The sequence below is a fragment of the Pseudomonas sp. 8 R 14 genome (genome assembly GCF_900005955.1).
In the GTDB taxonomy this organism is placed as follows: Bacteria; Pseudomonadota; Gammaproteobacteria; order Pseudomonadales; family Pseudomonadaceae; genus Aquipseudomonas; species Aquipseudomonas marginalis.
The window spans coordinates 1-50,514 of sequence record NZ_CVTH01000082.1 but is presented as its reverse complement, the minus strand read 5'-3'; the positions used below and the strand labels follow the sequence as shown (position 1 = coordinate 50,514).

Here is a 50,514-nt window from a genome sequence, read left to right as displayed (position 1 = left end):
GGCCATCCCTGGCCCAGGACGGCTAACCCGGCGTCCTGCCGGGTTACCCACGGATTCAAGCCTGCGTTCGGCCAGCGTGTTTGACGGGGCGCCTAGGATCAAGATCAAAAGCCAGAGCCAGAGCCAGAGCCAGAGCAACAGCAACAGCAACAGCAACAGCAACAGCAGTGTTACGTCTGACATTGCCTAAGTCATCTGATGTCCGGTCGAATAAGCCCCCATCAATTCAAGACAATGTAGTCATTCTGCTGAATGATCGGCCGATGGGCGCCTTGCACCAGGTGCAGGTAGCGGCCGTCCACCAGGTCGATGGGCAGGCAGTCGTCGATATCCATCACGCCGTCGGTGTGGGCCTGGGACCAGTGGCGCAGCATTTGTTGCTTGCCCTTGCTGGTCGCCTCCCGTTTGTTGCGGGCGACCACCAGCAGGTAGTGGTGGGCTTCGCCAAAGCTGTTGGCTTCATAACCGCCAAGGTTGATGAAGTACAGGTGATGGGCGTCGGCAGCGGGGGCCAGGTGGCTGAGTTCGACTTTCCAGCCGTCGACGCCGTCCACCGCCATCCACGAATCTATATGCACGCCCTTTGGGCTGCCAAACCAGCCCTCGCGCAGTTGCGGGTAGGTGTCTTCCAGGGTGTCTGCTACGGCGAACACCACATCGTGCACTTCAATTCTTGCTCGTGGGTGCTTGCCCCCGAGCATCACGACAAACAGCATTGCAGGTCCTTCCTGGCGACTTGGCAAAGGGCAACCATACTTCGATTGAACCCTTTTGTCCGGTCAATGCCACACTGTTAATCCGCGAATTCATCAGGAGGTTGTCATGCGCACCATTGATCTGGCAGGCGTTCCCGTCCCTGTCATCGGCCAGGGCACCTGGCGCATGGGCGAAGACCCGGACCGGCGTCGCGCCGAAGTCGCGGCATTGCAACTGGGGATCGACGAGGGCATGACCCTCATCGACACCGCCGAGATGTATGGCGAGGGGGGCGCCGAGGAAGTCGTCGGCGAAGCCATCAGCGGCAGGCGCGACCAGGTGTTCCTGGTGAGCAAGGTCTACCCGCACAACGCCAGCCAAAAGGGCGTGCCCCGTGCGTGTGAAGCCAGCCTCCGGCGCCTGGGCACGGACTACATTGATCTGTATCTGCTGCATTGGCGTGGCCAGTACCCCCTTGAAGAAACCGTCGAAGCGTTCGAGCGCCTGCGTGAGGCTGGCAAGATCGGCCGCTGGGGCGTCTCGAATTTCGATGTGGCCGACCTGCAGGAACTCGCATCCCCGGCCTGCGCGACTAACCAGGTGCTGTACAACATCGAAGAACGCGGGATCGAATTCGACCTGTTGCCCTGGTGGCAACAACACCATTTGCCGCTGATGGCGTACTGCCCGATTGCCCAGGGTGGGGCGTTGCTGTCCAGTCAGACCCTCAAGCAGATCGCCCGCCGCCACGAGGTCACGCCCGCCCAGGTTGCCCTGGCCTGGGTGCTGCGCCAGGACGGTGTGATCGCCATCCCCAAGGCGGTCACCCCGGAGCATGTACGGCTCAATGCGGCCGCCGCCAAGATGGTGCTCGATGAGCACGACCTGGATGCCATCGATCGGGTGTTCGGCGCACCCAAGCGCAAGCATCCCTTGGCGATGGTGTAGTTGCCTGGCAGAAACGGTGCCGTCCCTGGCACCTGTTCCTGCTCAGGTCCGACCTAACCCGCTACCGGGCTGCGCCAGTCATCGGACCCGGATGTGCCGGACACTTCGTGGGTCCACACGATCTTGCCATAGGTGAAGTGCACGTCCTCCAGGTGAGTGAAATGGGCATTGTCCGGATCCTGGCAGTGGGGCATGCGTGACTGTATGTCCACGATCTTCGCCCTCTCCAGTTCAATCGTGAAGTAGTGCTCTTGGGTGCCGGCTGGCGACGTACGGAACCACTCGAGTCGGCAGGTGACGTCTTCACCGCTGGTCAAGGCGCTGAACAGCAATGGCGATGACTTATCGAAGACCTTGCTGATCATCAGCGGCTTATGGACCCTCTGGCCCGTCGGCTGGCCGGACTGCGGGTCGCGTGGAACAATCACCTGATGGGAGAAGGCCTGGACCAGAATCTGGTCTTCATGGCCTTCCTGGTAAATATTGCCCACCGAGTCCTTGGTAAATGTGCCTGCCGTAATCAAGCCTTGCTTGGAGCCAGTGACGGAAAGATACGCGGGTGTTGGCATGACGGGTTTCCTTGTCTGATTGATGAGGTAGTTCCAACGGTTAATCGTACCGGTTGGGAATGTGGCTATTACAAGAAGCGTGCCGGAAAGTGTGGGAACCAATACGGACTTGGCATGCTGTGGATATAGGCGTTGGATTTAAACGGGTGTTATGGTTTTTTTGGCTGTTTTGCGGAAAATGTTTGCGCATAAGTGCGCATTTAGTTGCTCATGTTGAAACGTCGCTCAGTAGTTGGTTTTCCGCTGGGGTTAGGTGAAATATATCTCTGTAGCTGCGCAAAAGCCTGCATATGCTTTGGTTTACGGGTGGTGTAGGAAATGTCTTAAGTGTGAGTCTGTTGCTTGCTGGATGTTATTGTCGTGGCTAAGGTTTACGAACTTCGCGGCGATTCAAGCGAAGGTTGATGGCAATCTAGTGTGAAAGTTAAATGCACTTAGTTTGTCGCTCGTGCCTTGGATAGTCGAGTGCGCTCCTAAATGGTCCATTCAGAAAAACTCTGCGCTTATTACCTCGAGGTTGCCCGGCAGCCCTGTTTGCCAGCGAACTTTGCCGGCAGTGATATGCGCTATTCAAATGAATATGAAACCCTGGAGTCCGAACTGGCAAAGTTGCAGTCCATGCATGGCGCCGGCCAGCCGGACTGGCAAAAGCTCCTGGAAATCAGCGAATGCCTGTTGCGTGAGCAGTCCAAGGATCTGCGCGTGGCCGTCTGGCTGACCTGGGCGCTTTACCACCGCGAGTCCTTTGCCGGACTGCTGGCTGGCCTCGGGTTGCTGCGCCATCTGTGTGAGCACCATTGGTCGGCGGTATACCCTGGAAAGCTGCGCACCCGCAGCGCGGCGTTCGGCTGGCTGGTCCTGCGCCTTGAGACACTGCTTGTCCAAGACCTTTCGGTTCAAGGCCCGCAACCCTTGTTCCAATCTATGCTTGAACACCTCACGCGCCTTGATGAACTCTGGACTGCACATTTGGGAGGCGACGCGCCGCTGTTGCTGCCGATTCGCAAACAATTGGAGCAGTGGTTGGCGCTTGCTGTGCAAGGCCATCCCCCTATCGCCGGGTTGAACGCCGCCGTTGCGCAAGTGCAACCCGCTGCTACGCCATCCTCAACGGCCAAACCGACGGTAAACAACGAAAAAGATGCGCACGACTTGCTGTTTGTCTTGCAGGAACAAGCTCGTCCGTTGTGTGCCTGGTGGTTACGCCAGGACGCCGCCGACCTACGGGCCTTGCACCTGAGTCGAACGCTGGCCTGGCTGTCCATCGTCCGCTATCCGGATGCCAACGGTGAGCGAGTCACCGCGTTGTGCGGGCCTGCCCCCGACAGACTCAAGTACTACCAGCAACGTTTTGCCCAAGGCCATCACGCCGAGCTGCTGCCTGAACTTGAGGCCGGCCTCTCAGGTGCGATGTTCTGGTTCGACGGGCTGTACATGCTCTGGCAATGCCTGGAAGCCCAGCAGGCGGAACTGGCCGTGAGCGAGTTGGAAGTGAGTTTCGCCCTGCTGTTGCAACGATTGCCGGACTTGCCGGCGTTTCGCTTTCAAGGGGGCGCTCCTTTTGCCGACGACGCCACTCGCGGCTGGATCGCATTGCATGTTTCCCATCACCTGCAAACCCCTGAGGCGCCCCGCGTGGGGGGCGATGCCGAGCCCTGGGAGATCGCCTTGCAGGATGTGCTACCGCGGCTGCGCAAGGATGGGCTCAAAGCCGCGGTACATGAGCTCAATCAAGGTCTGCATGCCGCTCGCAGCGATCGCGCCCGCTTTTATTGGCGGTTGGCCCTGGCGCGCTTGTGTGCACACGCTGGCAAACATGAACTGGCGAAGATCCAGCTCGAACAGCTGGACCTCGAGCTGCAGCGCTCGGGCCTGGAGCGCTGGGAGCCGGAGCTGGCGTTTCAAGTGACACGCCTCTTGCACCGCTGCTGCGACCTGCTGCCACAAAACCATGCCGTGCGCGAGCGCAAGGAAGACACCCACCGCAGGCTGTGCCTCTTCGATCTGGAAGCGGTACTTGAATAGGCTTACGAGCCGCTTGAAAAGGAGATTTACCATGGCCAAAGAATGTTCGGTAGCACCCAAGGAACGCATCAATATCACCTTCAAACCCGCCATCGGCGGTGCGCGGGAAGAAGTCGAGCTTCCGTTGAAACTCCTCGTGCTGGGGGACTTCACCCAGCGTGAGGACCTGCGCAAGCTTGAAGATCGCAAGCCCATCACCCTCAATCAGAACACCCTCGATGAGGTGTTGGCCAAACAGGCGCTGAGCCTGACGCTGAATGTCCCCAATCGCCTCCAGGACGGCGCCGAGGTCGAAGACCTGGCCATCCAGTTACGAATCAATTCGATGAGGGATTTCAACCCGGCGAACCTGGTGGAGCAGATCCCCGAGTTGCACAAGCTGATGGCCCTGCGTGAGGCGCTGATGGCGCTCAAGGGACCACTGGGAAATACGCCGAGCTTTCGCAAAGCCATCGAACAGGCCCTGGCCGACGACGAATCCCGTGCCCGAGTATTGGCGGAGCTGGGCCTGAGCGGCCGGACCGCCTGACATTTTTCAGTAAAAGGACACTGGCGCCATGACGACTCAACACACCTCGATACCCGTACTCATCACTGACGAGCACAGCATTCTCGACAACATCATCGCCCAGACTCTGTTGAGTGCGGATGATGAGGCCTACGGCATAGCCAGGCGTGGCGTCTCGGCATTTATCGAAGAGCTGATCAAGCCGCAGAACAGCGGGGAACCGGTCAAGAAACACCTGGTTGACCGGATGATTGCGGAGATTGACGAGAAGCTCGGTCGGCAAATGGATGAGATTCTGCACCACCCGCGCTTCCAGGCCCTGGAATCCTCATGGAAAGGCCTGCAGTTGTTGGTCGAGCGCACCAACTTTAGAGAAAACATCAAGATCGAACTGCTGAATGTCTCTCGGCAAGACCTGTTGGATGACTTCGAAGACTCACCCGAGGTGATCCAGTCCGGGCTCTATAAGCACGTCTACAGTGCGGAGTACGGTCAGTTCGGCGGTCAACCTGTGGGCGCAATCATCGCTGACTTCTTTCTTTCCCCCAGCGCCCCCGATGTGAAGCTGATGCAATACGCTTCCAAGGTCGCCTGCATGGCCCATGCACCGTTTATCGCGGCCGCCGGGCCGACTTTTTTCGGCTTGGAAAGCTTCACCGGTCTACCTGACTTGAAGGATCTCAGGGATCATTTCGAAGGTCCGCAGTTCGCCAAATGGCATAGCTTTCGCCAGAGCGAAGATGCCCGTTATATCGGGCTGACGGTGCCGCGATTCCTGCTGCGCACGCCTTACGATCCCCTTGAATGTCCGGTCAAGACCTTCGCCTACCGGGAAACCGTGGTGAACAGCCACGAGCACTACCTTTGGGGTAATACCGCCTACGCCTTTGCCACACGATTGACCGACAGTTTTGCGCGGTTTCGTTGGTGCCCGAACATTATCGGTCCGCAAAGCGGCGGCGCAGTGGAGGACTTGCCCTTGCATCACTTCCACAGCATGGGCGAAATCGAAACCAAGATTCCCACTGAAGTGCTGGTATCCGACCGTCGCGAATACGAACTGGCGCAAGAGGGTTTCATTGCCTTGACGATGCGCAAGGGCAGTGACAATGCCGCGTTTTTCTCCGCCAGCTCGGTGCAACAGCCCAAGCGTTTCGGCATCAGTGCCGAGGGCAAGGAGGCCGAGCTGAATTACCGCCTGGGCACTCAGTTGCCCTACATGATGGTGGTCAACCGCCTGGCCCATTACCTCAAGGTTCTGCAACGGGAGCAACTGGGCTCGTGGAAGGAGCGTACTGACCTGGAGCTGGAGCTCAACAAGTGGATTCGCCAGTACGTGGCAGACCAGGAAAACCCCAGTGCCGAAGTGCGTGGGCGGCGGCCATTGCGGGCGGCACGTATCGTTGTCAGTGATGTCGAGGGCGAGCCTGGCTGGTACCGCGTCAACCTGAGTGTGCGACCGCACTTCAAATACATGGGGGCGGATTTCACCCTGTCCCTGGTTGGCAAGCTTGACAAAGAATGAGCAGGGGCCAAGGGATGACCCGTAACCAAAGCCTCTTCGAGCGACTTGAAAGTCCGGCCGCAAAATCATCATGTGCAGTGACGTCCGTCGCAGCTCATCTGGGAAAGATGCTCAGCATCCGCGCTGGCAGTGTGCAGACACTGGAGGATTACGGTATGCCGGATCTCAATGACACGAGCCAGAGTCTGCATGAGTCATTGAGCCAGTCGCGCTTGTTGATCGAGCGGTTTATCCGGGCCTATGAGCCCCGCTTGAAGGATACGCACGTGAGGGCGTTGCCTTGTGGTGACGATCCTCTGGCGCTGGCGTTTGCCATTGACGCCACGCTCTGCGTTGACGGTGTGACGCAGCCCGTGGTGTTCACCGCGCGCCTGCAGGATGCTGGACAGGTTGAGGTCTTGCCTGATGTCCTTTAACCACTATTACCAGAGCGAACTCAGTGCGTTGCGACAGCTCGGGCGGCGCTTTTCCGAGCGCAATCCTGCTCTCGCACCCTTTCTAGGGGAGGCCGGTCAGGATCCGGATGTGGAGCGGCTGCTGGAAGGCTTTGCTTTCCTCACCGGTCGCCTGCGCCAGAAGCTGGATGACGAGTTGCCTGAGCTGACTCATTCCTTGATGCATCTGCTGTGGCCCAACTACATGCGGCCCATACCGGCGTTCAGTATCCTGCAGTTCGATCCGTTGAAACATGCGGGGCCCGGTGTGATGGTCGCACGGGATACACCGGTCGAAAGCGCTGCGGTCAATGGTGAGCGCTGTCGTTTTCGAACCTGCTACGCCACCTGCATCTTGCCGCTGCAACTGAGCGCGCTGGAGTACTGCGTCCAGGGAGAGCAGGCGTTGCTGAGCCTGCGCCTGGACATGGGCGGCGAAGGCAATTTCAGCGAATGTGCGTTCGATCAATTGCGCCTGCATTTGTCGGGAGACCGCTACATCAGTCAAGCGTTGTACCTGAGCCTGTTGCGCGAGGTTGAGGGTATCGAGTTGCTGCCATTGGGCGGTGATGGGCTTGCGGTCCGCGGGGCTGATGGCCAGCCCCTGCTGTTGCGATTGGGTGGCGATCAGGTCAGTCCGGTGGGGTTCGCGGAGGAGCATGCGCTGATGCCTTATCCGCAGAATACCTTTCGTGGATACCGCCATCTGCAGGAGTATTTCGCCTTTCCTGAAAAGTACCTGTTCGTCGATGTGCGTGGCCTGGATGCGTTGCAGCGGTTGCCCCAGGACGTACTCAAGCAAATCTGCAGCGTCAGGCTGTGCTTCAAGTTACGCACCCGGTGCCAGGCAACCGGATGCCCCACGCTGGACAACGTGAGGCTGTACTGCACGCCCATCGTCAACCTGTTCAAACATGATGCGGTGCCGATTCGCCTGGATGGCAAGCAGGACGAATACCTGTTGATTCCTGGGGAATATGCGCGCGCAAACGCCTGTGTATTTTCCGTCGACAAGGTCACGGGCTGGCGCCCTGGCGGGCTGGGGTATCAGGCGTACGTACCATTTGAATCCTTTGAGCACGACGGCGTTATCGATGCATCGGCAGCGCCCACCAGCTACAGCATTCGTCAGCGTGCTTCGGCGCATCATGCCGTGCTCGATACCTGGCTGGGGTTCGGAAACGGGCGGGGGCATACCCAGGAAACGCTGTCGATCGAACTGACGTGCACCAATCACAACCTGCCTCGGCAATTGCAGGCAGGGGAGATCAATCAGCCCTGTGAGCAGACACCGGAGGGCTTGTCATTTCGCAATATCTGCGCGCCGACTGCGAGTTTTGCACCGCCCCTGGACCAGGACTTTCTCTGGCGACTTATCAGCAACATGTCGCTCAACTATTTGTCACTGAGCGACATCAATGTCTTGAAGGTGGTCCTCGAAACCTATGACGTGCCGCGTTACCACGATCTGCAAGCGAAAAAGGTCAGCCAGAGAAGGCTGGGGGCCTTGCGATCCATCAGCCATACGGCCGTCGACCGCTTGCACCGGGGCATGCCGCTTCGAGGGTTGCGGGTCGACCTGAGCATTGATTCCCAAGGTTTTCTGGGGGCGGGCGAAGCGTTTTTGTTCGCCTCGGTGCTCAACGAGTTCTTCGCGCTTTATGCCAGCCTTAATGCCTACCACGAGCTGCGTGTCATCAGCACACAAGGAGATGTGTACCTATGGCCACCTCAGATGGGGCAGCAGCCCCTGCTTTGAAGCAACTGTGCCGTGCCATCCGTGAATATTCGCTGTTCCAGGCGATTTCGCAGGTGATCAAGCGCCTGCGCGATGCCCATCCGCTACTGGATGACAACGCACTCTATGAGCGGCTGGAGTTTCAGGCCAACCCGGGTCTTGGTTTTCCCGGTCACGATATTGACCGGTTGGAGTTTTTTGTTGAACACGATCAATTGCGTGCGCGTCTTCGCCTCAATGTCCTGGGCCTCTGTGGCGCAGGTTCACCCTTGCCGGCCTTTTACGGTGAGCAGGCGTGTGCCGATGGAGCGGGCGGCCACGCGACTCGAGACTTCCTGGACCTGTTTCACCATCGTCTGCAACGGCTGATGCTGCCGATCTGGCGCAAATACCGCTACCAGGCGTGTTTCCAGGCGCAGGCGCGTGATGCTTTTTCCGAGCAGATGTTTGCGTTGATCGGGTTGAGGGGCCAGCGCATCCGTACCGCTGCGCAGTTGGACTGCAAGCGACTGTTGCCCTACCTGGGGTTGCTTGGCCTGCGGGCGCACTCGGCGGCGGTGATCGAGACAGTGCTGCGCTACTACTTCGAGCATGAGCGCGTGTTTATAGAGCAATGGGTGGAACGCACGGTTGCCATTGCTCCCCCGCAGTTGAACCAGCTTGGCTGTGCCAACAGCCTGTTGGGCTTCGACCAGGTACTGGGAAGCCGGATCACCGACTGCAACGGTAAGTTCCGGGTGCATATACAGGATCTGGATTGGCAGCGCTTCCATGGTTTCTTGCCGACGGGGTCGGAGTATCCACTGCTGTGTTCGTTGGTGCGACTGGCTGCACGAGACCCGCTGGAGCATGACCTGCGGCTGGTGCTGGCCAAGGAGGCGATCAGGCCGTTGCACGTGGGTGAACACAATGTCTGCAGGCTGGGGTGGACCACTTGGCTGGCACACGAGTGCGCCGATGGTGCGGTCATCGTGGCCAGCAATGCTCACTAGGGAACAATGATCATGATGAATGTAGACCTGCAACAGCTGATCCTGACATTGACGCCCGCAGTCCGTCAGGACCTGGAGCGTTCGGCCGAACGTTGCGTGACGCGAGGTGGCAGGGAGGTCCTGGTGGAAGACCTGCTACTGACCCAGCTGGAACGTCCCAGGGGGCTTTTGATACGAGCCTTGGCCGACGCCGGGATCGAGGCGCAGACGCTGCAAGCAACGCTGCAGCCCAAGGGGCAGGCAAGTGCCACGCGTAATCCGGTGTTCGCCCCGGCCCTCGTGCAGTGGTTACAACAGGCGTTGATGGTTGCCCATCTGGAGTTGCGCCAGAGCGTCGTGGACCACGGTGCACTGTTACTGGCGTTGTTGCGCCACCCGCTGCAGCACGCAGGCACCGGCTATCACGCGTTGTTGAGCCGTTTGGATGCACAGCGTATACACGGGTTTGTGCTGGACCAGGGGCCTGACATCTGCCCGGCAGCAGGCGGCGAGTCACTGCTGGCGCGCTTTACCCATGATCTGACACGCCAGGCCCAGGAAGGGCGTATCGACCCGGTGCTGTGTCGCGAGGGTGAGATCCGCCAACTGATCGACATCCTTATGCGGCGGCGCAAGAACAATCCGATCCTTGTCGGCGAGGCCGGGGTGGGCAAGACCGCGGTTGTCGAAGGCCTTGCCCTGCGCATCGCCAGCACGCAGGTGCCGGAGCCACTCAAGGGTGTGCGTGTGCTGACCCTGGACATGGCACTGCTGCAAGCCGGTGCCAGCATCAAGGGCGAGTTCGAGCGGCGTCTCAACGGCGTGATTGACGAGGTGAATGCCGCGCCGACACCGGTGATTCTGTTTATCGATGAAGCGCATACCCTGGTGGGGGCGGGGGCCGGCGATGCCGCCAACCTGCTCAAGCCGGCCCTGGCCCGCGGTGAGTTGCGGACCGTCGCGGCTACGACTTGGGGCGAATACAAGAAATACTTTGAAAAAGACCCGGCCTTGGCGCGGCGTTTCCAGCCTGTGCTGGTTGGCGAGCCCAGCGTTGAACAGGCGACTTCGATCCTGCGCGGGCTGGTTCCGGCCTACGAATCCAGCCATGGCGTGCATATACGTGACGATGCCGTCGTCGCGGCGGCGCAGATGAGCGCCCGCTACCTGGCAGGGCGTCAGTTGCCCGATAAGGCCGTGGATGTGCTGGACACCGCCTGCGCACGTGCGCGCATCAACCAGTTGACGGTGCCCGAGGCATTGGAACGCCTGTGTACCGAACAGGCTGAAGGCTCGCGCCAGCGCGAGGCACTGAATCGAGACAGGGATGCGGGGCTGCCAGTTGATGAGCAGTCTGCGCAAGCGCTGGGCCTGCGCTTGGCGGCTGTCGAGAGCGAACGTCAACATCGGCAGCAGCGCTGGCTTGCACAGCGCGCACTGGAGGAGCCGGTGCGCGTATGCCCTCGCCTGGTGGCAGAGGTCATCAGTACCTGGACGGGCATTCCGGTTGAACAACTGTCCCTTGAGCACAGTGCATCGGTGCTGGGGGTTGCCGATGCGCTGCGGTCGCGCATTCTCGGCCAGGAACCTGCCATACAGGCGCTTGACCGCAACCTGCGCGCGGTGGCTGCCGGACTGAACAAGGCCGATGCGCCGGTCGGTGTGTTTCTGTTGGTGGGCCCAAGTGGTGTGGGCAAGACCGAAACGGCGCTGGCCCTGGGTGATTTGCTGTATGGCGGCGAACGTTTTGTCACCACCCTCAACATGTCGGAGTTTCAGGAAAAACACGCCCTGTCTCGGCTGATTGGCGCACCTCCCGGTTATGTCGGCTATGGAGAGGGCGGGGTGCTGACGGAAGCCGTGCGCCGGCGCCCCTATTCGGTGGTGCTGCTCGACGAAGTCGAAAAGGCCGACCCGGAGGTGTTGAACCTGTTCTATCAGATCTTCGACAAGGGGCTGGTCAATGATGGCGAAGGCCGGGAAATCGATTTTCGCAATACGCTGATCCTGATGACTTCCAACCTGGGCAGCGATTGCATTATCGACTTATGTGCAGGCGGCCGACGACCTGGCACCCAGGTGCTGCAGGACGCAATTCACCCTCTGCTGCGCGACTATTTCAAACCGGCACTGCTCGCCCGCATGCGAGTCGTGCCCTATTACCCGTTGATGGGCGCTGTGTTGCATGACCTGGCAAGACTCAAGCTTGACCGTCTTGGGCGAAGGTTGCAGTCACGCAAGCTGGCCTTGAGCTATACGACCGAACTGGTCACGCATATGGCTGAGCGGTGCGTCCATAGCGACAGCGGAGCGCGGTACATCGACCAATGGATCGAGATCCACCTGTTGCCGCAGATGGTCGATCGACTGCTTGGGGCGGTGGCGACGGGTGAGCCGCTGTCGCGGGCCCACGCCTGCCTGGATGGTGACGGGCTGCCGATCTGTGAGTTCAGCCAATGATGAACGATATGCTTGCCCCTTTACCCCAGCCCCTGGCATACGCCGAGACGTTGTTGGCCTGGTTCACCCGAATGGGCATCGAGGGTGACGAGACAACGCTGCCAGGCCTGTGTGTTGCCGCGGCTGCGCAACTGAGTGAATGCGAACTCGGCCAGTTATATTGGCGGGACGAGGTCACGGGTCGGCTGGACTTGATTGCCCAGTATTTGCCTGGCGCATTGCCCCTCGGCGAGGGTGCTTGCGGCGCCGACTTTCAGCATCAGCAACTGTTGCGTCACGTGCTCGGCCATCCCAGCATCCTGAGCGTGGAGAACCTGGACGACAGTGTGTACGAAAGCGGTTTTCTACCCGCGACAGCTACGCCCTGGCACTCGTTGATATGCCTGCCGCTGTTCGGTCGCCACAAGGCCGTTGCCGGTCTATTGCTGTGCGCCAGCCAGCGGCCGAAATTGCTCCTGGACTACGGACCATCGTTAAGCCAACTGGCAAGCTTCGCCTTGAGTCAACTGGCGCTGTTGCGACGTGTGCGTCCGCCGCACAACGGCTCCCAGGCCAGGCCTTGTCTACCCTCGGCGCGTATGAAGTATGGGCTGATCGGCAACAGCGCAGCCATGGAAGAAACCTACCGGCTGATCGGCAAGGTGCTGAATGCGCCCTGCACGGTGCTGCTGCGCGGGGAGACCGGAACCGGCAAGGAGGTGGTGGCACGGGCCATCCATGCTGCCGGGGCGCGCCGTAGCAAAGCCTTTGTGGTGCAGAACTGTGCGGCCTTTCCCGAGGGTCTGCTGGAGAGTGAGCTATTCGGTTATCGCAGGGGCGCCTTTACAGGCGCCGAACGTAACCATGCGGGGCTATTTGACGCCGCCGATGGCGGCACGTTGCTCCTCGACGAAATCGGCGATATGCCGCTGTCACTCCAGGCCAAGCTGCTGCGGGTGTTGCAGGAAGGCGAGGTTCGCCCGTTGGGAGCCGATGCGGCCCATAAGGTCGATGTGCGAATTATCGCAGCGACCCATCGTGATCTGGCTGCAATGGTGGCGGAGGGTAGTTTTCGCGAGGACCTGTACTACCGACTGGCGCAGTTCCCGATCGAATTGCCGGCCTTGCGCGAACGCGACGCAGATGTGCTGCTGTTGGCGCGACAGTTCTCGCAATCGGCCTGCGCTGCGCTGGGGCTCTCGCCGGTGGAGTGGTCTGCTGCGGCCTTGGATCAACTGTCGTGCCACGCTTTTCCCGGGAATGTCCGTGAACTCAAATGTCTGGTGGAGCGCGCGGTACTGCTGTGTGACGACGCAGTGGTGCTGCCTGAACACCTGTCCCTGGCGCCCGGGTCGACCCCTGCAGCCGTCGGCGCGACGTTGCGCCAGCGCCTGGAGCGGGTTGAACGGGTATTCCTGATCGACTGCCTGCACAAGAACCGTGGCAACCGGACCCGTACGGCACGTGAGTTGGGGCTCGCACGCCGCACCCTGCTTTACCGACTTACACGCTTGAACATCCCTGGCGGCGATGTCCGAGGGGGATGCTGAATGGTGCACGTATGGCTTCCACTCTTCGCCGCCGGCCTTACTTTCATTGGAGATACCTGATGCCACTTCGTACTTGGAAAGCCTGGGGGCTTGTCCTGTGCTTGTTGAGCGGCTGCAACGCCAATTACGTTTTTGATGACGCTGACTACCGTCCGCTGGGTGACCCCCAGGCGACACGTCGCAGCGATTGAACAGCGGAGCCTTGTCATGCAACTAGTGTTAGAGGTGTGCAATACCGGAAGCGGTGAGCCTGCATCCTGTAAGACATTCGACGGCGTCGGCGGCGTGATCGGCCGCGGGATCGGCTGTGACTGGGTCATCCCCGACGCCAGTCGCTTGCTCTCCAGTCATCATGGCCTGGTCAGTTACCGGGATGGCCAGTATTTTTTTACCGACATCAGCAGCAATGGCATTGGCGTGTCGGGCAGCGCGGAGCGTTTGTGCAAGGGGCAGGCACGACTGATCAGCGAGGGTGATGTCTACCAACTGGGGCCAGTGGATATCCGTGCACGACTTGTGGCGCCCGGGAGACAAAATGGCCGGCAGATGTTTTTCGGCAACGATACGATTCCGGATGACGCGTTTTTGGTGCTTGACCCCTTGCACGCACTCGATACCGAGCAGGTGCATGGCAGCTCACCCGGGGATCCGGAGGCGCTGAAACTCTCGGCTGCGAGGGCGGCCTGCGCACTGTCCCACTGCCCCCTGGAACGGGATCACTTGATCGTGCCGAGATGGGCCGAGCCAGTAACGGAAGAGGCCTCGACTCAACCCGCCCAGGTGACTGCAGCCAGTCGTGCCCCATTCTGGTCGCAGTTCGCGGACGCGATGGGCGTGCCCCTGGATACGCTCGATACCCAGGCATGCGAAGCCCTGGCGATCAAGGTGGCTGGCCTGTTCAGGCAAACCATCGAAGGGCTGCAGCAGAGTCTGCGTACTCGCGATGAGCTGAACGGCGAGTTGAACCTCGGTTGGACCGTGCCTGCCATTAAGAGTCACAACCCCTTGAAGGATTGCACCGATACCCCGTCTGCCCTGGCCTCACTGTTGGGCCTCGCTGAGCCGGGCCCGCTGCCTGCAGAGGTAGCGGTCGCCCAGGCATTCCGGGAAATGCAAATCCACCAGCTGGCCTTGGTCGTGGCTTGCCGTGCTGCAATACGTGGCGCTGTGGAGGCATTTGCACCAAGCCATCTATTGCTGTGCTTCGAGCGCCAGGACATGCCGGCCAGGTTCTCTACCGATGGAGCCCACTGGCGGGCCTACCAGCGCCATTACCGACACCTTATCGACGAGCAACCCTTGGGCGAGCAGCTGTTGCGTAACGAATTTTCCAAAGCCTACGCGGAGCAGGTGCGCCTGGTCGCCACGCTGCATGCGGCTTATCCGGGATGACTGTCATGTATCGAGCTGCCGTTCTGTCAATGCTGTTTGTACTCGGCTTGCTGACCGGGTGTGCCAGCGTCTCACCGTATTCAACCCTAACCAAGCTGGACCTGGCGTTGAGCGCCAGCGAAGGCGTCAACCGCGATCTTCACGGTCGCCCGTCTCCCATCGTGGTGCGCCTGCTGGAGCTGCGGCACCCGGTGGCTTTCGAAAACGCTGATTTCTTCACCCTCTATAGCCGCGCGGAGCAGGCGCTGCCCAAGGACTGGGTCAACAGCGAGGAGTTGGAGCTGCGCCCCGGTGAGCGGTTGGCGCTGAAGCTCAGTGTCGAACCACAGAGTCGTTATGTCGGGGTGGTGGCTGCCTACCGGGACCTGCCCCATGTGCAATGGCGGCTTGTGCTGCCCGTCGCCCGGCAGCGCCTGACGCGTGTCGAGCTGATGCTCGACGAGTCCGGGGTTCGCGTCGTTACCCCTCAAGCCCGGAGGTCGGAGGATAGACATGCAGGTTCATAAAGTCGTGTGGCAGGAGGGCATGCTGCTGCGCCCCCAACACTTGCAGCACAACGACCGTTACTACCACCAGCAACTCAACCGTACCCGTTTGCTGGGCATTGATGGTTGGGGATTCCTGACCCTTGACGTCGACGTGCAGTACCTCAACCTGGGTAAGGTAGTCGTCAACCAGGCCAGCGGTGTATTTCCCGATGGCAGCTTGTTCGAGCTGAGCAGCGTAATGGAGCCACTGGTGTTGCAGGTTCCTGCCCACACCAGTGGGCAAGCCATTTACCTGGCGTTGCCGTTGGCCATCGGCAATCAGGTTGAAGTGCGCCAGCAGGAGCACAGTGATGTGCTGGCGCGCTACGTAAGCTGCGAAGCGGAGATCACTGATTCGAATGCTGGCTTTGATTCCCTTTGCCGGATCAACTGTGCACGCCCGGACCTGCGATTGCTGTTAGGGGCGCAAACCAGTGACACGTTGCAGGTGAAACTCCAGGTTGCCCGGGTGCTGGATTCGACTCGCGAGGGCGGCGTGCGGCTGGACGCGGATTTCGTACCGGCGTTTATCCATGTGCAGGGCTCAGGCTATGTCGCGTCATGTATCAAGGAAGTGCTGAGTCTGCTGGGCACCCGAGGCGATGCGATCGCCGCGAGGATCCGGGGAGGTGGTGGATCGGAGGGGGCCCAGGTCGGCGATTTCCTGATGCTGCAGCTGATCAATCGAACCGAGCTGGTGTTGCGTCACTTCCTGAGTCAGAGCCAGGTACGTCCGGAGGTGTTGTACAGGCAGTTGTTGTCGATCCTCGGCGAGTTGTCGACGTTCGCCACCGACAACAAACGCGCGCAACTGGAGACTCGTTACCAGCATGGTGAGCAGGGGGCGAGTTTTCGTGGGTTGATGGAAGGCATTCGCACCGTGCTGTCGTTGGTGCTGGAACAACACGCCACTGAGCTCCCGCTGGAGCCGCGACAGTATGGTGTGCTGGTCTGTCCGGTGAGTGATCTCAAACTGCTGGGTAGCGCAACATTCATTCTGGCGGCAACTGCCCAGTGCGATTCGGAGGAGCTGCGCCACCGCCTTCCGGCGCACTTGAAAATCGGCTCCGTGGAGCGCATCCGCGAGCTGGTCAATCTGCATCTGGCCGGCATCAAGGTCAAGCCACTGCCGGTGGCGCCCCGACAGATCCCGTTCCATGCCGGCAAGACCTATTTCATGCTCGAACTCAGTGCCCGTGATATCACGCAGCTGGAGCAATCGGGCGGTTTTGCCTTCCACGCCAGTGGCGAGTTTGCCGAACTCAAACTCAATTTCTGGGCCATCAGGAACTGAATGCCATGACAATGGACAGCGAATACCCGCAGGACGAAAAAACTATCCTGCTTGACCTCGATGGTCGCGCGCCCGCAGGGGCGCCGGTGACGGACTTCCCATCGCCACCGCGCTTCGAACGGTTGGAAGACCGGATGATCTACACCGCCAGCCTGCAAGGGGCACAGAGTTTCAAGATCGGGCCCAACGTCCTGGTGGCCGCCGCCTGGGAACTCTTGTCGCAGGTCGTTCGACTCAAGCGCAGTTCCGGCCGGGAAAGCTTGCAGGCCCTCAATGATCGGTTGTCGTCGGGGATCACGGCGTTTGAAGCGTATGCCTTGCACCAGGGTGCAGAGGACAGGCAGGTCATGTCGGCGCGCTATGTGCTGTGCAGCGTTATTGACGAAGCCGTGGTCACTACCCCGTGGGGCAGTCGCAGTGACTGGTCGAAATCCAGCCTGTTGAGCCGCTTTCACAACGAAACCTTCGGTGGCGAAAAATTCTTCCAACTGCTGGAGCGCTTATCCCGCGACCCCGTCAAGAACCTGGCAATGCTGGAGTTGATGTACCTGTGCCTGTCACTGGGGTTTGAAGGTAAATACCGCGTCATGGAGCGGGGCGGGCCGCAGTTGGAAGCGGTACGAGATGGCTTGTATCGACAGATCCGGCATGTGCGCGGTGAGCGCCCGCCGATGTCTGTGCCCGCTGCCGCAGCACAGGCACCGGGTGCCGGGCTGCGCATCTTTTCCCCTGCCGGGGTCGTCGTCTTCACGCTCGCCTGTTTGCTGGCCATGTACCTGGGCTTTGCCTGGGCATTGGGCAATGAACGCATGGCGGTGCTGCAACCTTTTCAATCTTTGGCGTCGGATCAGACACGGTCGCCGTTGTAACGCTGGGAGCAATGAATGAACGCATTCTTCAAGGGCGTGGGCACGGCGCTGCGCAAGACTTGGGTCTGGAGCCTGTTTGTGGTGTTCGCCAGCGCGTTGCTGGTGTGGTTTTTCGGGCCATTGCTGGCGGTGGACGACCATCGTTTCTGGCAGGGCGCTCCAGCTCGTCTGTTGACCATAAGCGGGTTATTCCTGCTGTGGGGGTTAGCGATGGTCATGGTCGACTCACGCCGTACCGCACGATTGAATCGGCGCGAGCACCAGGAGCGCCACCAACGCAAGGGGTTGATTGACGAAGAGCGGAGGCAGGTGCGGGGGCGTTTCAAGGAGGCGTTGCACACACTGAAAACCTCCCGTCGTTATGGCGAGCGCAATGAGCGTTGGCGCAACGACTTGCCGTGGTATCTGTTGCTCGGCCAGCAGGGCAGCGGCAGAACCTGTCTGCTGGCCGCCTGCGGATCGCAGTTCCCACTGGATCGGGAGGAAGCGATGGCACCGGGCGCAACCCAGTATTTTGATTGGTATCTCGCCGACGAAGCTGTCCTTGTCGAGAGCGCAGGGCGCTACCTGGCCCAACCCGACAGTGCCGTGGATGGGGCCGGTTGGGCGACGTTTCTGGACCAGCTCAGATTGCGGCGCAGGGCTCGCCCGCTCAATGGCGTGGTGGTGACGCTGGCGGTGGAGACGCTGCTTGGCAGCAATGATCGCGACCTGGACCTGCATGCGCGCCACGTGCACACCCGGTTGCAGGACGTACAGCAGATGCTGCATGTGGATGTGCCGATCTATCTGGTATTGACCCAGGCTGACCGGTTGCCGGGCTTTGTCGAGTTCTTTGATGCGTCCCAGGGCGACGGCGCCGAAGCCCTGCTCGGAGAACCCGTGGCAACAGGTCCGGCCGGTACCGCGATCACCCAGGTTCGCGAAGCGTTTGAGGCGTTTCTGCAACGCCTTGGAGCGGAGCTGATTGCGCGTTTGCATCAGGAACGCGATATCGAACGTCGCGGGCTGATGCTCGATTTTCCTCGGCAGGCTGCGCAAATCGGTGAACGTTTGTGCCTGTTTGTGGAGTCTGCGTTCTCCTCTCATCGCTTTCAGCGTATTAACGGATTGCGTGGCTTTTACCTGACGAGTGCGCAGACTGCCGACAGGCGTTCCTACTTCGTCCAGGGCCTGTTCAACCGGGTGATTTTTGCCGAGGCCAATCTCGCCGGGCTGCAGACTCCGGAACGACAGCGTATCCGTCGACACCAAGGGTTGCTGGCGTTGGCCGCCTCCCTGGTCATTGTCGCGGCGGGGTGGCTGTGGGCACACAGTTATTCGATCAATCACCAGCGGCTGGTGCAACTGGCGCAACTGCTCAAGCCACAGCCGCCCGCGTCACCCGGTCTGGACGATACCCTGGTGCTCCTGCGTGTGCTGGACGACCGCCTGGCTGCGACCCAAGTGTTTCCAGCGTTGGCGGATGCCCGTGCGGTGGAGCGGGGCGGCTTGTATCAAGGGGAGGCGAGTCGGCCACTGTTGGTCAGTGCCTATGAAGACTTGCTGCACCAGCAGTTGTTGCCGCTGGTATCTACGATGCTTGAAGAACAGGTACGGGCCAGCCTTGGCGACCGCGAGGGGCTTTTGGACATCCTGCGGGCTTACCTGATGCTCAGTCTTCGCGAGCGGCGCGATAAGGTTTGGCTGGCGCAACGCGTGGCCGTTCATTGGGCTGTGCGCTATGCCGGTGATGCTTCGGTGCAGAAACGATTGAATGCACATTTTGCACGGCTGCTTGAGCGCCCTTTCGCGATGCCCTTGAACGTTGAGCTGGTCGCCGAGGCCCGCCAGGAACTGCGCGGCGAATCGTTGGCGGGCGTGGTCTATCGGGCGCTGCGTGACCAGGCGCGTGACCTTGAGCCCTTGCGCCTGGCCGAGGGGAGGGGGTTCGCAGCGATCGAGCAGCCCATCCCCGGCTTCTATACCCGGCGGTATGTGCAGTATTTCGAAAGGCAGGGCTCTCGGCTGGTGAATGCCATTGCTCAGGACAACTGGGTACTTGGGGAGGACGCAGACCTCAGCAGCCTGGATTTGCGCCAATTGATGCTGGAGCTCGAGCAGCGTTATTTCAGTGAGTACGCCGACACCTGGAGCCAAGCCATCGGCCAGGTGCGCCTGCAGGAAAGTGACAGCCTGAGCCAGCATGCTGACGGGCTTGCCAGCCTGGCGTCAGCGCAGTCGCCGTTGGTGCAGCTGTTGCGACAGGTTCGGGAAAACACACGCCTGCTGTCGACCAACGACCCCCTTGAGGCCTTGAGCCCGCCCGCCGGCGAGCTCGAGACCAGCGCTTCCAGCGTGTTGTCCAGCCCGTTGCATGGGCAGGCAAAGCCTGATTCTGCCCGGCGTGCACTGCAGCGTCGGTTCGAGCACCTGCACCAATTGCTGGACGCGGATCAGAACCCTGGAGCTGAACTGACGCAGGCGTTGCGGCTGCTCGATGAATGGCATCTGCAACTGGCGGCCCTTAACCGCGAAGCTACCCCAGGGCAGGCGGCATTCATGATGGCCAGGCAACGAATGGAAGGGCAGCAGCCATTGCTGGGGAATCTGCGGGATGCTGCCGGGCGCCTGCCGTTGCCGGTCAAGGGGTGGTTTGAAGGCATTGCCGATGACAGTTGGCGGCTGCTGCTCGATGATGCCTATGTGTATATAAATCAGCGTTACCAAAGTGAGGTCTATGGCTTTTACGCCAAGGCGATCCAGCGTCGGTACCCATTCAACCCACGGTCCGAGAGTGATGTTGCCCTTGGCGATTTCCAGGACTTTTTCAAGCCGCGGGGTGGCATGGCGCGCTTTTATGAAAGCTACCTGCGGGCCTTTGTCAGTGCCGAGTCCGGTCGCTATCGTCTACGCGGCCTGGATGGCCGTAGCCTGGCGCTGTCGCGCTCATTGCTGGACCAGCTGACGAAGGCCCAGGTGATTCGCCAGGGGTTTTTTACTGAGGACCAGGGGGAGTGGGCGGTTCGCTTCACGCTGGCCCCCTATAGCCTGGACCAGGCGGTTAGCCGAGCGATCCTGAGCATTGGTGATCAACACCTTGAATACCGCCATGGCCCGATCGTGCCCATGGCTTTCCAGTGGCCAGGCGAGGCGGACGATGGCCGTAGCAGCCTGGTGCTGGAGCGGGGGACGGAGCGGCCGCTGGGTATGGAAAAAAACGCTGGTCCCTGGTCGTTGTTCCGGTTTTTCGAGCTGATGCAAAGTGAGCCTGGGAGTGGCCGGGGTTCTCGGCTGCTCAAGGCTGAGCTCGCTGGCACGCGTGCCACCTTCCTGCTCAACAGCCATCGCAACCCTGGTCCTTTTCAGATGGCGAACTGGCGCACCTTCCGTTTGCCGGAGCAACTGTGAGGCATGTGCATGCCGATGGGTGCAGCGCCGGGCGAACGGCGCGAGGCAAGACACGCGCGCGCAATGAGGATGCGTTCCTCGACTGCCCCCGGCGCGGTTGTTGGGCGGTAGCGGACGGAATGGGTGGGCATCTGGCTGGGGATTTGGCCAGCCACTGGGTCATCAGCAGCCTGGCTTCGTTGCCCGACCAAGGCAGCTTTGACGAACGGATCGATGCCATACGACGCTGCTTGCGATGGCTCGACCGTCAAATGGGGCAAGCCACGACGGAACAAGCTGCCCACGGCATCATGGGCAGCACCGTGGTTGCGTTGCTGCTGGAGGGTAATCGCGCAGCCTGCATCTGGGTCGGGGACAGCCGTTGCTATCTTTGGCGGGGACGACGTTTGTACCAACTGTCGCGGGACCATTCCCTGTGGCAGCAACTGATGGACAAGCAGCAGTTGAGCCTGGAACAGGCCCTGGCGCATCCGGATGCCAGGGCGCTGACCCGTGCCATTGGTGGTCGGCAGCCATTGAGCCTGGCGGTGCTGGAGTTCATTACCCAACCTGGGGATGTGTTTTTATTGTGCAGCGATGGTTTGTATCAGGGGCTCAGCCATGGCGAGTTGGGCAGCGCCCTGAGTGTGGGGCCGCCCCGCCAGGTAGTGGATCGGTTGTTTTCCGACGTGCTACGGGGGGCGGCCCAGGATGACCTGACGGCCGTGGTAGTCCAGCCATGAGCGAGGTCGCCGGCCCGCCGAAACTGCTTGCGGGGCGCTATCAGCTGGATCGGCTATTGGGCAGCGGTGGCATGGGAGTGGTCTACCGAGCCCGGGATATGCTGCACGAGGCGTTCGGCGAGCCCAACGCGTGGGTGGCTCTCAAGTTGTTGGGCGATACGCTTGCCGAATCTTCCGACGGCCATGTATTGCTGTACAGCGAGTTTGCCCTGACCCGGAGCCTGCGGCACGATCACGTGGTCAGAACGTACGCTTTCGAGGTCGATACTCCGCGTCAGGTTGCGTTCTTCACCATGGAATTGCTGCAGGGCAGGACCCTTGACCGCATCCTCTCGGAGTGCCCGTATGGATTGCCGTGGCGGGAGTTGCAACCCATCGCCCTGCAACTGTTGGATGCACTGGCTTATGCCCACAGGCAGGGCGTTCTGCATGGCGATGTGAAACCGGCCAATATCATGCTGGGCGAGCAGGGAGTGCGGCTGTTCGATTTCGGCCTGGGCCATGCCGAGGCGGAGCAGGCTGCGGGGCTGCCCACCTTGAGTCGCAGTCGCTTTAAGGCTTGGACGCCCGGGTATGCGGCGCCGGAACTGGTGGCCGGGGGAAACATCTCCGCCCGGGCCGACTTGTATGGCGCCGCCTGCGTAATCTATGAGCTCGCCCAGGGACGGCGCCCCGGCGAGCATCAGTCGGATCAGCCATTGTCCAGGCCTCGGCAATTGCCTCGGCGGTGTTGGCCGGCATTGCGTTCTGCGCTGGCCCTGGACCCTGAGTGCCGAACCATTGCCGTCGAGGAGTTGTGCGAAGCGATGAATAGACGACGGCGCTACTGGTTTGTGTAGTGGGCGTGTCAATCAGCCAAATCATGCAGTTGGCAGTATTCGGTCCAACTCAAGCCGGCCATCTGGGCAACTTCCTTGTGTACTTCCAGGCGCCGCGCCTCGAAGTCAGCAGGGGACTGGCTGGTCAGCCTGAGGGTCAGCTCCCAGGCAAACAAACCCTGGCGTTCTGCTTCTGCCTCGAAGGCTTCATGCAGCCGCTCGGCGCGGTACTGTGCCAGGGTTTCACCCTTGGCCTGAGCGGCCAGTGGGTTCAGGGTGTTCAGTTCGGCAGCCACATCGGGATGTTCGTTCAGGAATCGATCCAGCGCGAGCTGGTGGTTATCGCCGGGAGGTGACAAGGGCGTGCTCCAAATCAGGTGGGACCAGGCCTCGGTTTCTGGCGCGAGGCAAGCCGTGTGTGCATAAGCAACACGGATAACGGGTATTGAAGCAGATTCCAGGACCGGTCCAGATCAGAAAATTAAATTATTGGAGATGCCCGGCTTTGACTGTCACTCATTGCTGGAAATTCACCGATACCCATGGCAAAGGACTTTCGCTCCCGGTGCCAGGACGTGTAGCGTTAGCCCCGGTGCTTCCGACCCTGCTTTCCAAGGGCAGCGGGCGATGGGCAGAGGGATGGGTCATGGCGCAAACGCTGTTCAAACTTTTCTTTACCCAGCGCCTGGCCGCTTTGGCCAGTGCCGATTCGTTGCGAGCGATCCGCGAAGGTCTGCTGTGGATCTTGCCGTGCCTGCTGGTGTCGGCGGCCTTTCTGATCCTGTCCGAGTGCGCTCGGGTGTTGGGCTGCAGCCCGCAGGTGGTGAGCTTCCTGGCGGGGTTGCACAATCAGATCAGTTCGGTGATCCCGTGGCTGGTGGCCGCCTCCATTGGCTACATGCTGGCGATCCAGCACCGCCTGCCGCAATTGCCGGTGGCGTTCCTGTGCCTGGCCCATGTGGTCTTGGCGACGTTTATCCTGCGGGAATATCCCCGGGCATCGGCCACCTTCCTGCTGTTTATTGCTATTGCCTCGCCGCTGCTGAATGTACCGGCCTTGGCCTGGCTGCACCGTTTTCGCTGGACGCGCCTGGTCAACGAAGACCTGGTGGGGCACAACCTGCGAGGCACGATCAATATGGTGGTGCCAGGGGCCATTACCGCCCTGGCGCTGGTGGCAGCGCTGTCCTTGTTGTTGCAGATACCCTATGTGGCGCAGTTGCAGGGCCCCCAGGTGCTCGATGCGCTGGAATCGCCCTACGGCAGCGGTTTGTTTGTCACCCTGATGAACTCGCTGTTGTGGTTTTTCGGGGTTCACGGCGTCTATGCCATGCAACCGCTGTTTGATGTGCTGGACCAGGCCGTGGTGCTCAACGGCGCCGCGTTGGCAGCGGGCGAGCCAATCAGGTATGTGCTGAACGGCGGCCTGTTGGGCAGCTTTGCCTTTATCGGTGGTTCGGGCGGTGCGTTGTGTTTGTTGATCGCAATCCTGCTGTTTTCCAAGAGCCAGTCCATGCGCCTGGTGGCCGTGGCGAGTTTGCCGCTCTCGCTGTTCAACGTCAGTGAAGTCCTGCTGTTCGGCCTGCCGATCATCCTCAACCCGCGTCTGTTCATTCCGTTTCTACTGGTGCCTGCGCTGAACGCAACGGTGGCGCTTACCGTGGTGCAACTGGGCTGGGTATCCCCGGCGGTGGCCAGCGTCCCGTTTACCGCACCGGTGTTGCTCAATGCCTACCTGAGTACTCATGGCGACCTGGCGGCAGTCGCGCTGCAAGTGACGCTCCTGGGCCTGGGCACGCTGGTGTATGCACCCTATGTGCGCGCGATTCATCGCCAGGCTGCCGAAGGTGGCACGGTGTACCTCAAGTCCCTGGACATGACCTTCCGCGGCCTGGAAGAAAAAGGCCGGCTGCGCGAACTGGACCCGGTCCTGGCTTCCCACAAGGCCCTGGCGCGCCAGGCCAATGAACTGAATCGCATCCAGCAGATCAGCGATTATGAGTTCTATCTTGAATACCAGCCCCAGGTCTCGACCCGCACCGGGCTGTGTACTGGCTGCGAAGCGCTGATGCGCGCCCGCGATGCCCAGGGTACGGTGCATTCACCGTGGGAGTTCCTGCAATGGCTGGCCCAGGCGCGGTTGATGCCGGACGTGGATATGTGGGTGGCATCCCAGGCGATTCGCCAATACCAGAAATGGCAGAAACTCGGCTTTACCCTGCCGATGACCATCAATATTTCCAGCGCCACCCTGACCGACGCCGCCCACGGCGAGCGCCTGGTGGAGATCCTCGCCCAGGCCCATGGCCAGGTATCGGTGGAGATCACCGAAGACGCGCTGGTCAGCGATATCCCTGCCACGCGCCAGAACATCCAGAAACTGCAGGGCATCGGCGCCAAGGTCTATATCGATGATTTCGGCACCGGGTTTTCGGCCTTGAGTTACCTGCACCAGTTCCCGGTGGACTTCATCAAGATCGATCGCAGTTTTGTGGTGGCGCAGCACGATCCCAAGGGCGCCCAGGTCCTGACCGGCATGCTGCGTTTCTGCGAAGCGCTGAACCTGGGCGTGGTGGTGGAGGGCGTTGAGACCGCCGAGCAGTTGGCCTTCTTGAACACCGGCGCCGAGCTGATTATCCAGGGCTGGTATTTCAGCAAGGCACTGCCGGGGGACCAGTTGGAGAGCTTTGTGCGCCAGCGTGCGGCCATGGCGCAGGTCTAGTAGCCGCGTTGGGTTTGTTCGATCTCCTCGACCAAGCGATCGATACCCGCCAGGCGTGCACGGTTGTCGTGATCCCAGGGGTGAAAGCCGGGTTTGAAGTAGTGCAACCACGGCCGCAGCATGCGTGGGAAGACGCCCTTGGGGCCATAAAGAAATTTCAACATGCGCCAGAAGCCTTTGAGGTGCCCACCCGCCTTGCGGTCGGCAATCAACAGCCGCACATGAAAATCCAGCACCACCAGCCAGAAAAACACCGTAGTTGTCAGCATGGTTCCGGTGCGCAGCAGGTAACGCTTGGGCCCGGGTTTGATCACCGTGTTCCACACATCAAAGGCCACGGCCTTGTGTTCGGTCTCTTCCAGGGCGTGCCAATACCACATCTGCTGGTAGCCCTTGAGCGAATCGCCAAAGCGCGACGGGTCACTCAGGAGGATTTCCGCGAGCATCGCCGTGTAGTGCTCAAGGGCAATGGTGATCGCCAGGTTGAACGACGGTGCGAAGTGTTTCTTCTGCAGATCGAGAATGAATTTAAGCCGACGGTCCAGGGTGTGCGCCGGAAGCCCGGCTGCTTGCATCAGGTCGTTATAGGCCACATGTTCGCGGCTGTGCATGGCCTCCTGGCCGATAAATCCCTGGATCTGTTTCTTTAGCGCCGGATCGTCGACGCGTTGGCGGTAGTGACGCACGCTGTCCATGAAAAACAGTTCGCCCTGGGGGAACAGCAGCGACAAGGCATTGAAGAAATGCGTGATGAACGGGCCCTGTTCGTGCCAGTCGGTGATGCGTTCGGCGGGCAGGGCAAAATGGAGGTCGCGGCGGATCGGCAACATGATTCGTGCTCCTGTTCAGAGACGGGGCTCGTCGTTGGTTTCAAACACTGGCCTGCGTTGCTTGGGGCCCATGCGCTTGCTGGCCAGGACCACCAGCGCTTGATAGGCCGCCGGCAGGCAACGGGCGAGCAGGTCGAGGAAATACGCGTCGCGGCCTATCAGCACGCGACGCTTGTTTTTGCGGACGCCTTGCAGGATCACCTTGGCGGCCTGGTCGGCATCGGTGATGAAGAGTTTTTCGAAGTCGGCGCGGGCCTGCTGTTCGCTGTGGATCAGGAAGCCGGTCATGTTCGCGTCGATGCGGCTGCTGCGACAGATATCGGTGCGGATGCCGCCGGGGTGCACGCAGGTGGCCGAGACGCCGCAGCGTTGCAGGTCCAGCTCCTGGCGCAGGGCTTCGGTAAAGCCGCGCACGGCGAATTTGGTCGCGTTGTAACCGCTCATGCCGGGCTGGGCAAACAGGCCGAACACGCTGGACGTGTTGATCACATGGCCGTCGCCGCTGGCCTTGAGGTGCGGCAGGAACGCCTTGGTGCCGTGGACCACGCCCCAGAAGTTGATGCCGACGATCCACTCCAGGTCGGCGTAGTCCACGCCTTCGACCGTACTCGACAGGGCCACGCCGGCGTTGTTGAACACCAGGTTGACCTGGCCATGCTCGGCCACGCAGCGCGCCGCCCAAGCCTCCATGGCCTGGCGGTCGGACACATCCAGGACCTGGGTGGTAATCGTCACCGGCGCCAGGGTTGAGGTCTTGATCAGTGCCAGGGTCTGCTCCAGGCCTTGGGCGTTTTTGTCCGCCAGTGCCAGGTGGCAACCTTCGCGCGCGAGTGCCAGGGCCAATGCGCGACCCATGCCGGATGCCGCGCCGGTAATCGCCGCCACGCGGCCGTTGAATGACTTCATGACAGGCTACCTTCTGCGGTGGAATGGGGCGTCGGCATCGGCCGGGTAGGGGCATTGACCGGCCCCAGGCCGGCCACGTAGTCCTTGAGCGCAAACTGCCGGGTCACCTGCTTGAAACGCCAGGTCGAGCCGGGCCACAGGGTGGTGTTCTTGCCGGTGCGTGGGTCGAGGTACCAGCTCTGGCACCCGCCGGTGTTCCAGATGGTGCGTTTGAGCTGGTCTTGCAGGTGCTGGTTGTAGGCGCTCTCCACTGCGGGTTTGACGTCCACCGTGGCGATGCGATGGCGCTGCATCTGCCTGAGCGCGTCGAGGATGTAGGTCACCTGCGCCTCGATCATCAGGATCATCGAGTTATGGCCCAGGCCGGTGTTGGGCCCGATGATCAGAAACAGGTTGGGATAGCCCGGCACCGTGGTGCCCTTATAGGCGTGTGCACCGTCGCGCCAGGTGTCCATCAGGTCCACACCGTCGCGACCGATGATGCAGTCGCGGGGCAGCGGGTCAGTGGCCTGGAAGCCGGTGCCGAAAATCAGGCAGTCGGCCGGGTGCTTGATACCGTCGGCTGTGATCACACCGTCGGCTTCGATACGCAGGATGTTGTCGGTCACCACCTCGACATTGCTGCGCGACAGCGCCGGGTAGTAGTCATTTGAGATCAGCACACGCTTGCAGCCAATGGTGTAGTCCGGCGTCAGGGCCTTGCGCAGGGAAGGGCGCGGCACTTGTTTGCGAAGGTGGCGCAGGGCGACTTTCTGCACCATTTTCATCAGCTGCGGGTGCAGCGCAAATCCCAGCACACGGCCTTCCAGTGCCCAGTAGAAGGCGCCACGCACCAGGCGCTGGGTAACAGGCAGGTGTCTGAACAGCCAGCGTTCGAACGCTGAAATCCCGCGGTCGGGCTTGGGCATGATCCACGGTGGAGTGCGCTGGAACAGATCCAGGTGCGCCACCTGCGGCGCAATCTGCGGCACGAACTGGATGGCACTGGCCCCTGTGCCGATCACCGCCACGCGCTTGCCCTTCAAGGCGTATGCGTGATCCCACTGCTGGGAGTGGAAGCGCTTGCCCTTGAAGGTTTCCAGCCCCGGAATCTCCGGCAGCGCCGGGCGTGCCAGGGCGCCCATGCCCGACACCAGCACCCGCGCACTGACGTGGCGGCCATCGCTGAAACTCAACTGCCAGCGTTGTAGCTGTTCATCGAACACCGCGCGCTTTAGGCCCATGCCGAAACGCAGGTAGGGCGCCAATCCGAAGCGCACCGCGCAGTCTTCCAGGTAGGCGCGGATTTCCGCTTGCGGCGCGAACTGCCGAGTCCAGTCCGGGTTGGGTGCAAAGGAAAACGAATACACGTGGGACTGCACATCGCAGGCGCAACCGGGGTAGTGATTGTCCCGCCAGGTGCCGCCGAGGGTATCGGCCTGCTCGGCGACAAAGAAGTCGGTGAACCCCGCCTCCTTGAGTTTGATGGCCATGCACAGGCCGGCAAAACCCGAACCGATGATGGCGATGTCGATGGAATCACTGTGGGCATTCATAGGCGGTCCTTCATGGGCATCGGATGTGCTCCTGTTTTTGTTGTGTCTTTTAGATAGAACACCATTGCAAAGAAAAATTGAATTAATTATTTTAAAAAAGATTTTAAATAATCTACCTGAAAATAGCGCCTACGCTAGGACCTTGTGCCTTATGTGCGACTTGTCCGACGGACGAGCGTGGTACGCACGCCGTTCAGGTCCAGGGTGTGGACGTTGGCCGAGGCCTTGATCAATTCCGGTCAGGTCGGCGGCAGCAGGGAAGCAGAGGACCGAGCTATGGCTGTGCAATGGTTGATTGCTGCGGGTGTGCTGGTGGGGGCGAGCGTCGTGTTTTGGGGCTTGAGTGCCTGGATGACACGGCGGATTGAAGCAGCGGTTCCAGGCAATGGGCGCTTTGTGGAGGTCGATGGCGAGCGCTTTCATTATTACGAAGAGGGCAAGGGCCCGCCGCTGGTGATGATTCACGGGCTGATGGGCAGCAGCCGCAACCTGACCTACGCCTTGTCCGGCCAGTTGCGTGAGCACTTCAGGGTCATCACCCTCGACCGCCCGGGATCGGGCTATTCCACCCGCCACGCGGGTACGCCGGCCGACCTGCCGGCCCAGGCCCGGCAAATCGCGGCCTTTATCCAAACGCTGGGCCTGGAAAAACCGCTGGTGCTGGGGCATTCCCTCGGCGGCGCGATTGCCCTGGCGCTGGCCCTCGACCACCCCCACGCGGTGTCCGGGTTGATCCTGGTGGCGCCACTGAGCCATCCCCAACGCCTGTTGCCACTGGTGTTCCTGTCATTGGCGGTGCGCCCGGCGTGGCTGCGGCGCTGGCTGTCGCACACCCTGACCGTGCCCATCGGCCTGCTGACCAAAGGCTCGGTGGTCAAAGGCGTGTTCGCCCCCGATGCCGCCCCGGCCGATTTCGCCACGCGTGGCGGTGGGCTGCTCGGCATGCGGCCGGATAACTTCTATGCCGCGTCCGCCGAGATCAACCAGGTCAACGATCACCTGCCGGACATGGTCAAGCGCTACCCGCAACTGACCTTGCCGATCGGGCTGATCTATGGCGCGCGGGACAAGGTGCTGGACTTCCAGAAACATGGTCAGGCCCTGGCCAGCAAGGTGCCGGGGCTTAAATTGCAGCTTGTGGAAGGACGCGGCCACATGTTGCCCATTACCGCGACTGAACGGGTGGCGGCGGTGGTGGAGCAGATAGCCAAGCGTGTCCGACCGGCCCAGAGCGCTACGGTGTTGCACGCGCCCTTTGCCCTGGCTAACAAATAATCATGGCCCCGATTGCTGGATCGAATGTCCGAAATGCCTGCCCTAGAGACCTGACCCAACAGCTGAAAAAACGACTGTTCAGTCACGCTAAAAAGGCCTCGAAAAAGTAGTTGACGACCTAACGATTCCGCGCTATTTATTTAAAAAAATATTTCAATATTTATTTTGAAATGATTTTTGAAATGCCTAAGAGCGAATAAAAATGAAAAAAACGTCTTTTATCGCATGGTTGATTTCCTGGGGTGCCCAGCATTCCTCGAAGCTGTTTTTTGCGTCCCTGCCAACCCGCCTCATCCGGAGGCAGCCATGAATCAGACATTGGCTGCCCCAAGCGTGTGGACCGACGGCAAGCGCCACCTGTGGTGGCTGGGCATCATGCCGCTGGCCACGCCGTTGTTGTCCGGCACCCTGGCGATCACGACCGGTATCCAGCAACTGTGGTGGGTCGGCGTGCTGGTGATCTTCGGCCTGATCCCATTGATCGACGGTCTGCTCGGTGAAGACGTGAGCAACCCGCCCGAATCCGCCGTTGGCCACCTCGAATCCCAAAGCTACTACCGCTGGATCGTCTATACCGGCGTGTTGTTCGTGATCTCCTCGGTGGTGATCACCGGCTGGCTGGCCGCCGGCGGGATCGACTGGATCATCCAGGGTGGCCTGTTGCAGGCTGCAGCGAACCTGGACCCTTCCAGCTGGCTATCCCACGCCGCCAGCTACATCACCGCCCGCACTCAACTGCATGGCGAACCGAGCTGGTTCACTTATCTGGGCATGGCGATGTCGACCGGTGCCGCCACCGGTATTGCGATCAATACCGCCCATGAACTGGGGCACAAGCCCAACGCTTTGGAAGTGTTCCTCGCCAAGGTCACCCTGGCGCCGACCTTCTACGGGCACTTCTACACCGAGCACAATCGTGGCCATCACGTACGTGTTGCCACGCCGGAGGACCCCGCCAGCTCGCGGCTGGGCGAGAGCTTCTGGGCTTTCCTGCCGCGTTCGGTGTGGTTCAGCGCACACTCGGCCTGGAACCTGGAGCGCGAGCGCCTGCGCAAACTCGGCCTGCCGGCCTGGCATTGGAAAAACGCTGTGCTCAGTGCCTGGATGTACAGCGTGGTGCTGTGGGGCGCGATGATTGCCTGGCTGGGGGCAGCGGTGATTCCGTTCCTGGTTATCCAGGGCATCTACGGCTTCTCGTTGCTGGAAGTGGTGAACTATGTAGAGCACTACGGCCTTAAACGCCAGAAGTTGCCCAACGGTCGTTATGAACGGTGTTCGCCTCGGCACTCCTGGAACAGTAATCGGATTGTCACCAATATCTTTCTGTTCCAACTGCAGCGGCACTCCGATCACCACGCCAACCCGACGCGCAGTTATCAGTCGTTGCGCCACTTCGATGAGTCGCCGCAACTGCCTTATGGTTACGCGAGCATGATTGTCTGGGCGTATGTCCCGTACTTGTGGCGGCGGCGCATGGATCATCGAGTCCTTAATCATTATGCCGGGGATATCACCCTGACCAATCTTCAACCTTCACAGCGTTTGAAGTACCTGGAGAAGTACAGCGGCAGTGCCAAGCCGTTTTGATCTGAAGTAACACTTAGTCTTGTTGTGTGCTCGGGGCCTGATTGCCGCGCAGGATTTTATCGCCCCGAGAAAGTGCTTTGACCCGAAAAAAATAATGAAAGGGAAGGACGTACACCATGCAAACACCTGCCAAGTTCACCACCCATATCGTATTGGCCGTGCTGGGCCTGATCACCTATCACCAGGCCCAGGCCGCGCGTATCGAACCGGCGGGCAGCGCCTTTACCGCCCAGGGCCCGATCAGCTTCTCCAAAGGCGCGCTGATCAGCGCCGATTGCACCATCAAGGTGGCCGGCAAGGTCGCTGCGGACGGTTCCTCGGTCAATGTCGACAAAGTCGAATTCGACGGCGGCCTCAAGTGCAGTCGCGTCGAAGCCATCAACTTGCCGTGGATCCTGGTCGCCAAAGATACCAGGAGCGGTTCCATGTCGAAGATCAGTGTCGATGTTCACGCTTTCGGCCTGGGCGGCAAGTGCGGGCCTTCCACCGCCGATGGCACCTGGGATAACGCCACCGGCAAGTTGGAAGCCGCCAATGTACCGATTGGCGAAGACTGCAAGATCAAGACGGTGTCGATCAAGATGCCGCCGAACTTCAAAGTTGTTGAGTAACGTGCTTCGGTAATTGAATTGAAATTTGGCTGGAAAGGGAAGTTCTGCAGTTTCACCGTGACCTCTCGTTCATGGCCATTACCCCCCTGGCGAAATGACTCGCCATAACATGTGAGGAAAAACAATGAAAAGCTTGAAAACCCTCGTATCGTTGTCTGCTTTGGCTGTTTGCATGGGTGCTGCGTCGATGGCCAATGCCTATAGCATCACCCCGGTGAACTCGAGCTTCACTGCGCCAGGCACCATTTCGGTGAAGTCGCCATCGTCGTTCCAGGCCACTGTTAACTGCGGCGCAACTTTTACCGGGAACGTCGATGCCAGCGGTGTGGCAAAAATCACCGGTGTGGCGGTGACCGGCGGTGGTCTTTGTGCGCTGCCGAAAATCACCGGTCTGCCATGGACCTTGACCGCCACCGGTGCCGCTGCGGGCTCGGTCAGCAACGTTGGTTACACCATCGCCGCGTCGGTTCTGTATCCGGCGTCCAATTGCGGTCCGTCCACCATCACCGTGGGCTACAGCGGTGGTGTACTGACCGCCTCCAACCAGACCCTGAGTGGTAGCTGCACCGTGGTGAGCCTCAGCGTTACCCCAAGCCCGACATTTACCATCGTGCCTTGATGGGCAACTGACACACCGGGCTGATCACCTGTTGAAAGACTGGCGCCTCGATCGGGCGCCAGTTTGTGAACTGCCGGAAGCAAAACGAACCGGCGGGGCCGGCTCAGAGAAATAACAATAAGGAGTGCCGCATGAATAATAAGAAACAACACGTGCAGGTTTTGCTGGGGCTGGCACTGATAGGCGGGGCGATGGTGAACGCGCCTGCACAGGCCGGCGGTTTTTCAACACCGACCTACGGCGCACCCGGTTGGGGCCGGGCATTTGCCGGTGGCTCGTTGTTCAAGAACGATCCCAGTTCCGCGTACAACAACCCGGCGGCCATGGCGTTTGTCGAACACAACGTGGCGCAATTTACCGTTGACTACGCCCGCATCAAGATCAAGTACAAAGGTGACGCCTCTGATTATGCAGGCAACCCGATTTCCAATACGCCCTTGGACGCCAATGGTTTTCCCGACGTCGCATCGACCACGGTGAATAACAACGACGGCGGCCAAGGCGGGTTCACTGCCTGGTTGCCAACCGGTTTCATGGTCATGCCCCTGGGGGATCGGTTCGCTTTCGGCCTGAGCCAGGTAGTGCCGCAGGGTATGCGCTCCACTTGGGATCAGGACTCGAAACTGCGCGACTTTGCAGTGGACACCAAAATTGAAACCGTAGGATTGACCGGATCCCTGTCCTTTAAGGTGAATGATCAATTTTCTATCGGCGGTGGCGTGATCGTGCAACACAGCAAGGGCTTCGTCAGTCAAAACGTGGACTTGTTGTCTGCCGCCGCGGTGTCCGATTCCGTGCTGGGCGGGATCAATTTTCCGTCTGATGTCGGCAGTGCCTTGATGCGTGTGAAGGTCGACAACATTTCAGCGGGCTGGTTTACCGGCATTGTTTGGAAACCCACGGAGCGAGACACCCTTGGCTTGAATTACCACGCCAAGATCAAGAACAAGATGACCGGCAAATATAATATTTACGCCGATCAGTTTTCCTACAACCTGATGACCCAGCCAAGTCCGTTTGGCGGTAGCGGTACGTTGGTGAATACCGCTTATCCAGGGTTAGAGCTGGCACCGGACGGCGCCCATGCCAGTGTCCAACTGGACATTCCTGCCACGGCCGGCCTGGACTGGGTACACCAGTTCAACGATCGCTTCACGATGGGGGCCAGTGTGACCTGGACTGAGTGGTCCTCTTTCAAAGACCTGACGCTCGAGTCCGGTGGCACCACCATTGTGTCCATTCCCTACAACTACAAGAACACCTGGATGTACTCCCTCGGCGGTGACTACCGCTTGACCGATGAGTTGACCTTGCGTGCAGGTGTAGCCCTTGACCAGACACCTACACGCAATTCGACCCGCGACCCGCGAATCCCGGATGGCGACCGTACATTCCTGTCGTTGGGGGCTGGTTACGATGTGAAAGCAATCAAGGGCCTCAGTCTTGACTTGGCCTATTCCCACCAGTTCGTGCAAGAGGTCAAGCTCAAGACTCAAAACGTCGATCGCCTGGGTGGCGCAAGCCTGAATGGCAAGGCGGAGTCGTCGGGCGATGTGGTGAGCGTGTCGGCCACCTACGCGTTCTGATATTTCATAGAGGGTGATGGAAAAGGCACCAAGCGCATCTTGATGCCTTCACCCTCATTCCACGTCAACAGTTCCTTGAGTATTGGCATTCCAGGCTGATTCATTCAGCCGCTATTTTTTCGTCCATGAATTAAATAAAAATTTCAAAACAAAATTTGAATTTGTCTTTCCAAGTTTGTAGTGTGGCTTTACGCCGCAGGTCGATCCGACCTTGCGCACGTAAACCACGCCCTGAATCGAGTAGAGGTATCCCCATGGTTATCTGGTTATTGGTGGGTGTCGCAGCCGCGATTGCCCTGGCGTATCGACAAGCTGCCGCCATCCTGTGGTTGGGCGCTGGCCTGATCTGGCTGACAGCGGGCTACCTGTTCAATGGAGTGGCGGCTTTCGGCGCCACCGTCGCGGCCGTGCTGGTGGTATTGCCGGCGTTGCTGATGACCCTCAAACCGCTGCGCCGCACACTGTTGACCAGCAAGGCCCTCGGCCTGTTTCGCACGATCATGCCGGCGATGTCCGACACCGAACGCGCCGCCATCGAGTCCGGCACCGTGTGGTGGGACGCCGAGCTGTTCAGCGGCAAGCCCGACTGGCAGCGCCTGCTGCAAGCGGCCCCGGCGAGCCTGAGCGCCGAGGAGCAAGCCTTCCTCGACAATGAAGTGGAAACTTTGTGCGATATCGCCAACGACTGGGAAACCACCCAGGTCTGGCAGGACATGTCCCCCGAAGGCTGGCAGTACACCAAGGACGCCGGCTTCCTTGGCATGATCATTCCCAAGCAGTACGGCGGCAAAGGCTTCTCCCACTACGCCCATTCCCAAGTGGTGATGAAGCTGTCGACGCGCTGCTCGGCGGCGGCGATTTCGGTGATGGTGCCCAACTCCCTGGGCCCGGCCGAACTGCTGCTGCATTACGGCACCGACGCCCAGCGCAATTACTACCTGCCGCGTTTGGCCCGGGGCGAAGACATCCCGTGCTTTGCCCTGACCAGCCCGTATGCCGGCTCCGATGCCGGGGCGATTCCCGATCTGGGCATCGTCTGTAAAGGCACCCATGAAGGCCAGGAAGTACTGGGTTTCCGTGTGACCTGGGACAAGCGCTATATCACCCTGGGACCGATCGCCACGGTGCTCGGTCTGGCGTTTCGCGCGGAAGATCCGGACGGATTGCTGGGGCCGAAAGGCTCTCTCGGCATCACCTGTGCCCTGATCCCCACCTCCCATCCCGGCGTAAACAGTGGTCGCCGGCACTGGCCGCTCAATGCCGTATTCCAGAACGGCCCGACCACCGGCAAGGATGTGTTCATCCCGCTGGAGTGGGTGATCGGCGGCCGCGAACAGGTCGGCAACGGCTGGCGCATGTTGATGGAGTGCCTGGCCGCCGGCCGCGCCATTTCCCTGCCGTCGGCCAACGTCGGCCTGGGCAAGGTCGCGGTGCGTGGTACCACGGCCTACGCGGCGATGCGCAAACAGTTCGGCTTGCCCATCGGCAAGTTCGAAGGGGTGCAGGCGCCGCTGGCGCGCATGGCCGGGCACCTGTATGCCTGCGATGCGGTGCGCAAGGTCTCGGTGGCTTCATTGGATGCCGGTGAGAAACCCTCGGTGATCTCGGCCATCGCCAAGTACCACGTCACCGAACGCGCGCGGATGATCGTCAACGACGGCATGGACATCGTCGCCGGCAAGGGCATCTGCATGGGCCCCAATAACTTCCTGGCCCGTGCCTATCAGCAAAGCCCCATCGCCATTACGGTGGAAGGCGCGAACATCATGACGCGCTGCCTGATCATCTTTGGCCAGGGCCTGATTCGTTGCCATCCCTATGTGTTCCGCGAAATGGAAGCGGCGCGCAACCCGGACCGGCGCCAGGCGCTGGAAGACTTTGATAGCGCGATGTTCGGCCATGTGAGCTTTGTATTGGCCAACACCGTACGTGCGGCGGTGCATGCCCTGACCGGCGGGCGCCTGATTTCCGTACCGGCCAAGACCGACCCGGCGCTGGCGTCCTACTATCGCCAGGCCAATCGCCTGTCGGTGGTACTGGCGCTGATCTCGGATATTTCCATGGGCGTGCTGGGCGGTGCCCTCAAGCGCAAGGAAAGTATCACCGGGCGTTTGGGCGATATTCTGTCGCAGCTGTACATCCTGTCCTGCGTGCTCAAGCGCTTCGAGGACGACGGCCGGCCCCAGGCAGACCTGCCGCTGGTGCATTGGGCGGCACAGGACGCATTGCTGCGTGCCCATGAAGCCCTTGCCGAAGTGCTGGACAACTACCCCTCCACAGCGGCGGCGGCGGTGCTGCGTGGCTTGACGTTCCCGTTCGGTATTCCGTTGCGCAAACCTTCGGATCAGCTGCTGGCCCAGGTGGCCGATGTGGTGCAGATCCCCGGCGAAACACGCGACCGCCTGCTGGCCAATTCCTACATTCCGCGTCCGGAAATCGACAAGCTGGCCTACGGCGAGTTGGGCTTGCGCCTGCTGCCGCAAGTCGAGCTGATCGACGCCCGGCTCAAGCCGGCCATCAGGCAAGGCCTGCTCGAACCGATGCCGATTGCCGCCACGGCCTTCACCGCCTGGCGCGTCAAGGCGCGGGCGCTGGACCTGATCAGCGACGACGAAGACGCCTTGCTGGCGCGCTATGTGGAATACGCCGACCACGCTATCCAGGTGGATGACTTCCCCCAGGACTTCGGTTTGCTGGAGGCGTTGCAGCAGCGCAGGCAGGCGTTGGAGCCGGTCGCCAAGCGGCGCAGCAGCCAAAGCGAAAACGCCTCGGTCAACTAGGACAAACGCGGTCAATGTGGGAGAGGGATGGGTCCAATGCCAGTCATGTAGGAGCGAGCTTGCTCGCGAAGAACGTCTAAGCAACGCGTTCATTCTGGAGAAACGTGGTGGCCCTGAGTTTCTTCGCGAGCAAGCTCGCTCCTACATGACTGGCATTAGGGCTTGTCCCCTCCGACATGGATCGGGTTTACACGGCAAGTTTGTGTGGTGAGTGGATCTATCTATGAGTGACAGCTACCTATCGTTCGTCAATTCCCCCTGGGGCCGTCGCCTGGCCCAGGTGGTGGGCTTGCCCCAGCCCGTGCCGTTGCAGCGTCACCGCAGCGGCCAGCCAGGCCTGGCCAACCCGGTGATTGTCGCCGGGGCAGGGCGCCTGGCTGCGCAGGTGCAACAGGTGTTCAGCGCCACCGACACGGTCACCGCCACCCCGGCGACGCTCAAGGCGCCGTCCACGGTCAAGGTGCAGGGCGCAGTGTTCGATGCCAGCGGCATAACCGGCTTGCAACAACTGGGCGAGCTCTATGAGTTCTTCCACGCCAACGCCAAACGCCTGGGCCAACATGGCCGCGTTGTGGTGCTGGGCACCGCGCCGGAACACTGCACCGAGTTGCCCCAGGCCATCGCCCAGCGTGCGCTCGAAGGCTTGGTGCGTTCATTGGCCAAAGAGTTGCGCCGGGCGATCACCGTGCAGTTGTTGTACGTGGCTCCGGGAGCGGAAGACGCACTGGACAGCAGCCTGCGTTTCTTCCTGTCGCGGCGTTCGGCCTATGTGTCGGGGCAGGTGGTGCGCCTGGAAAAACCGGTGGATGGGCAGGTCGCCGTCAATTGGGACAAACCCTTCGCCGGCCGACGCGCGCTGGTCACCGGTGCTTCCCGAGGCATTGGCCTGGCCATCGCCCAGGTCCTGGCCCGCGAGGGCGCCCATGTGGTCTGCGTGGACGTGCCCCAGGCCCGGGACTCGCTGCAACAGGCGGCCGCGAGTGTGGACGGTTCGGCGCTGCCTTTGGACATCACGGCAGCGGACGCCGCTGCCCAGTTGCATGCCCATGTCAGCCAATACGGTGCCTTCGATGTGGTGGTGCACAACGCCGGGATCACCCGCGACAAGACCATCGCCAAGATGACGGAGGCAGCCTGGCGCAGCGTGCTGGCGGTCAACCTCGAAGCACCGTTGCACCTGAGCAGTGCCTTGTTGGATAGCCAGGGCCTGAATCCGGGGGGGCGTATCGTGTGCGTGTCGTCGATCTCCGGCATTGCCGGCAACCTCGGGCAAAGCAACTACGCCACCTCCAAGGCCGGCGTGATCGGCCTGGTGCAAGGCCTGGCCCCGCGTGCGGCGGCGCAACAGGTCACGGTGAACGCGGTGGCGCCGGGGTTTATCGAGACCCAGATGACCGCAAAAATTCCGCTGATGATTCGCGAAGCGGGGCGGCGCATGAACTCGATGTCCCAAGGCGGGCAGCCGATCGATGTGGCCGAAACCATTGCCTGGCTGGCGCACCCGGCGTCGGGCGGGGTCAATGGCCAGGTCGTGCGCGTGTGCGGCCAAAGCCTGCTGGGAGCCTGAGTCCATGGACTACGTGACGCAGATCATCGACCCACCGCCATCACGCACGCGCCTGTTGCTGGACGGCGTACGTGGCCTGCGCAAACCCAAGCTCGACGGCGCACCGCTGTTGCCCAGGGAGCGCCTGGTGCGCTCGGCGGTGGAATTGTCCGCTGCGGGCATTGCGGCTTACGGCCGTGCCTGTGGCTTTCGCCGCGAACAAGGCGTGCCGCTGTCGTACCCACATGTGCTGGCGTTCCCCCTGCACCTGATGCTGCTGACCCGTCCGAGTTTTCCGTACCCGGCCAGTGGCATGGTGCACCTGGCCAACCGCATCCGGCAGCACCAGCGCCTGCAGGAAGGCCAGGCGCTGCGCCTGGAAGTCTTTTGCGAACGTTGGGTGGCCCACGCCAAGGGCCAGGCGCTGAGCATCGCCACCCGTGCCTACAGCAGCGGCAGCCTGGTGTGGGAAAGCGACAGCCTGTACCTGCGCCGCGCGGTGAAAGGTCCCGTCGGCGAGCCATGGGAGGACGCGCTGGCGTTGCAGGAGGAGGGCCTGTTGCGCACCCAGCGCTGGGTGTTGCCGGCCGATCTGGGGCGGCGCTTCGCCAAGGTCTCCGGGGACTTCAACCCGATCCACACCTCACTGATCGGCGCCAGGCTCTTCGGTTTTCGCCGCGCCATCGCCCATGGCATGTGGACCCTCGGCCGCGCATTGGCCGCTCAACAACCCCCCGGGGGCCTGGGTCAGGCCGAAGCCCATTGCGACTTCAAGCTGCCGATCTTCCTGCCCGGCCAGGTCGCCCTGTGGCAACACCCCGTGAGCGGCCCGCGGCGCGAATTCGAAGTGCGCAATTTCGCCGGCGACAAACCGCATATGCGCGGGCTATTTGTCTGGAATGAGAGCCCTACATGAGTGACTACAGCTTCAATCCGGCCCCGACCCGCCGCGTGGCGATCATCGGCGGCAACCGCATCCCGTTCGCCCGTTCCAACACGGTGTATGCCCACGACAGCAACCAGGACCTGCTGGTGGCGGCGCTGCAAGGCCTGGTCGACCGTTACAACCTGCACGGCCAGCGCCTGGGCGAGTTTGCCGCCGGCGCGGTGATCAAGCATTCACGGGATTTCAACCTGGCGCGTGAATCGCTGCTGTCGACCACCTTGTCCCCGCAGACCCCGGCCTACGATGTGCAGCAAGCCTGCGGCACCGGCCTGGAAGCGGCCTTGCTGGTGGCGAATAAGATCGCCCTCGGCCAGATTGACGTGGGCATCGCCGGTGGTGCCGACACCACCTCCGACGCGCCCATCGGCATCAATGAATCCCTGCGCCACACCTTGCTCGCGGCCAACCGCGCCAAGGGCATGGGCGACAAGGTGAAGGCACTGCTGAAGGTGCGTCCGTCGATGTTGTTCAAGCCGCTGTTGCCGCGCAATGGCGAGCCGCGTACCGGTTTGTCCATGGGCGAACATTGCGAAGCCATGGCCCAACGCTGGCAGATCAAGCGCCTGGCCCAGGACGAGTTGGCCCTCACCAGCCACCAGCGCCTGGATGCCGCGTATCAGCGCGGTTTCTTCGACGACCTGATCAGCCCCCATCGCGGCCTGGCGCGGGACAACAACCTGCGCGCCGACGCCAGCCTGGAGAAACTCGCCGGCCTGTCCCCGGCCTACGACCGCCAGCACGGTACCCTCACGGCGGGCAACTCCACGCCACTGACGGATGGCGCCTCGGTGGTGCTGCTGGCCAGCGAAGATTGGGCGGCGGCCCATGGCTGGCCGGTGTTGGCCTACCTGCGCACGGGCGAGACGGCGGCGGTGAATTTTGTCGACGGCAGCGAAGGCCTGCTGATGGCGCCGGCCTACGCCGTACCGCGCATGCTCAAGCGCGAAGGACTGAGTTTCGCCGACTTCGATTTCTTCGAGATCCACGAAGCGTTTGCCGCCCAGGTGCTGTGCACGCTCAAGGCCTGGGAAGACGCCGACTACTGCCGCGAACGGCTCGGCCTGGAGGCGCCGCTGGGGGCCATCGACCGCGCCAAAATGAACGTCAACGGCGGCTCTCTAGGCTGCGGCCACCCGTTTGCCGCCACCGGTGGCCGGCAATTGGCGGCGCTGGCCAAGGCCATTCACGAGCGGGGCGGCGGTCGCGGCCTGATTTCCATCTGCGCGGCGGGCGGGCTGGGCATTACCGCTATCGTCGAAAAGTAGCCCCATCAAAAACAACAATAAGGAGACTGCCATGAACGCTATCAGCCTGGAACACACCGAACGGGTCTGGTTGAACGCTTACCTGCCCGGCGTCCCGGCGGACATCGATGCCGGTATCGAGGACTACCCGTCGTTGCGCGAGGTGTTCCTGGAGCACCTGGAGAAATTTCGCGAGCGGGTCGCCTACGTCAGCATCGGCACCGAAATGACCTACGCCGACTGGCAGGTGCAAGGCATTGCGTTCGCCGCCTGGCTGCAGGGCCAGGGCGTACAGAAGGGCGACCGCGTGGCGCTGATGATGCCCAACTGCTTGCAGTACCCGATCTGCCTGCTGGGCACGATCCTGGCCGGCGCGGTGGTGGTCAACGTCAACCCGTTGTACACCGCCCATGAGCTCAAGCACTTGCTCAAGGACAGCGGCGCCGAAACCGTGGTGATCTTCGAAAACTTCGCCCACACCCTGGAAAAAGTCATCGCCGGCAGCAGCATCAAGCGCGTGGTGGTGGCCGCCATCGGTGATCTGCTTGGCAGCTTCAAGGGCGCGGCGATGAACTTCATCCTGCGTCGCGTGCAAAAGCAGGTGCCGGCGTTCAACCTGAGGGGCTCGGTGCGTTTCAACCAGGTGCTGAAGCAGGGCCGCGCGCTCAACCACTTCCCGGTGGACATGCACCTCGACGACCTGGCCTTCCTGCAATACACCGGCGGCACCACCGGGGATGCCAAGGGCGTGATGCTCAGCCATCGCAATATCATCGCCAACCTGTTGCAGGCCAAGGCCTGGGTCGGCGACCAACTGGACCAGGACAAGCAGGAAACCAACGTCACCCTGCTGCCGCTGTACCACATCTTTTCCCTGACGGTGAACTGCCTGATGTTCATGTGCCTGGGCGGGCGCAACATCCTCATCGCCAACCCGCGGGATGTGAAGCGGGTGCAGATGATCCTGCGCAAGGAGCGCTTCAATGGCATTGCCGGGGTCAATACGCTGTTCAACGGCTTGCTGGAGAATAAGGAGTTCTGCGCCCGGGACTTCTCCGACCTGCGCATGGTGATCGCCGGCGGCATGGCCACGCACACGGCGGTGGCCAAGCGCTGGAAGGACGTCACCGGGCTGCCGATCATCGAAGGCTACGGCCTCACCGAATGCTCGCCGGTGGTGAGCATCAGCCCGATCGACATTGCGCGCATGCGCGAAATGGAATTCACCGGCAGCATCGGCGTCCCGCTGCCGTCGACCTGGGTACGGTTTATGCGTGAAGACGGCGAGCTGGCCGATATCGGCGAGCAAGGCGAACTGCAGGTGCGCGGCCCACAGGTGATGCAGGGCTATTGGAAGCGTCCGGACGCCACCGCCGAAGTGCTCGACGCCGAGGGATGGTTGTCGACCGGTGACATCGGCGTGATGGATGAACGCGGCTATATCCGCCTGGTGGACCGCAAGAAAGACATGATCCTGGTCTCGGGCTTCAACGTGTACCCCAATGAAATCGAAGACGTGGTGGCGCTGCACCCGGGCGTCGGCGAAGTGGCGGCCATCGGCGTGGAAGACGGCGTGACGGGGGAGAAGGTCAAGATCATCGTGGTGCGCAAGGACCCGAACCTGACCCAGGAACAGCTCCTCGCCCATTGCCGCGAATACCTGACGGGCTACAAGGTGCCCAGGTATGTGGAGTTTCGCAGTACCGAGTTGCCTAAAACGACAGTGGGCAAAGTGCTGCGTCGAGCCTTGCGCTAGAAAAGCAGGAACTGATTCGGACACGCTGCCACATAAGGACTACTTGCAACCCAGCGTTATCGCTGTGTTCTGCGTCCTGGTGCGACGCTGGACAGGCAGGTGAACACTTTTTGGCCAAACCGGACTGGAGACATCAAACGATGTTGGCGCCTGCTCTTGATAAACCTGTTACTTCCTCACGCCTGGACTCGGAGGTGGATCAGGGCAATAGCTCTTCCCCAAAACCAACGGCGAATTCGTCCGCCACTCCGCAAAAGAGCGCCTCAATCAGCTTTCAGTCGAGTGACACCCCGCGGTCGCCGGCGTTTTACGCGAACGCGGATACCGCCGGCTTCGAGGCGCGTGACCGTGCACAGCAGATCAAAGCAGGTTATTGGCCCCTGGGGGTTATGAGCAATTTCAAGCTGTTCGTCCGCCACTGCTTTGGCGCCCAGCGCCCTCCAAGTCCCGACCCGTTCCCCTGCAGGCCCTGCTACGGTTTCGGTAGCAAGAGCAATGCGGACCTATCACGCATGCTGCTCGACAGGTTCGATGACTTCAAGGCACCCAATGGGTTCATCACCAAGGACGGCCTGAAGGATATGGCCGGAAAACCGCTGACCGGCGATTATGAAAAAGACCAGAATATCCGCCTGGCACGGGAACTGATGAGGCGTGGAGACCTGGTCGATGATATGGACCGTCACCATATCACCGGCGGGCTGGATGGCCTGATCGATCGAAACAACCTCAACATCACGATGTTTAAAAACCAGAATGACAAAGAGTTGGCCCGAGAGCTGATGCGTGATGTCGATCTGTTCAAGGCTCCGCAGTGGCCCTTCCACCTCAGCCTCGAAAAACTGCATGAAGTTGCCAACTGGACCGTTACCAGGCATCCCTACTTCGGTCGCCAGGCCTGGCTGGCGAAGGAACTCCTCAGGCGTCCCGACATGCTCGACAGGCTTCACTTCCGCTGATTGAGAGGTGTGCAGGTGATCTGAAAGTTGGGAGGGGGGCTTGCCCCTCCCACAAGGGTTTTGCATTGCGCTTCAGAGCGAGTTTAGGTTGACCCAGCGTTCTTCACGGGCCGCCACACGAATCGCCGTCGCCAGCCGTTCCACCTCCCACGCCGCGTCAAAGTCGGTGCCATCCGCGCCCTGGCCGGCCAGCGCCATGATCAACTCCTGCACCTCCAGGGTCTTCAGCTCGTTGTAGCCCAACTGATGCCCCGCCGCCGGGCTGAACGCTGCGTAGCCGGGCAGGGCAGGGCCGGCCAGCAAACGCTGGAAACCGTCCTGGCCGACACGGCACAGGCGCAGTTCATTCAAGCGCTCCTGATCGAACGCCAAGGTGCCCTTGGTGCCGCTGATCTCGAAACTCAGGTGGTTCTTGTAACCGTGCTTGAGCCAACTGCTGCTCACCGTGCCGCGCGCGCCGTTGGCGAAGCGCAGCAGGGCGTGCACCTGGTCATCCACGGCGATGGCTTTCTGCTCGGCGCTGCCTTTGACGGCCGGGCGTTGGGCGTGGACGGTCTGGGTGTCGGCACACACGGCGGTCACATCGCCCACCAGGTAGCGCGCCATCGACAGCAAGTGGCTGCCCAGGTCCGCCAGGGCGCCACCGGCATGCTCCACTTCACAGCGCCACGACCACGGTGACGCCGGGTCGGCCATGAAGTCTTCGCTGAACTCGCCCTGGAAGCTGATGATGTCGCCGAGGTCACCCTCGGCAATCAGTTGCCGTGCCAGGCCGATCATCGGGTTGTGCTGGTAGTTGTAGCCGACCCGCGTCACCACCCCGGCTTCGCGGGCGGCCTGGCGCATGGCATCGGCCTGCTCCAGGCTGACCGCCAGGGGTTTTTCGCAGTACACCGCCTTGCCCGCTGCAATGGCCGCCATCGCCATGGGAAAGTGCAGGTGGTTCGGCGTGGTGATGGCCACCACATCCACGGCCGGGTCGTCGATCAGCGCCTGCCAGTCGCCGTGGGCCTGGGCAAACCCCCAGGCCGTGGCACAGCGCTGGGCGCGTTCGGTGTCGGCATCGGCCAGGGCGGCCAGCTTGAGGTGTACCGGCAGTTCAAATACCGCCCGGGCATTGTTGAAGGCCAGTGCATGGGCGCGGCCCATGAAGCCTGTGCCGATCAAGCCGATTCCGAGTTCACGCATAGCCGTGGTCCTTTGGATTATTGTTTTCAGGAAGGCTATTAATGGAATAAAAATTCCCATATTTCAATAGATGGAATAAAAATTCATTAATCAGCCTGGCTGATACCCGCCTATTCAGGCATGGCCAAACGCCGTCAGTTAACAAAAGATAACGTAGCACCGATTGTCAGACGATTCGAAAGCCCGATAGGATGGCCCCTGCTTCCTCCAGGCGCTCTAGATTGCAGGTTTCAGGGCCCGGGAAGGCGAGACGACCTAACAATAATAAATGGGAGAAAGGTCTATGAGTGAGCCTGTCATGGGTTGGGTTGTTTGCCGCCCACGCGCCGCACGCAGGGTTGCGTTGCTGGCCGCAGCGCTCTCGCTGTTTGGGACTGTCGCGTTGCCGACCGTCGTCCAGGCCGCCAGCGATACCTCTTTTGCGATTGAATCCCCCAAGGCCGCCAAAGGCCTGATGATCGATGTCGTCCATGCCGGCAAGCGCCTGGTGGCGGTCGGTGATCGTGGGCACATCCTCTATTCCGATGACCAGGGCAGCACCTGGACCCAAGCCAAGGTCCCCACCCGGCAACTGCTCACGGCGGTGTATTTCGTCGATGACAAGCAGGGCTGGGCGGTGGGCCATGATGCGCAAATCCTCGCCAGCACCGACGGCGGTGCCACCTGGACCCAGCAGTATCAAGACCTCAAGCGTGAAGCGCCGTTGCTCGATGTGTGGTTCAACGATGCCCACCACGGCCTGGCCGTGGGCGCCTATGGGGCGCTGATCGAAACCACCGACGGCGGCAAGACCTGGGAAGACGTCAGCGACCGCCTCGACAATGAAGACCAGTTTCACCTCAACGCCATCGCCCGGATCAAGGACGCCGGCCTGTTTATCGTCGGCGAGCAGGGCAGCATGTTCCGCTCCAGCGACGACGGTCAGACCTGGGAAAAACTCGAAGGCCCCTACGAGGGCTCGCTGTTTGGCGTGATCAGCACCGCACAACCCCAAACCCTGCTGGCCTACGGCTTGCGCGGCAATCTTTACCGCTCCACGGATTTCGGCAGCACCTGGGAACAAGTCGAACTCAATGCCGCACGCGGCGCCCTGGAGTTCGGCCTGTCGGGGGCCACCTTGCTCGAAGACGGTTCGCTGGTGGTGGTCGGCAACGGCGGCAGCGTGGTGGTCAGCCATGACGACGGCCAGACCTTCAGCGTGTTCAATCGCCCCGACCGTATTTCATTGTCGGCCGTCACGGCGGCAGGCAACGGCAACTTGATTCTGGTCGGGCAGGGTGGTGTTCGCGTCGCCACACCCACTGGCGCCGAACCGACAAAACAATAAGAAGGCGGGGAACGCATGAGCAGTCATCACAACGATAAAGCGACCTTTCTTGAGCGCCTGATCTTCAATAACCGCCCGGCAGTCATCGTGATCTGCCTGCTGGTGAGCATTTTCCTGTTCTGGCAGGCGACGTTGATTCGCCCGTCCACCAGCTTTGAAAAGATGATCCCCCTCAAGCACCCCTTCATCGAAAAGATGATGGAACACCGCAACGACCTGGCCAACCTGGGCAACACGGTGCGTATCTCGGTGGAGGCCAAGGACGGTGACATCTTCACTAAGGAATACATGGAGACCCTAAGGCAGATCAACGACGAGGTGTTCTACATCTCCGGCGTCGACCGCTCGGGCCTCAAGTCGCTGTGGAGCCCCAGCGTACGCTGGACCGAAGTCACCGAAGAAGGCTTCGCCGGCGGTGAAGTGATCCCGCAGAGCTACAACGGCTCGACGCAAAGCCTCGATCAACTGCGCAACAACGTGCTTAAGTCCGGCCAGGTCGGACGGCTGGTGGCCAACGATTTCAAGTCGAGTATCGTCGACATCCCGCTGCTGGAGTCCTACCCGGACCCGCAGGACCAGGGCAAGCTGCTGGCCCTGGATTACCGCAAGTTCTCCCATGAACTCGAAGACAAGATCCGCGACAAGTTCGAAGCCCAGAACCCCAACGTCAAGATCCACATCGTCGGCTTCGCCAAGAAGGTCGGCGACCTGATCGACGGCCTGGTGATGGTGGTGCTGTTCTTCGGCGTTGCCTTCGTCATCACCCTGGTTCTATTGCTGTGGTTCACCAACTGCCTGCGCAGCACCATCGCCGTGTTGAGCACCACACTGGTGGCGGTGGTCTGGCAACTCGGCCTGATGCACTTCTTCGGCTTCGGGCTGGACCCGTACTCGATGCTGGTGCCGTTCCTGATCTTCGCCATCGGGATTTCCCACGGTGTGCAGAAGATCAACGGTATCGCCCTGCAATCCAGCGAGGCGGACAACGCCTTGACGGCCGCGCGGCGCACCTTCCGGCAACTGTTCCTGCCGGGGATGATCGCGATCCTCGCGGATGCCGTGGGCTTTATCACGCTGCTGATCATCGATATCGGCGTGATCCGCGAACTGGCCATCGGCGCGTCCATCGGCGTGGCGGTGATCGTGTTCACCAACCTGATCCTGCTGCCGGTGGCGATTTCCTATGCGGGTATCAGCAAGCGTGCCATCGCCCGGAGCAAGAAAGACGCGCACCGCGAACATCCGTTCTGGCGCCTGCTGTCGAAATTCGCCAGCCCCAAAGTCGCGCCGGTCTCGGTCCTGCTCGCGCTGGTCGCCTTTGGCGGCGGCCTCTGGTACAGCCAGAACCTGAAGATCGGCGACCTCGACCAGGGCGCGCCGGAGCTGCGCCCGGATTCGCGCTACAACAAGGACAACAACTTCATCATCAGCAACTACTCCACCAGCTCCGACGTGCTGGTGGTGATGGTCAAGACCAAGGCCGAAGGCTGCTCGCGCTATGAAGCCATGGCGCCCATCGACCAGTTGATGTGGAAGATGCAGAACACCGAGGGGGTGCAGTCGGCGATCTCGTTGGTGACCGTGTCCAAGCAGATGATCAAGGGCATGAACGAGGGCAACCTGAAATGGGAAACCCTGTCGCGCAACCCGGATGTGCTGAACAACTCCATCGCCCGCGCCGACGGCCTGTACAACAACAATTGCTCCCTGGCACCGGTGCTGGTGTTCCTCAACGACCACAAGGCCGAAACCCTCGACCGCGCCGTGCATGCGGTGCAGGACTTCGCCAAGGAGAACAACAAGGACGGCCTGGAATTCATCCTCGCCGCCGGTAATGCCGGGATCGAAGCGGCCACCAACGAGGTGATCAAGGAGTCCGAGCTGACCATCCTGATCCTGGTGTACCTGTGTGTGGCGACCATGTGCATGATCACTTTCCGCTCCTGGGCCGCGACCCTGTGCATCGTGCTGCCGCTGGTGCTGACCTCGGTGCTGGGTAACGCGCTGATGGCGTTCATGGGTATCGGCGTCAAGGTCGCGACCTTGCCGGTGGTGGCGTTGGGCGTGGGGATCGGCGTGGACTACGGCATCTATATCTACAGCCGCCTGGAGAGCTTCCTGCGTGCGGGGTTGCCGTTGCAGGAAGCCTATTACCAGACGCTCAAGTCCACCGGCAAAGCGGTGCTGTTTACCGGCCTGTGCCTGGCCATCGGTGTGTGCACCTGGATTTTTTCGGCCATCAAGTTCCAGGCCGACATGGGCCTGATGCTGACCTTCATGCTGTTGTGGAACATGTTCGGTGCGCTATGGCTGTTGCCGGCGCTGGCGCGGTTCCTGATCAAGCCTGAGAAGCTGGCGGGGCAGAAGGGTAATTCGCTGTTCGCCCACTGAGCCTGCAGCCTGTGGCGAACGCGTAAGTGCCGCCGCCACAGGCTATTGCCGGTCTCACGACTCGAAGGACAGGAACCAGCGTTCAGCCAGCTGTTTGCCGATCAAGCCTCGATGCACATTGACGATGGCCTGGGGACTTTGCGCCTTGGCCAGCAGGCTGTAATAGCTCTCGCGGCGTTGCTCACGGGTTTTCAAATGGGCGGCCGTGTAATCGGCCTTGGGCGTATTCGCGCCGGGGTAGTGAAAGTGCGCGTACCACAGCGTAAAGCCTTTCGCGTCGTTGATCGCGTACTCCTGGATGAAGTCACGGCGTGGGCCACCCAACTGAATACGTTTGCCCAGCAACGCAACGTTCGCCTGTTGCTGGTCGATGAGGTATTCGAGGTTGGCATGGGTGGGCGGCAGTTGCAGGCACAGTTGCAAACGTAACGCCTGGCCTTGGCTGTTCAACCGCGAGTAGGCCTCGCGCAGTTGCACCACCAGCGCTTGGTCGGCGGCGCTCCTGCTAGCCTCGGGTTGGGCTTCGATGGCACGGTGCAGCTCTGTGGCCAAGGTGTCATAGCGCACGGCTTCATACTGCAAAATTTCCTGCACTTCCTGCGGGTGCCTGGAGATTTTTCGATAGGCCTCCCCCCGGTTCAAGTGGTCCTGAAGCATGGCCAGGAGTTTGCGTGCCTGGCCCTTTACTACGCTCAGGCTACGGGTCGGCGCCGGCGGTTGTGGGGCCGGCGCCTGGACGAATTCAACCCATTCATCACCGCTTTGTGAATACATCCCCAGCAACTGGTCGCTGCCCTCGGCGCGAACTTCGACGATATCCACGTTGCCGATGGGCTTGAGTTCACCGATGAATGTGCCTTTGCGGCGGGTCTTGATCACGCGCTTAGGCGCAGCGCCGTGGCTGCTCATCGGGCGTTTTGGCAAGCGCTTGGGCGCTTGTGCCGCCGGTTTGATTTCGCTGGCCAGGCGCTGGCTGGCGTCCTGGTAGAGCGCCTCGACCAGCGTGAACAGTTTGCTGCTGTAGGTGTGGTCGAGGACTTCGGCATCGAGGATGCCAAGGCCCTGCAAGGCGTCGAGGGCACTGCCATAGTGTTCCACCAGGCTCTCCAGTACATTCAGGCGGTCACTGCCCGGCAGTTCAAGGCTGTTGAGTTCGCTGTGGGTGCGTACATGCTCCTGCAAGGGATCGACGATGGTGTTCAAGGCATTGAACAGAGGATGTTCAACGTCTTTGACAATCAAACGCTTCAAGCAGCGAATGTGCAGGTCCTTGACTGCCAGGGCGCTGATTTCGTTCGACCGGTCGGCCGTCAATCCAGTCGCACTCTCGGCGCCGGCAGGGCTCAGCTCAAACAGCTGTTCCAGGGAGCGGTCCTTGAGCTCCAGCCAATGAATGCTGCGTTCATTGATCTCCAGCAGCCGCTGGAGAAACTGCCGGTAGCTCGCCGGCTCACCAAGCACCGCCAGGTACAACGCCGGGCCTTCGCGGGTAAAGCGTTGATTGGCGCGATAGAGGGCTTGCCGGTCATTTTCTGCCACGACCACATGCTTGCGCGTATTTTTGACGGTATTTTCCAGGATGCGTTCGAGCGGTGTAAGCGGTAATGCGATGCCCAGTTCGCCCCGTTCCTTGGCGCTGTCCAGGATCTTCTGAAATTCCGCTGTCTGGCTGTGCAGCGCGCTGTCAAATTGTTTTCGGATCCGGGCCCGTTGGGTTTCTCCGATCGTCGGGTCCTTGTCGGCTTTGTCCATGGCCGCTTGAGCTTCATCGGCGGAGCTCTGCAGCGACGCCTGGCCTTTGAGAAATTGCTCATACTCGGTTTGCAATTGGCTGATACGCATCGCTTTACGTTGGCGTTCGGCGGCAATGCGGCCCAGGGGCATGCCACCGCGCAGGCGCAGGCGGGTATCGATCGTCCACGTGCCGGGCGTCTGCGTCCTTAGGTAAGGGCCGCTGCGATCAGGGTCGGCGGGATCCACAATCACCACGCTGGCGTCGTGCCCCAGGCTGACTTGAAACAGCTCACCGTCAACCCGTGCATGCCAGGTGGTGCCGATCAAGTACAGCCCCTTGCGCGGACCGTTGAGCACCGGCTGCGGCAACGTGGCAGGTGGTGTGACCCTGAAGGTTTGCAAGCGCATGCGCTGGCTGTGGGTGAGGCGCTGGTGGGCCTGGGCAAAGCTGAAATCCAGGGCGGTGTGGTTGCCCTGCGGCAGCTCGCCGGGCAGGGCGACGGTGCCTTGGCGAATCTGGGCCGGCGCAGGCACCGGCCATTGTTCGGCGCTGCGCC

The 50,514-nt window shown here is 61.1% G+C and carries 38 protein-coding genes and 2 pseudogenes; 32 read left to right on the top strand and 8 right to left on the bottom strand.

Features of this window, described 5'->3' with window-relative positions; translation table 11 throughout:
* Window positions 1-190: pseudogene (locus tag BFQ01_RS32745) on the top strand (hypothetical protein); the annotation flags it as partial.
* 31 nt (window positions 191-221) lie between these two features.
* On the opposite strand, the gene BFQ01_RS23885 reads toward BFQ01_RS32745, so the two are convergent.
* The gene (locus BFQ01_RS23885; protein WP_065927154.1) at window positions 222-716 is read right to left on the bottom strand and encodes a DUF1543 domain-containing protein; all 495 of its coding nucleotides are present in this window, start codon (window positions 714-716) and stop codon (window positions 222-224) included.
* A 106-nt stretch (window positions 717-822) separates the two neighbouring features.
* Here BFQ01_RS23885 and BFQ01_RS23880 point away from each other — a divergent pair, with 106 nt between their 5' ends.
* A complete protein-coding gene (locus tag BFQ01_RS23880) occupies window positions 823-1,644 on the top strand; it encodes an aldo/keto reductase (RefSeq protein WP_065927153.1) in 822 nt (273 codons plus the stop codon).
* A 53-nt stretch (window positions 1,645-1,697) separates the two neighbouring features.
* Here the strand turns inward: BFQ01_RS23880 and BFQ01_RS23875 are convergent, their stop codons facing one another.
* Window positions 1,698-2,213, bottom strand: a complete 516-nt coding sequence (locus BFQ01_RS23875) for an Hcp family type VI secretion system effector (protein WP_065927152.1) — start codon at window positions 2,211-2,213, stop codon at window positions 1,698-1,700.
* Between the two features lie 477 nt (window positions 2,214-2,690).
* Here BFQ01_RS23875 and tssA point away from each other — a divergent pair, with 477 nt between their 5' ends.
* The 16 genes from tssA to BFQ01_RS23800 are packed head-to-tail and all read left to right on the top strand — an operon-like array spanning window position 2,691 to window position 22,436.
* Complete coding sequence (gene tssA, locus BFQ01_RS23870; protein ID WP_083244926.1) at window positions 2,691-4,238, top strand: type VI secretion system protein TssA; 1,548 nt, start codon at window positions 2,691-2,693, stop codon at window positions 4,236-4,238.
* A gap of 31 nt (window positions 4,239-4,269) precedes the next feature.
* Entirely contained in the window at window positions 4,270-4,767 is a 498-nt protein-coding gene (gene tssB, locus BFQ01_RS23865; protein ID WP_065927150.1) for a type VI secretion system contractile sheath small subunit, read from the top strand.
* Between the two features lie 28 nt (window positions 4,768-4,795).
* A complete protein-coding gene (tssC, locus tag BFQ01_RS23860) occupies window positions 4,796-6,271 on the top strand; it encodes a type VI secretion system contractile sheath large subunit (protein WP_065927149.1) in 1,476 nt (491 codons plus the stop codon).
* 14 nt (window positions 6,272-6,285) lie between these two features.
* Window positions 6,286-6,687: a type VI secretion system baseplate subunit TssE gene (tssE, locus tag BFQ01_RS23855; RefSeq protein ID WP_065927190.1), complete on the top strand. Its 402-nt coding sequence runs from the start codon at window positions 6,286-6,288 to the stop codon at window positions 6,685-6,687.
* Window positions 6,677-8,464 (top strand): type VI secretion system baseplate subunit TssF, encoded by a 1,788-nt coding sequence (gene tssF / locus BFQ01_RS23850; protein WP_065927148.1) that lies wholly within the window; start codon window positions 6,677-6,679, stop codon window positions 8,462-8,464. The genes tssE and tssF overlap by 11 nt, the downstream gene beginning before the upstream one ends.
* Window positions 8,428-9,435: a type VI secretion system baseplate subunit TssG gene (gene tssG, locus BFQ01_RS23845; RefSeq protein ID WP_065927147.1), complete on the top strand. Its 1,008-nt coding sequence runs from the start codon at window positions 8,428-8,430 to the stop codon at window positions 9,433-9,435. Before tssF ends, tssG begins: the two co-directional genes overlap by 37 nt.
* Window positions 9,436-9,447: 12 nt before the next feature.
* On the top strand, window positions 9,448-11,874 hold the full coding sequence (locus BFQ01_RS23840; protein WP_065927146.1) for an AAA family ATPase: 2,427 nt from the start codon (window positions 9,448-9,450) through the stop codon (window positions 11,872-11,874).
* A gap of 8 nt (window positions 11,875-11,882) precedes the next feature.
* On the top strand, window positions 11,883-13,403 hold the full coding sequence (locus BFQ01_RS23835; protein WP_370671273.1) for a sigma-54 interaction domain-containing protein: 1,521 nt from the start codon (window positions 11,883-11,885) through the stop codon (window positions 13,401-13,403).
* A 59-nt stretch (window positions 13,404-13,462) separates the two neighbouring features.
* On the top strand, window positions 13,463-13,594 hold the full coding sequence (locus tag BFQ01_RS33045; protein WP_074846997.1) for a type VI secretion protein: 132 nt from the start codon (window positions 13,463-13,465) through the stop codon (window positions 13,592-13,594).
* A gap of 16 nt (window positions 13,595-13,610) precedes the next feature.
* Window positions 13,611-14,795 carry a type VI secretion system-associated FHA domain protein TagH gene (gene tagH / locus BFQ01_RS23830; RefSeq protein ID WP_065927189.1) on the top strand — a complete coding sequence of 395 codons (1,185 nt, stop codon included), beginning with the start codon at window positions 13,611-13,613 and terminating at the stop codon, window positions 14,793-14,795.
* A 5-nt stretch (window positions 14,796-14,800) separates the two neighbouring features.
* Complete coding sequence (gene tssJ / locus BFQ01_RS31865) at window positions 14,801-15,301, top strand: type VI secretion system lipoprotein TssJ (RefSeq protein ID WP_074846996.1); 501 nt, start codon at window positions 14,801-14,803, stop codon at window positions 15,299-15,301.
* On the top strand, window positions 15,288-16,616 hold the full coding sequence (gene tssK / locus BFQ01_RS23820; RefSeq protein WP_065927143.1) for a type VI secretion system baseplate subunit TssK: 1,329 nt from the start codon (window positions 15,288-15,290) through the stop codon (window positions 16,614-16,616). The genes tssJ and tssK overlap by 14 nt, the downstream gene beginning before the upstream one ends.
* A 5-nt stretch (window positions 16,617-16,621) precedes the next feature.
* Entirely contained in the window at window positions 16,622-17,485 is an 864-nt protein-coding gene (gene icmH, locus BFQ01_RS23815) for a type IVB secretion system protein IcmH/DotU (protein WP_065927142.1), read from the top strand.
* A gap of 15 nt (window positions 17,486-17,500) precedes the next feature.
* Window positions 17,501-20,875 carry a type VI secretion system membrane subunit TssM gene (gene tssM / locus BFQ01_RS23810; protein ID WP_065927141.1) on the top strand — a complete coding sequence of 1,125 codons (3,375 nt, stop codon included), beginning with the start codon at window positions 17,501-17,503 and terminating at the stop codon, window positions 20,873-20,875.
* Between the two features lie 5 nt (window positions 20,876-20,880).
* Window positions 20,881-21,597, top strand: a complete 717-nt coding sequence (locus BFQ01_RS23805) for a PP2C family protein-serine/threonine phosphatase (protein ID WP_074848182.1) — start codon at window positions 20,881-20,883, stop codon at window positions 21,595-21,597.
* Window positions 21,594-22,436, top strand: a complete 843-nt coding sequence (locus BFQ01_RS23800; RefSeq protein ID WP_065927139.1) for a serine/threonine-protein kinase — start codon at window positions 21,594-21,596, stop codon at window positions 22,434-22,436. Before BFQ01_RS23805 ends, BFQ01_RS23800 begins: the two co-directional genes overlap by 4 nt.
* Window positions 22,437-22,444: 8 nt before the next feature.
* Here the strand turns inward: BFQ01_RS23800 and BFQ01_RS23795 are convergent, their stop codons facing one another.
* Window positions 22,445-22,774, bottom strand: coding sequence for a DUF6388 family protein (locus tag BFQ01_RS23795; RefSeq protein ID WP_065927138.1), 330 nt, complete (start codon window positions 22,772-22,774; stop codon window positions 22,445-22,447).
* A 287-nt stretch (window positions 22,775-23,061) separates the two neighbouring features.
* Between BFQ01_RS23795 and BFQ01_RS23790 the strand changes: the two genes are divergently transcribed.
* Window positions 23,062-25,137 carry a PTS sugar transporter subunit IIC/EAL domain-containing protein gene (locus tag BFQ01_RS23790; protein ID WP_065927137.1) on the top strand — a complete coding sequence of 692 codons (2,076 nt, stop codon included), beginning with the start codon at window positions 23,062-23,064 and terminating at the stop codon, window positions 25,135-25,137.
* Here BFQ01_RS23790 and BFQ01_RS23785 read toward each other — a convergent pair.
* The 3 genes from BFQ01_RS23785 to BFQ01_RS23775 are packed head-to-tail and all read right to left on the bottom strand — an operon-like array spanning window position 25,134 to window position 28,408.
* Entirely contained in the window at window positions 25,134-25,967 is an 834-nt protein-coding gene (locus BFQ01_RS23785) for a metal-dependent hydrolase (RefSeq protein WP_065927136.1), read from the bottom strand. The two genes, BFQ01_RS23790 and BFQ01_RS23785, sit on opposite strands and share 4 nt — an antisense overlap.
* Before the next feature lie 15 nt (window positions 25,968-25,982).
* Window positions 25,983-26,873 carry an SDR family NAD(P)-dependent oxidoreductase gene (locus tag BFQ01_RS23780; RefSeq protein ID WP_065927135.1) on the bottom strand — a complete coding sequence of 297 codons (891 nt, stop codon included), beginning with the start codon at window positions 26,871-26,873 and terminating at the stop codon, window positions 25,983-25,985.
* A complete protein-coding gene (locus BFQ01_RS23775) occupies window positions 26,870-28,408 on the bottom strand; it encodes a flavin-containing monooxygenase (RefSeq protein WP_065927134.1) in 1,539 nt (512 codons plus the stop codon). Before BFQ01_RS23775 ends, BFQ01_RS23780 begins: the two co-directional genes overlap by 4 nt.
* A 276-nt stretch (window positions 28,409-28,684) precedes the next feature.
* Here BFQ01_RS23775 and BFQ01_RS23770 point away from each other — a divergent pair, with 276 nt between their 5' ends.
* The 11 genes from BFQ01_RS23770 (at window position 28,685) to BFQ01_RS32460 (ending at window position 43,317) form a co-directional block, all read left to right on the top strand.
* Window positions 28,685-29,683: an alpha/beta fold hydrolase gene (locus BFQ01_RS23770; RefSeq protein ID WP_065927133.1), complete on the top strand. Its 999-nt coding sequence runs from the start codon at window positions 28,685-28,687 to the stop codon at window positions 29,681-29,683.
* Between the two features lie 306 nt (window positions 29,684-29,989).
* On the top strand, window positions 29,990-31,270 hold the full coding sequence (locus BFQ01_RS23765) for an alkane 1-monooxygenase (RefSeq protein ID WP_065927132.1): 1,281 nt from the start codon (window positions 29,990-29,992) through the stop codon (window positions 31,268-31,270).
* A 116-nt stretch (window positions 31,271-31,386) separates the two neighbouring features.
* Entirely contained in the window at window positions 31,387-31,881 is a 495-nt protein-coding gene (praA, locus tag BFQ01_RS23760; protein WP_065927131.1) for an alkane oxidation protein activator PraA, read from the top strand.
* 124 nt (window positions 31,882-32,005) lie between these two features.
* On the top strand, window positions 32,006-32,500 hold the full coding sequence (praB, locus tag BFQ01_RS23755) for an alkane oxidation protein activator PraB (protein WP_027608591.1): 495 nt from the start codon (window positions 32,006-32,008) through the stop codon (window positions 32,498-32,500).
* 131 nt (window positions 32,501-32,631) lie between these two features.
* Window positions 32,632-34,086 (top strand): outer membrane protein transport protein, encoded by a 1,455-nt coding sequence (locus BFQ01_RS23750; protein ID WP_065927130.1) that lies wholly within the window; start codon window positions 32,632-32,634, stop codon window positions 34,084-34,086.
* A 254-nt stretch (window positions 34,087-34,340) separates the two neighbouring features.
* Window positions 34,341-36,866, top strand: coding sequence for an acyl-CoA dehydrogenase (locus BFQ01_RS23745; RefSeq protein ID WP_065927129.1), 2,526 nt, complete (start codon window positions 34,341-34,343; stop codon window positions 36,864-36,866).
* A 223-nt stretch (window positions 36,867-37,089) separates the two neighbouring features.
* Entirely contained in the window at window positions 37,090-38,433 is a 1,344-nt protein-coding gene (locus BFQ01_RS23740; RefSeq protein WP_065927128.1) for a 3-oxoacyl-ACP reductase, read from the top strand.
* Window positions 38,434-38,437: 4 nt separating this feature from the next.
* Window positions 38,438-39,328: a MaoC/PaaZ C-terminal domain-containing protein gene (locus tag BFQ01_RS23735; RefSeq protein ID WP_065927127.1), complete on the top strand. Its 891-nt coding sequence runs from the start codon at window positions 38,438-38,440 to the stop codon at window positions 39,326-39,328.
* Window positions 39,325-40,623, top strand: coding sequence for an acetyl-CoA C-acetyltransferase (locus BFQ01_RS23730; protein WP_065927126.1), 1,299 nt, complete (start codon window positions 39,325-39,327; stop codon window positions 40,621-40,623). The genes BFQ01_RS23735 and BFQ01_RS23730 overlap by 4 nt, the downstream gene beginning before the upstream one ends.
* Before the next feature lie 31 nt (window positions 40,624-40,654).
* On the top strand, window positions 40,655-42,358 hold the full coding sequence (locus BFQ01_RS23725) for an AMP-binding protein (RefSeq protein ID WP_065927125.1): 1,704 nt from the start codon (window positions 40,655-40,657) through the stop codon (window positions 42,356-42,358).
* 140 nt (window positions 42,359-42,498) lie between these two features.
* Window positions 42,499-43,317, top strand: coding sequence for a hypothetical protein (locus tag BFQ01_RS32460; protein ID WP_141691301.1), 819 nt, complete (start codon window positions 42,499-42,501; stop codon window positions 43,315-43,317).
* Between the two features lie 72 nt (window positions 43,318-43,389).
* On the opposite strand, the gene BFQ01_RS23715 is transcribed toward BFQ01_RS32460, so the two are convergent.
* Window positions 43,390-44,505: a Gfo/Idh/MocA family protein gene (locus tag BFQ01_RS23715; protein WP_065927123.1), complete on the bottom strand. Its 1,116-nt coding sequence runs from the start codon at window positions 44,503-44,505 to the stop codon at window positions 43,390-43,392.
* A 298-nt stretch (window positions 44,506-44,803) separates the two neighbouring features.
* Between BFQ01_RS23715 and BFQ01_RS23710 the strand changes: the two genes are divergently transcribed.
* Window positions 44,804-45,832 carry a WD40/YVTN/BNR-like repeat-containing protein gene (locus BFQ01_RS23710; RefSeq protein ID WP_174562745.1) on the top strand — a complete coding sequence of 343 codons (1,029 nt, stop codon included), beginning with the start codon at window positions 44,804-44,806 and terminating at the stop codon, window positions 45,830-45,832.
* A 15-nt stretch (window positions 45,833-45,847) separates the two neighbouring features.
* The gene (locus tag BFQ01_RS23705) at window positions 45,848-48,223 is read left to right on the top strand and encodes an efflux RND transporter permease subunit (RefSeq protein WP_027608582.1); all 2,376 of its coding nucleotides are present in this window, start codon (window positions 45,848-45,850) and stop codon (window positions 48,221-48,223) included.
* A gap of 54 nt (window positions 48,224-48,277) precedes the next feature.
* Here the strand turns inward: BFQ01_RS23705 and BFQ01_RS32635 are convergent.
* A pseudogene (locus BFQ01_RS32635) lies at window positions 48,278-50,514 on the bottom strand (hypothetical protein); the annotation flags it as partial.

Coding starts and splice junctions, on each gene's coding strand:
- BFQ01_RS23885 (WP_065927154.1), bottom strand. CDS start 716: ATGCTGTTTGTCGTGATGCTCGGGGGCAAGCACCCACGAGCAAGAATT.
- BFQ01_RS23880 (WP_065927153.1), top strand. CDS start 823: ATGCGCACCATTGATCTGGCAGGCGTTCCCGTCCCTGTCATCGGCCAG.
- BFQ01_RS23875 (WP_065927152.1), bottom strand. CDS start 2,213: ATGCCAACACCCGCGTATCTTTCCGTCACTGGCTCCAAGCAAGGCTTG.
- tssA (WP_083244926.1), top strand. CDS start 2,691: ATGGTCCATTCAGAAAAACTCTGCGCTTATTACCTCGAGGTTGCCCGG.
- tssB (WP_065927150.1), top strand. CDS start 4,270: ATGGCCAAAGAATGTTCGGTAGCACCCAAGGAACGCATCAATATCACC.
- tssC (WP_065927149.1), top strand. CDS start 4,796: ATGACGACTCAACACACCTCGATACCCGTACTCATCACTGACGAGCAC.
- tssE (WP_065927190.1), top strand. CDS start 6,286: ATGACCCGTAACCAAAGCCTCTTCGAGCGACTTGAAAGTCCGGCCGCA.
- tssF (WP_065927148.1), top strand. CDS start 6,677: ATGTCCTTTAACCACTATTACCAGAGCGAACTCAGTGCGTTGCGACAG.
- tssG (WP_065927147.1), top strand. CDS start 8,428: ATGGCCACCTCAGATGGGGCAGCAGCCCCTGCTTTGAAGCAACTGTGC.
- BFQ01_RS23840 (WP_065927146.1), top strand. CDS start 9,448: ATGATGAATGTAGACCTGCAACAGCTGATCCTGACATTGACGCCCGCA.
- BFQ01_RS23835 (WP_370671273.1), top strand. CDS start 11,883: ATGCTTGCCCCTTTACCCCAGCCCCTGGCATACGCCGAGACGTTGTTG.
- BFQ01_RS33045 (WP_074846997.1), top strand. CDS start 13,463: ATGCCACTTCGTACTTGGAAAGCCTGGGGGCTTGTCCTGTGCTTGTTG.
- tagH (WP_065927189.1), top strand. CDS start 13,611: ATGCAACTAGTGTTAGAGGTGTGCAATACCGGAAGCGGTGAGCCTGCA.
- tssJ (WP_074846996.1), top strand. CDS start 14,801: ATGTATCGAGCTGCCGTTCTGTCAATGCTGTTTGTACTCGGCTTGCTG.
- tssK (WP_065927143.1), top strand. CDS start 15,288: ATGCAGGTTCATAAAGTCGTGTGGCAGGAGGGCATGCTGCTGCGCCCC.
- icmH (WP_065927142.1), top strand. CDS start 16,622: ATGACAATGGACAGCGAATACCCGCAGGACGAAAAAACTATCCTGCTT.
- tssM (WP_065927141.1), top strand. CDS start 17,501: ATGAACGCATTCTTCAAGGGCGTGGGCACGGCGCTGCGCAAGACTTGG.
- BFQ01_RS23800 (WP_065927139.1), top strand. CDS start 21,594: ATGAGCGAGGTCGCCGGCCCGCCGAAACTGCTTGCGGGGCGCTATCAG.
- BFQ01_RS23790 (WP_065927137.1), top strand. CDS start 23,062: ATGGCGCAAACGCTGTTCAAACTTTTCTTTACCCAGCGCCTGGCCGCT.
- BFQ01_RS23785 (WP_065927136.1), bottom strand. CDS start 25,967: ATGTTGCCGATCCGCCGCGACCTCCATTTTGCCCTGCCCGCCGAACGC.
- BFQ01_RS23780 (WP_065927135.1), bottom strand. CDS start 26,873: ATGAAGTCATTCAACGGCCGCGTGGCGGCGATTACCGGCGCGGCATCC.
- BFQ01_RS23775 (WP_065927134.1), bottom strand. CDS start 28,408: ATGAATGCCCACAGTGATTCCATCGACATCGCCATCATCGGTTCGGGT.
- BFQ01_RS23770 (WP_065927133.1), top strand. CDS start 28,685: ATGGCTGTGCAATGGTTGATTGCTGCGGGTGTGCTGGTGGGGGCGAGC.
- BFQ01_RS23765 (WP_065927132.1), top strand. CDS start 29,990: ATGAATCAGACATTGGCTGCCCCAAGCGTGTGGACCGACGGCAAGCGC.
- praA (WP_065927131.1), top strand. CDS start 31,387: ATGCAAACACCTGCCAAGTTCACCACCCATATCGTATTGGCCGTGCTG.
- praB (WP_027608591.1), top strand. CDS start 32,006: ATGAAAAGCTTGAAAACCCTCGTATCGTTGTCTGCTTTGGCTGTTTGC.
- BFQ01_RS23750 (WP_065927130.1), top strand. CDS start 32,632: ATGAATAATAAGAAACAACACGTGCAGGTTTTGCTGGGGCTGGCACTG.
- BFQ01_RS23745 (WP_065927129.1), top strand. CDS start 34,341: ATGGTTATCTGGTTATTGGTGGGTGTCGCAGCCGCGATTGCCCTGGCG.
- BFQ01_RS23740 (WP_065927128.1), top strand. CDS start 37,090: ATGAGTGACAGCTACCTATCGTTCGTCAATTCCCCCTGGGGCCGTCGC.
- BFQ01_RS23735 (WP_065927127.1), top strand. CDS start 38,438: ATGGACTACGTGACGCAGATCATCGACCCACCGCCATCACGCACGCGC.
- BFQ01_RS23730 (WP_065927126.1), top strand. CDS start 39,325: ATGAGTGACTACAGCTTCAATCCGGCCCCGACCCGCCGCGTGGCGATC.
- BFQ01_RS23725 (WP_065927125.1), top strand. CDS start 40,655: ATGAACGCTATCAGCCTGGAACACACCGAACGGGTCTGGTTGAACGCT.
- BFQ01_RS32460 (WP_141691301.1), top strand. CDS start 42,499: ATGTTGGCGCCTGCTCTTGATAAACCTGTTACTTCCTCACGCCTGGAC.
- BFQ01_RS23715 (WP_065927123.1), bottom strand. CDS start 44,505: ATGCGTGAACTCGGAATCGGCTTGATCGGCACAGGCTTCATGGGCCGC.
- BFQ01_RS23710 (WP_174562745.1), top strand. CDS start 44,804: ATGGGTTGGGTTGTTTGCCGCCCACGCGCCGCACGCAGGGTTGCGTTG.
- BFQ01_RS23705 (WP_027608582.1), top strand. CDS start 45,848: ATGAGCAGTCATCACAACGATAAAGCGACCTTTCTTGAGCGCCTGATC.